The following is a 56,682-nucleotide window of genomic DNA, read 5'->3' as shown; positions in this document are numbered from 1 at the left end:
CCCCAGATGGACGTGGTGCAGGCGGCAATCACGCTACCGAGGACAAATATCAGCAATCCGCCGACAATTAACGGTTTGCGGCCGATGCGATCGGACAGCAGTCCGAAGGGGATTTGAAAAATGGCCTGCGCCAGACCGTAGATACCGATAGCGAGTCCAATCAGCGCCTCGCTTGCTCCCTGGAGTGCCATCCCGTACGTGGTCAGAACGGGTAACACCATAAACATTCCCAGCATTCGCAGGGAAAATACCGTGCCTAAACCCCATGTCGCGCGCAGCTCGACTGGAGTCATTTTATTATCGTTCATTACTACCTCAGTTTATCTGGTCGACATATTTTAGGCGGCGGGGCAGGGCGGGTAAAACGATACTTCATGCGAAGTCGTAACAAAAAGAAAGGGCGTGCGATACCCTGGGTAGTTAGCGCTGTAGCTGCGACAGCGCCAGTTACTTCAGGTATCGTCACGCCCCTGACGATCGGAGTAGTGCTACCAGACGTATGTCAGCAGATCCTTTGAAGCCGGCGTCATGAAGTCGACCGACATCATCACGCTGAGTGCTGTAATCGCCACGATGGAGAAGACAAACAGCTTACGCGCCCAGACGCGATCGTTCTGCGTCTTGTAGCCCGAAAGTGCCATCCCCAACCACCACACGCTTACGGCAGCAGCCACAACCAGATATTTGTAGCCTGCATAGCCCACCAGCGTCAGCATCAGCGTGGCAACCATAAAGGCGATGATGTACACCGTAATATGGTTTTTTGCCACAGAGATACCTTTTACCACCGGCAGAACCGGGATATTCGCTGCCTGGTAATCTTTGAAGCGGAAGATGGCAATCGCATAGGAGTGCGGCATCTGCCACAGGCTAAAGATAGCCAGCAGGATCAGCGCGCCTGCATCAAAATGGCTGGTTACCGCGCAGTAGCCAATGACCGGTGGCGCGGCGCCAGAGAGACTGCCAATTAAGGTGCCATAGACGGATTTGCGCTTCATATACAGGCTATAGACGCCGACATAAACCACAAAGCCCATCACCGCCAGCCACATGGCCAGCGGGTTTGCTCCGAAATACAGCAACGCGAATCCAGCAATACCCAGAACGGTTGCATAAACCAGAGAGACAGTCGGAGAAATGAGGCCTTTAACCAGCACTCGATTTCTGGTTCTCTCCATTTTTACGTCGATGTCACGGTCGATAAAGTTGTTGTAAACACAACCCGATGCGACCACCAGCGAGACGCCGACTAAGGTGGAGAGAAACAGGGCATAGTCGATGCTGCCTTTAGAGGCCAGCAGGAATCCCCCGATGACAGAAATTAAATTCCCGAAAATAATTCCTGGTTTCGTTACTTGCAGGTATTGCTTAATCATCACAGGCAGCTCTTTAGTGGACCATCATGTTGTAATTGAGGTTCCACATAATCCATATAGAGCCCACTACAACAATTAGAATGATGACGGCGGAAAAGATAATCGCCACCAGATTCCAACGCTGATCGGTAGAGGTGCTGAGGTGCAGGAAGTAATAGAGATGCACCAGCACCTGAATGACTGCGGTGACAATCACAACGGCGAGAATAGTCGATTTAGCCGCGCCGCCGTGCATCACCATCCAGAAAGGAATGGCAGTCAGGATGATCGACAGAACAAAGCCGATCATGTAGGTCTTCACGCTACCGTGGGAGGTACCATGATCGGTTAATGTCTTACTCATTACATGGCCCCCAGCAGATAAACGATGGTGAATACACAAATCCAGACCACGTCAAGGAAGTGCCAGAACATGCTCAGGCACATCACGCGGGTATGGTTAGTGGATGTCAGGCCCTTAGTGGCAACCTGATACATCAGCACCAGCATCCAGATCAAACCAGACGTCACGTGCAGACCGTGAGTGCCGACCAGCGTAAAGAATGCTGACAGGAAGCCACTGCGCTGCGGACCGAAACCTTCGGTGATCAGATGATGGAACTCATAGATTTCCATTGAGATAAAGCCCGCACCCAGCAGGAAGGTCAGCGCCAGCCAACCTAAAACGGTGGCTTTGGTGCCTTTTTCCATGCTGATAACGGCAAACCCGTAAGTAATGGAGCTGAACAGCAGCAGTGCTGTCTCGCCCAGTACGAAGGGTAACTCAAAGATATCTTTCCCTGCCGGGCCACCAGCCGTGCTGTTGACCATAACTGCATAGGTCGCAAACAGCGTTGCGAAGATAATGCAGTCACTCATCAGGTAGATCCAGAAGCCAAAGAGTTTATTGGCTCCTGCATCGTGATGCCCATGCTCCGCATGGGCGTCGTGGTGTTTAGTCAGAGTTTCAGTCGACATTTTTCAGACCTGCTTTGCTAATTTCGTCAAAGTGCTGATTCTCGATTTTTTCGATCTCGGCAACGGGAACGTAGTAATCCACGTCTTCGTCAAAGCTTTTGATGATCCAGGTTAAGATCATACCGAGGAACGATAAACCTACCAGCCACCAGATGTGCCAGATAGCGGAGAAACCAAACACCAGGCTGAATGCACCGATTACCACGCCAGCACCGCTGTTTTTCGGCATGTGGATTTCAGTGTAGTGAGCAGGCTGTTTATACGCTTCACCTTTTTCCTTCATTTCCCAGAACGCATCACGCTCATGGATAACAGGCACTTCGGCAAAGTTATAGAACGGTGGTGGTGAAGACGTTGACCATTCCAGCGTACGCGCACCCCATGGATCGCCAGTCAGGTCACGGTTCTGTTCACGGTCACGGACCGATACCCAGAACTGAGTTACCTGGCAGATCACGCCACAGGCAATCAGGGCAGCACCGAAGGCAGCAACGACCAGCAGTGAGTGGAAGCGTGGATCAATGTCCTGAGACAGACGACGCGTCATACCCATGAAGCCCAGTGCGTACAGCGGCATAAAGGCAACGAAGAAACCGATAATCCAGAACCAGAATGCACGGATGCCCCATTTTTCGTTCAGGGTAAAGCCGAAGGCTTTCGGGAACCAGTAGGTCACACCAGCGAAGCAACCAAATACCACACCACCGATAATTACGTTATGGAAGTGAGCAATCAGGAACAGGCTGTTGTGCAGCACGAAGTCTGCGCCCGGCACCGCCAGCAGAACACCGGTCATACCGCCTACGGAGAAGGTGACCAGGAAGCCAACGGTCCACAACATAGCAGAGTGCATCTGAATGCGGCCCTGATACATGGTGAATAGCCAGTTAAAGATTTTAACACCGGTCGGAATGGCGATAATCATCGTCATAATACCGAAGAAGGCGTTAACGTTCGCACCGGCCCCCATGGTGAAGAAGTGGTGCAGCCACACGACAAAGGAGAGGATGGTGATAACAATCGTCGCCCAAACCAGTGAGGTGTAACCAAACAGACGCTTTTTAGAGAAGGTTGCAACCACTTCGGAGAACACACCGAAGACCGGCAGCACCAGGATGTACACTTCCGGATGACCCCAAACCCAAATCAGGTTGACGTACATCATCATGTTGCCGCCCATTTCATTGGTAAAGAAATGGAAGCCCAGGTAGCGATCCAGCGTCAGCAGCGCCAGCGTCACGGTAAGAACCGGGAAGGAGACGATGATCAGAACGTTAGTACAAAGCGACGCCCAGGTGAAAACCGGCATCTTGAACATGGTCATGCCAGGAGCACGCATTTTCAGGATAGTAACGAAGAAGTTAATCCCGGTTAATGTCGTACCAATCCCCGACAGCTGCAGACTCCATATCCAGTAGTCAACGCCGACCCCCGGACTGTATTCCGCGCCAGAGAGTGGCGGATAAGCCAGCCAGCCGGTCTGAGCAAATTCGCCCACACCCAGTGACAGGTTAACCAGCACCACACCCACAGCCGTGAACCAGAAGCTCAGGTTGTTCAGGAAAGGGAAGGCCACGTCGCGTGCACCAATCTGAAGCGGAACAGCAATGTTCATCAGACCGATAACAAACGGCATCGCTACGAAGAAGATCATGATCACGCCGTGGGCGGTGAAGATCTGATCGTAGTGATGAGGTGGCAGGAATCCGGCTTCACCTGCCGAGGCCAGCACCTGCTGGCTACGCATCATCACCGCATCGGCAAAGCCGCGCAGCAGCATAACGAATGCCACGATGATGTACATGATACCGAGTTTTTTATGGTCAACAGAGGTTAACCATTCGGACCACAGGTACTGCCACTTACCGAAGTAAGTGATTGCACCTGCAACGGCCAGACCACCAAGAATGATGGCGGCCACCGTAATCACGATAATCGGCTCGTGATACGGTACTGCATCAAGGGTTAATTTTCCCAACATCGTATTATTCCTCGGCTCCCGCGTGTGAGGCTTCGCTCATGTCCATACCTTCGTGTTCAGGCATGGCCATTTTCCCGTGGTTCATCTTGAATTTGCCAATAATCTGCTTGAACAATTCAGGATTCGCCGTCGAGAAGAACTCAACCGGATGATTTTCGCTTGGCGCAGCCAGTTTGTCGAAATCGTCCATCGTCATCAGGGTGTTTGGTGACTGTTTGGCTTTCGCTACCCACTGATCAAATGTTGCATTGTCAGGGGTGGCGATCGCTTTGAACTTCATACCAGAGAAGCCGCGACCACTGAAGTTAGAGGAGATACCGTCAAACGTGCCGGGTTCATTCGCAATCAGATGTAATTTAGTCTGCATGCCCGCCATAGCGTAAATCTGGCTACCGAGGGTAGGAATGAAGAAGGAGTTCATAACGGAGTTAGATGTAATCTTAAAGCTCACAGGGGTGTTTGCCGGGAAGGCAATCTGGTTAACTGTTGCAATACCCTGTTCCGGGTAGATAAACAGCCATTTCCAGTCCAATGCAACCACATCGATCTCCACAGGCTTCACGTTAGAAACCAGCGGTTTACTTGGGTCAAGTGCATGGGTGGATTTCCACGTCAGCACGCCAAGGAAGACGATAATCAAAATGGGAATAGTCCAAACTACGGCTTCCACTTTATTCGAGTGTGACCAGTTAGGGCTGTATTTTGCATTGGTATTGGATGCCCGATATTTCCAGGCGAACACCACGGCCATTAAGACTGCTGGGATAACGACGATCATCATCAAGCCGAAAGCTGTCAGAATCAGCGAACGCTGGTCCATTGCAATCTGTCCTTTGGGATTCAATAATGCACTATCACAGCCACTTAACAATAAAGTGCCTGCAAACAGTGACAAAATCCCCAAACTTTTATTGTATTTCCTGAGTCTCATTTAACGACCTCAATGACAAGGGCTCTATTGTCGTTTAAGTGTGGCGGCATTTTACGGGAAGGTTTCAGTACTGTAAACCAGCAACATGTTGTGTCAGCGCCGTGTTGACACCATTTGCAAAGACTGTCACATATGTTGCCAAGGGTGACAAAATATTAAGGATAGCAGGGGTTTGCCGCTAATATAACAAAAATAGGTGGAAAATTTGTAAGGGGAAAGCGCATTGCTATAAATAGCAAGTTTATGACTCAAATATTTAACATTCCGGCATCATTTTATTGATGTTATTAGGGCGGTAATAATTACGCACCGTTTTTTAATATCGGTCAATAAAGGCGCTTAACGATGAGAATATTTTATGAAACTTATTAAAATCTGCCGGAAGCGTAGCCGCAAGGTTGTTGAAAAAAAAGGAGGCTTCTGAAGAAGCCTTCAGGATAAATCGGCATCACAGATCCCGCGAATTTTAACACTTCTCACCGCTAAAGGCCGCGGTCACATCCCGGGCAATAATTATCCCAGCGGGTAACTTTTACGCATGGCGATGAAGTCCAGCAGGCTTCCAGCCACCACGCCCAGCAGAACGAAGGTCAGCCCGGCGATAAACAGCGTATTGATGACGGTACCCGCGTCAGCGAGGCCCGTTGACCTTAACGCCAGCAGCAGTAGCCAGGTGGCAATAAGCAACGCGCCCATCATCAATCCCCTTAGCGCCCAGCGGTATCCTTGCTTGAAGCGTACGCGTGGCAAAAACGTCTGATAATTCTGCGCATGTTCCAGCGTTTTACGGCAGCCCGCCAGCAGCAGCAGCCCCGGCAAGCCGGCAACGACGGAGAATGCGTAGAACGTGGGCCATCCCCAGGCTTCGACAAACCATCCCGCGACCGGGCCGACGTAGACCCGACCCACGGCAGACAGCGCCGAAAGCAGGGCAAACTGGGTGGCTGAAAACGATTTATTGCACAGCGTCATCAACAGCGCCACGAAAGCAGCGGTGCCCATTCCCCCGCAGATGTTCTCAACAAAGACGGCGGCGGCCATGCTATAGAGGTGTTTATCGGTTACCGACAGCGCCCAGTATGCGAGGTTGGAAACGGCCTGCAGGATGCCAAACAGCATCAGAGCACGGAAAAGGCTCAGCCGCTGCATCAGCATGCCGCCATAGAGTGCGCCGATGATGGTGGCGAGCAGACCGAGCGTTTTATTTACCAGCCCAACGTCGCCCGCATCGAATCCAACGCCGCGGATGAGGAAAATGGTGGTCAGACTGGCGGCAAAGGCATCGCCAAGCTTATAAAGTACGATCAGCGAGAGGATAAGCCAGGCGTTATTCCGGTTAAAAAAGTCGCGCAGCGGGGCCACTACCGCCTCCTCAAGGGTATGCGGCCTGGCAATGATATCCGTTGGCTCCTTTGCTAACAGCGTGGCGATAACGCCGGGGATCATCATTGCCGCCATCAGCCACCAGATCGCCTGCCACCCCAGAAACCTGTCTGCCAGCCATAGCGCCAGCCCGCCCGAAACCAACATCGCCAGCCGATAGCCCAGAACGCTAATGGCCGCGCCGCTGCCGCGCTCGGCGGGCGACAGCACGTCCGTTTTCCACGCATCAAACACGATATCCTGGGACGCGGAGCAAAAAGCCACCACCACTGCCAGGGCGGCAAGCAGGGTGAGGTCGCGCGACGGCTGCATAAACCCCATTAGCGCAATGCCCAGGATTAACAGCAGCTGCGTGAGCAGCAGCCAGCCGCGACGGCGGCCCAGAAAAGAGGGGGTATAGCGGTCCATCAGCGGGGACCAGAGGAATTTAAAAACGTAAGCCTGACCTACCAGCGAAAAGAAACCGATGGTTTTAATATCGACGTTCTCAACGGCCATCCAGGCCTGAAGCGTACCTGAGGTGAGCGCCAGCGGCAGGCCGGATGAAAATCCCAGCAGCAGCAGCAGCGCCGCATTACGCTGAGTGAAAATTTGCAGATATTGGCTGGACATACAAACCTTAAAACGACGCCCGCCGGTTAACCGACGGGCTGAGGCAAATTAATGAGCGTTCTGCTTAATAAACTCGTGGATGCTGGTGTCCTGAGCCATATCGCCAATAACGTCACTTAGCGTCGCGTTGACCGCTTTGGTAATTTTGTCATTGGTTGCGTTGAACGCACCCTCAACGCTGTAGGTCTGGCGATAATTTTTCACCTGCTTGCTGCCATTTTTGGCGGTGGCGATAATGGAGATATCTGCTTTAGTGGTAATGCTGTAGCGCACGCTGCCCTGGGTAACATCGGCATAGAGGTTATTAACGACAATTTGCAGGTCAACCGCACCGTTTGGACCAATCATATAGCCCCGGGCGCCCATCTGTTTCTCCAGCACTTCCTGCAGCAGGAAGCGCAGGTCGCGGGACGGGGTCAGCGTGACCAGCTGGCCATCGCGGTTAACTTTTGCCAGCGCCTGATCGGTACGCTGGTCTGCGCCGTTAATACTGAGGGTGATGCCTGTCAGGCTGGGATCCTGCTGCGGCAGCTGAATTTTTGGGGAAACGTCAAGCGTCGTGCTGGTCGTTGCACAGCCAGCCAGAATCAACACGGCCATGAGAGGTAAAATTAATTTTTTTAACATGCTTATTATCTCGTTAACGTGAGGTGTGTAGTGCCGACAAAACTGCGCTCATCATAACATCGCCTGTGGCAAGAGGAAGTCCTGATCGCGCGTAAATTCATCGTGTTGCAGTTTTATCATGCTACCGAACGGTCTCGCTTTTCGGCTTACCGATTATGACCTTTTTAATTGCCCGCGGTTGCAGTCCCCCAGCAGAAAATGCAAAGTAGCCCCGACAGGCGCCGTGATAATTTATTTCCCCTTATCGTCAAAGGAAAAAACCAGCTAATATTTAAACAGATGGGGCGAAGAGGCGGTCGAGGAGCGTGGTTATGATCCGTGAACAGATAGAAGCAAAATTAAGAGCGGCGTTTACACCCGTACATCTGGAAGTTCATGACGAAAGCTATCGTCATAACGTGCCTGCCGGTGCAGAAAGCCACTTTAAAGTTGTGATCGTCAGCGACAGCTTTGTCAGTCAGCGCTTCCTGGCGCGTCATCGTGCCATCTACAGCGAACTGGCCGATGAGCTGGCGGGCAGCGTTCATGCCCTGGCGTTACACACCTACACGATTAAAGAGTGGGAAGGGCTCCAGGATGCCGTTCCGTCCTCTCCTAACTGTCGGGGGGCGGGTACGCTGGCCTGATTGTAACCTGTTTTATTTGAGCGGCCTGCGGGCCGCTTTGTTGTTTATGGCCTAAAAGAGTGAACCTGACGACGCTTTTGGCGAATTACTGGCAAAAAGGAGATAAGTTAAGGGGCGGCAATGCGGTGTAGCCTCGACTCGCTTTAATGTTACCGCTATAATGCTGCGTCTATTTTTCCTGAATGTCTTCGGGACGCTTCTGGCGAAAGGGAATGCGGTTCTGCCATCAGAGGCCGTCCCGGTTCTTAGAGCTCTCCTCGTTTCTTGCGGAGCGGGGTAGGTCTGAAGTTGACCGAGCACGTGATTTTTTGAGGTAACAAGATGCAAGTTTCAGTAGAAACAACTCAGGGCCTGGGCCGTCGCGTAACGATTACCGTAGATAAAGATGTGATCGAGAATGCGGTAAAAAGCGAACTGCTGAGCGTAGCGAAAAAAGTGCGCATTGACGGTTTCCGCAAAGGGAAAGTGCCAATGACAGTGGTTGCACAGCGTTACGGTGCTTCCGTTCGCCAGGACGTTCTGGGCGATCTGATGCAGCGCAACTTTGTTGACGCCATCATTAAAGAGAAGATCAATCCGGCTGGCGCACCTAACTACGTGCCGGGCGAGTACAAAATGGGCGAAGACTTCACGTTTACCGTAGAGTTTGAAGTCTATCCGGAAGTTGAGCTGAAAGGGCTGGACGCAATCGAAGTTGAAAAACCGATTGTCGACGTCACTGACGCAGACGTTGATACCATGCTGGATACCCTGCGCAAGCAGCAGGCAACATGGAAAGAGACCGATCGCGCTGCTGAAGCTAACGACCGCGCCACTATCGACTTTAGCGGCTCCGTTGACGGGGAAGAGTTTGAAGGCGGTAAAGCTTCTGACTTCGTTCTGGCCATGGGCCAGGGCCGTATGATCCCAGGCTTTGAAGAGGGCGTTGTAGGCCACAAAGCGGGTGAAACCTTCACTATCGACGTAAACTTCCCGGAAGATTACCACGCTGAAAACCTGAAAGGGAAAGCAGCGAAGTTTGAAATCGTGTTGAAGAAAGTGGAAGAGAGCGAACTGCCAGAATTCACCGAAGAATTCATCAAGCGCTTTGGCGTGGAAGATGGCAGCGTAGACGGCCTGCGTGCTGAAGTGCGTAAAAACATGGAGCGTGAGCTGAAAGGCGCCGTGCGCAACCGTGTTAAAACTCAGGCTATCGACGGTCTGGTGAGCGCGAACGACATCGACGTACCGGCTGCACTGATCGACGGTGAAATCGATGTACTTAAGCGTCAGGCTGCACAGCGTTTTGGCGGTGATGAGAAGCAAGCGCTTGAACTGCCTCGCGAACTGTTTGAAGAGCAGGCAAAACGTCGCGTTGTCGTCGGACTGCTGCTGGGTGAAGTCATTCGCACTCACGAGCTGAAAGCAGACGAAGACCGCGTTAAGGCGCTGATCGAAGAGATGGCTTCTGCCTACGAAGATCCGTCTGAAGTCGTTGAGTTCTACAGCAAAAACAATGAGCTGATGAACAACATGCGCAACGTTGCACTGGAAGAGCAGGCGGTGGAAGCCGTGCTGGAAAAAGCTAAAGTGACCGAGAAAGCCACTAACTTCCAGGAACTGATGAACCAGACCCAACCGGCCTGATTGATCTGATTCTGAAGAGTTAATCAAAGCCCGCGGCCACTGTGACCGCGGGCTTTTTGCTTTTTATCCCTCGGGCCGATGTGCCTTAATGTGTTTATTCGCCCATTGAAGCGGTAAATTTTCAACTAAGCTACTTTTCCAGGTTAGCAGTTGATAAAAACGTTGTTATGCTTGAATCAGCGGGGCACGATCCCCAAATAGAAAGCTATAGCAATATCTGCGCGTGGCAGGGTGAGTCCCAAAGGACATCGGGAGAGGGGTTGGAAACGTAGTGTTCCGAACCACTCTCAAGTAGAATTGGTACAAAGTATTGCCAAATGAAATTTATCAGGAGACGGTAATGTCCTACAGTGGCGAACGTGAACAAACGGCACCTCATATGGCTCTGGTGCCGATGGTGGTCGAACAAACCTCTCGCGGAGAGCGTTCTTACGACATTTTTTCTCGTCTGCTCAAGGAACGTATTATCTTCCTGACGGGGCAGGTTGAGGACCATATGGCGAACCTGATCGTCGCACAGATGCTTTTTCTGGAAGCTGAAAATCCGGAAAAAGACATCCACCTTTATATCAACTCTCCTGGTGGCGTGATTACTGCAGGGATGTCTATCTACGACACGATGAAATTCATCAAGCCTGACGTCAGCACCATCTGTATGGGTCAGGCGTGCTCGATGGGGGCTTTCCTGCTTACCGCCGGTGCGAAGGGCAAACGTTACTGTCTGCCTAATTCACGGGTAATGATTCACCAGCCTCTGGGCGGTTACCAGGGACAGGCGTCGGACATTGAGATCCACGCGCGTGAAATTCTTAAGGTGAAGCAGCGTATGAATGAGCTGATGGCCGAACATACGGGCAAAACTCTTGAAGAAATAGAGAGAGACACCGAGCGTGACCGTTTCCTCTCCGCGAGCGAAGCTGTAGAGTATGGTCTGGTTGATTCCATCCTGACGCATCGTACTTAAGCTCAGCGCCCGCGTCGTCTATAGTTAGTAAGGGTATGAGTGATATATCAGGGTGCCGCCGGGCGGTGCCTTTACCGCAACCGAGTGCGGGCGAAGATAATAGAAGAGGTAACTGATGACAGATAAGCGCAAAGACGGTTCAGGAAAGCTGCTGTACTGCTCTTTCTGTGGCAAAAGCCAGCATGAAGTGCGCAAGCTGATTGCCGGCCCGTCAGTGTATGTCTGCGATGAGTGTGTCGATTTGTGTAACGACATCATCCGCGAAGAGATTAAAGAAGTATCACCGCATCGCGAGCGCAGTGCGCTCCCCACGCCACATGAAATTCGCCATCACCTTGATGATTATGTTATCGGTCAGGAACGGGCGAAGAAAGTGTTGGCCGTAGCGGTCTACAACCACTATAAGCGCCTGCGAAATGGTGATACCAGCAACGGTATTGAGCTGGGTAAAAGTAACATTTTGCTGATTGGCCCAACCGGTAGCGGCAAAACGCTGCTGGCAGAAACCCTGGCTCGTCTGCTGGATGTTCCCTTCACCATGGCGGATGCCACCACACTAACCGAAGCGGGTTACGTAGGTGAAGACGTTGAGAACATCATCCAGAAGCTGCTGCAAAAATGTGACTACGATGTGCAGAAGGCGCAGCGCGGGATCGTTTACATCGATGAAATTGATAAAATTTCCCGCAAATCGGATAACCCTTCTATCACCCGCGACGTGTCGGGTGAAGGTGTACAGCAGGCGCTGCTCAAGCTGATTGAAGGCACCGTTGCGGCCGTGCCACCTCAGGGTGGGCGTAAGCATCCTCAGCAGGAATTCTTGCAGGTTGATACCTCTAAAATCCTGTTTATCTGCGGCGGCGCGTTTGCCGGCCTGGATAAGGTCATTTCCCAGCGTGTTGACACCGGGTCAGGTATCGGTTTTGGCGCCACGGTGAAAGGCAAGGCGCAGAAAGCGACCGAAGGGGAACTGCTGGCGCAGGTTGAACCGGAAGATTTGATCAAGTTTGGTCTCATCCCGGAGTTCATCGGTCGTCTGCCCGTGGTGGCAACGCTGAATGAGCTGAGTGAAGAGGCGCTGATTCAGATCCTGCGTGAGCCGAAAAATGCGCTGACAAAACAGTATCAGGCATTGTTCAACCTGGAGGGCGTTGAGCTGGAATTCCGGGATGAAGCGTTAACCGCAATCGCCAAAAAAGCGATGTCGCGTAAAACCGGCGCGCGTGGTCTGCGTTCTATTGTTGAGGGCGCGTTACTCAATACCATGTACGACCTGCCTTCACTGGATGATGTGGAAAAAGTCGTGGTGGATGATTCGGTGATTGAAAATCAAACTGACCCGATGCTCATCTATGTTAAACCTGAAGCTCAGCAGGCTTCCGGTGAATAAATAACCGCATCTTTCCAGCGAGTTACCTTAAAAAGGGGGGAATTATTCCCCCTTTTGCTTTTCTCTTGCACATATCATTGAATGTCCCGTATTCATCCCCATATACTCAACTACCTGTGGGTAAAACTGCACTTTAATGGTCTGTTGCGGTTCCCATCACCCTGGCGGAAATTAAACTAAGAGAGAGCTCTATGAATCCTGAGCGTTCTGAACGCATTGAAATCCCTGTGTTGCCGTTGCGTGACGTAGTGGTTTATCCGCACATGGTAATTCCGTTGTTTGTCGGTCGTGAGAAATCGATTCGCTGCCTTGAAGCCGCTATGGATCATGATAAAAAAATCATGCTGGTCGCTCAGAAAGAAGCTTCAACGGATGAACCTGACATTAACGATCTCTTCTCAGTAGGGACCGTCGCCTCTATTCTGCAAATGCTGAAGCTGCCTGACGGCACCGTTAAAGTGCTGGTTGAAGGCTTACAGCGTGCGCACATTACGACGCTTGGCGATAACGGCGATCATTTTACGGCCCAGGCTGAATATCTTGCTTCGCCTGAGATTGATGAGCGTGAGCAGGAAGTGCTGGTGCGTACCGCTATCAGCCAGTTTGAAGGCTATATCAAGCTGAATAAGAAAATCCCACCGGAAGTTCTGACCTCGTTAAACAGCATTGAAGATGCTGCGCGCCTGGCAGATACGGTGGCAGCGCACATGCCGCTTAAGCTTGCGGATAAGCAGTCCGTGCTGGAAATGTCCGACGTGAATGAACGTCTGGAATATCTGATGGCGATGATGGAGTCGGAAATCGACCTGTTACAGGTTGAAAAACGCATTCGTAATCGTGTCAAAAAACAGATGGAGAAAAGCCAGCGCGAGTACTATCTGAATGAGCAGATGAAGGCTATTCAGAAAGAACTGGGCGAAATGGATGATGCGCCGGATGAAAATGAGGCGCTGAAGCGTAAAATCGACGCGGCTAAAATGCCGAAAGAAGCGCGCGAAAAAACCGAAGCCGAGCTGCAAAAGCTGAAAATGATGTCCCCGATGTCGGCTGAAGCGACCGTGGTTCGCGGCTATATCGACTGGATGGTCCAGGTTCCGTGGAACGCTCGTAGCAAGGTGAAAAAAGATCTGCTTAAAGCTCAGGAAACCCTGGATACCGATCACTTCGGACTGGAGCGGGTCAAGGATCGTATTCTTGAGTATTTAGCGGTACAGAGTCGCGTCAGCAAAATTAAAGGCCCGATTCTGTGCCTGGTTGGACCGCCGGGCGTGGGTAAAACCTCGCTGGGCCAGTCTATTGCTAAAGCCACCGGACGTAAATATGTCCGTATGGCGCTGGGCGGCGTGCGCGACGAGGCGGAAATTCGCGGTCATCGCCGGACCTATATTGGCTCGATGCCCGGCAAACTGATTCAAAAAATGGCCAAGGTTGGGGTGAAGAACCCGCTGTTCCTGCTGGATGAGATCGACAAAATGTCTTCGGACATGCGCGGCGATCCTGCATCAGCGCTGCTGGAAGTGCTCGATCCGGAACAGAACATCGCCTTTAACGATCACTATCTTGAAGTGGATTACGATCTGTCAGATGTGATGTTCGTGGCAACGTCCAACTCGATGAATATCCCGGCACCGCTGCTGGATCGAATGGAAGTAATTCGTCTGTCCGGCTATACCGAAGATGAAAAGCTCAATATCGCTAAACAGCATTTGTTGTCGAAGCAGATTGAACGTAACGCGCTGAAAAGCAGCGAAATCACCGTTGATGATAGCGCGATTGTGGGCATTATCCGTTATTACACCCGCGAAGCCGGTGTGCGTAGCCTTGAGCGTGAGCTGTCTAAACTGTGCCGCAAGGCGGTGAAGACGCTGCTGATGGACAAAACCGTCAAGCACATCGAAATTAATGCTGATAACCTGAAGGATTTCCTTGGGGTGCAGCGCTTCGATTACGGTCGCGCCGACAGTGAAAATCGCGTAGGTCAGGTGACCGGTCTGGCATGGACGGAAGTGGGCGGTGATCTGCTGACCATCGAAACGGCCTGCGTACCCGGGAAAGGTAAGCTGAGCTATACCGGTTCGCTGGGCGAGGTGATGCAGGAGTCGATTCAGGCTGCACTGACCGTAGTGCGTGCGCGTGCCGAAAAGCTGGGGATCAACGGGGACTTCTACGAAAAACGTGATATTCACGTTCACGTACCCGAAGGTGCCACGCCGAAGGATGGCCCAAGTGCGGGTATAGCGATGTGTACCGCGCTGGTCTCCTGCCTGACGGGTAATCCGGTTCGTGCGGACGTTGCGATGACAGGAGAAATTACCCTGCGTGGCCAGGTTCTGCCAATAGGCGGTCTGAAGGAAAAACTGCTGGCTGCCCATCGCGGTGGTATTAAAACGGTCCTGATCCCTGACGAAAATAAGCGTGACTTGGAAGAGATCCCTGATAACGTCATCGCCGATCTCGACATTCATCCGGTTAAGCGTATTGAAGAAGTCTTAACGCTGGCCCTTGTGAATGCGCCTTACGGCATGCAGGTAGCCACGGCTAAATGATGATTTAAGACAAAAACAGGACGAAACAAGGGCTGGCAGGCAAATTGGGGCTTGCCAGCTTTTTTTTGTGCCGTTAATTTAGATAGCTGTCTGACTCGGGCTGGCAAAATCCACTGGATGACTGTGCCCGAGACAGGTTAACGCTATCTTAATAACTAACGCGCGTTTGTTGTCGGCGGGAAGCCCGAACGCGATGTAAATAATAATAGAGGGGATGATAGAGTGAATAAGTCACAGTTGATCGACAAAATCGCTGCAGGTGCTGACATTTCTAAAGCCGCAGCAGGACGTGTATTAGATGCATTTATGGACTCTGTATCAGAATCTCTGAAATCTGGCGATGAAGTGGCGCTGGTCGGTTTTGGTACCTTCTCCGTGCGCGATCGCGCAGAGCGCACCGGCCGCAATCCGCAGACGGGTAAAGAGATCACTATCCCAGCGGGTAAAGTACCTGGCTTCCGTGCCGGTAAAGCGCTGAAAGACGCGGTTAACTAACTGCGGTATGCACCACCAGAGCATTTTCTTTGGTGGAGTGAGGATTGTCATTGCGTTCTCATGTACCATACTGGGCACATCACCATTCTGATGTGCCTTTTTTTATCTATCAATGACAAACGCATAGCGCGTTGGTCAACATGGCGTGAAGGAGCAGGGCTTAATCACGCAGTGGCGCGAAACGTCCCCGGGAATGTGGGTCGTAGCGCTAACGGTTTATATTCACACTACAGCGGAGTGTTGTCACACCATGATGGACAATTTACGTGCGGCATCGAACCATGTCGTGCTCAAAATTATACTGGGTTTGATCATCCTTTCTTTCGTCCTGACCGGGGTGGGCAACTACCTGATCGGCGGTAACGGTGATTTTGCTGCAAAGGTCAACGGTGACGAGATCAGCCGGGCGCAGCTTGAAAGGGCTTTTTCCAGCGAGCGTTCACGTCAGCAGCAAATGCTGGGCGAACAGTTCTCAACCCTGGCCAGCAATCCAGGCTATATGCAGCAGATTCGTCAGCAGGCGCTTTCCCAGCTGATTGATGAAAAGCTGCTGGATCAGTATGCGAAAACGTTGAAGCTGGCTATCAGCGACGATCAAATTAAGCAGGCTATCTTTTCTCAGCCCGCTTTCCAGACTGACGGTAAATTCGATAACGCCAAATATCTCGGCCTAATCAATAATATGGGCTTCTCTGCCGATCAGTATGCAGAAGCACTGCGCAAACAGCTGACCACACAGCAGCTGATCACCTCCGTTACCGGCACTGACTTTATGCTGAATGGCGAAACGGATGCGCTCGCGGCGCTGGTGGCTCAACAGCGCCAGGTTCGCGAAGCGACAATCAACGTGAGTGCGCTTGTAGCAAAGCAGCCCGTCACTGACGAAGACGTTAAAAACTATTACGAGCAAAACAAAAATAGCTTTATGTCTCCTGAGCAGTATCGGGTGAGTTACATCAAGCTGGATGCGGCATCGCTGCACGAAAACGTCAGCGAGAGCGAAATTAAGAGCTGGTACGATCAACATCAGTCTGACTACACCCAGCCTGAGCGCACCCGCTACAGCATTATCCAGACTAAAACCGATGCTGAAGCACAGGCACTGCTGGCCGAGCTTAAAAAGGGTGGTGATTTTGCCGCGCTGGCGAAAGCGAAATCCAGCGATCCTATCTCGGCTCGTCACGGCGGAGATATGGGCTGGCTTGAGCCGGATACCACGCCAGATGAGCTGAAAAGCGCCGGTCTGAAAGAGAAAGGCCAGCTTTCTGGCGTCATTAAATCGTCCGTCGGTTTCATTATTGCCCGCCTGGACGATATCCAGCCGCAGCAAATTAAGCCTTTCTCTGCCGTTCACGAAGCTATCGCGGCGAAGGTGAAGCAGGAAAAAGCCATTGATGCTTACTACAAGTTACAGCAGAAAGTAAGCGAGGCGGCCAGCAACGACAACGAATCTCTGGCGGGTGCTGAAGAGGTTGCGGGCGTTAAGGCTGTTGAAACTGGCTGGTTCAGTCATGACAACGTGCCCGCTGAACTTAACTTCAAACCCGTTCAGCAGGCCATCTTCAATGGCGGCCTGGTAGGGGACAACGGTGCGCCGGGAAGCAATTCTGACATCATCACTGTTGATGGCGATCGTGCTTTTGTCCTGCGTGTGAGTGAGCATAAGGCTGAAGCGGTGAAACCGCTGAGTGAAGTGACCGCACAGATTACTGATACGCTGAAAACTGAGAAGGCTCAGCAGGAAGCGAAGGCGCTGGCTGACAAACTCCTGACCGCGCTTAAAGCCGGCAAAGGCGAGCAGGAAATGAAAGCGGCTAACCTGAGCTTCGGTCAGCAGCAAACGCTTAGCCGTAACGGGCAGGGCGCGATCACTCAGGCGGTCTTTGCTATGACGCCTCCTGCGAAGGATCAACCGTCATGGGGCGTCAGCGAAGATGGTCAGGGCAATGTCGTCCTTATCGCGCTCGACAGCGTGAAAACGGGCACCATGCCGGACGCGCAGAAGCAGGCCATGGTTCAGGGCGTCACGCAGAATAATGCGCAAATCGCGTTTGAAGCATTGCTGAGTAACCTGCGCAAAGAAGGTAAAATTAAGTACGGTGCAGCGGCACAGGCTCAGTAAGCCTCGCAGTTTTTTTGCAACGTACTGAAAAAGAAAAGGCCGCATTCGCGGCCTTTTCCATTTCTGTTATCCGCCGTTTGTATCCGCACTGACTCTGGCTTAGCCTGGACGTGCTGTCAAATACACGGAGGAAAACAGCATGAAACACCTTTCACTGTCTGCACTATTTTTTGCTTTAGCCTTTAACCCCCTGGCTCTCTCAGTGGCTCAGGCAGAAACCGCGACCAACCGGGGCACTGAGCCGGGCCTACAGATGGAATCAGGCCGGCCGGCTACGGACGGGCAAATCAGTATTAATCACGCCACTGCGGAAGAGTTTGCCGCGGCGCTTAACGGGGTTGGCCTGAAAAAGGCAGAGGCCATTGTCAGCTACCGCGATCGCTACGGAGCCTTTACGCAAATCGAACAGTTAAAGGAGGTTCCCGGTATGGGTAACGCCCTGGTGGAGCGAAACCTGTCGCGGCTTAAATTGTGATCGACTTCGCGGGATCCACCGCTTTCCCGTCAGGTGTTCTGACTGCCTGCTAATCTTGAGGAGGTCATACCAGTGGGTATGGCCCTCTTAATGGCTGAGTGATTATGCACACAACAATAAAAGTACGTGGTTACCACCTCGATATTTATCAGCACGTCAACAATGCCCGCTATCTGGAGTTTCTGGAGGAAGCGCGCTGGGAATGGCTGGAGAATCTGGAATCGTTCCACTGGCTTAACGATAACCATCTGGCTTTTGTGGTCGTGAACATCAACATCAACTATCGGCGGCCCGCCGTTATGGGTGACGTGCTGAAGATAGAGAGTCAGCTTGTACAATTGGGAGGAAAAAGCGGGGTCATTGGTCAGACGGTGACGCTGGCACCGAACGGCGAGGTAGTGGCTGACGCCACGCTGACCTTCGTTTGCATCGATTTGCGCACGCAAAAAGCGCAGCCGATGGAGGGCGATTTAAAGCGCAGGATGGAAGCAATGTTTACAGCCCCGGTCGACCAGTAACAGATGCCTGCATCCCGGGCCGACCAGAAAGAGGTGTCAGCATCCTGAGCCGGCCAGAAAGAGATGTCAGCATCACGAGCCGACCAGAAATAGAGGCTTTCAGCTTAAGCCAGTTTTACGCTTCATCTCCTGCCTAATGGCATCTTTTTGATCGAGATATTCCTGCAAACCACGGGCCCTCAGGTTGCAGGCAGCGCACTCTGTGCAACCTGCACCTTTAATGCCGTTATAGCAGGTTAGGGTTTCGCTGCGTACTAAAGGCAAGTGCTGCCAGTAGTCGGCGAGCGCCCAGGTTTCTGCCTTATTCAGCCACATCAGCGGCGTTTCAAAGCGAACGTTGCGAGCCATGCCCAGGGTAACTGCGTGATTGAGGGCCTTAACAAATTCATCCCGGCAGTCGGGATAGCCAGAAAAGTCAGTTTCACAGACCCCGGTGATCACGGCTTCTGCTTCTACCTGATAAGCATAAATTGCTGCCAGAGTTAAGAACAGAATGTTGCGACCCGGTACGAAAGTACTAGGAAGACCCGTGGCATCAGGGTTCCAGGCAGGGACAGGTATGCTGTCGCGCGTCAGGCTGCTGATTGCCAGCTCATTAAGGAGCGTAACGTCCAGCACCTTATGCGCCCGCGCGCCCAGAGATTGAGAAAGCGCTGCCGCCACCTCAATTTCTTCCCGGTGGCGCTGACCGTAATCAAAGGTGACACAGTGCACTTCGTCATACTGTTTCAACGCCTGTATCAAACAGGTGGTTGAATCCTGACCACCGCTAAAGACCACTACTGCGCGTTTCATACTTTTAACCTTATTCATTTATTGCGGCCTATAGTAATCCCTGCCGGAGCAGAAGGGTAGCCTCAGCGCCAGGCCAGTTGGCGAAACGGCGCAGGCCGGGCAAAAATGGGCTACATCTTCTGCAAATTTTTGACGGATTCAGCGTCGCATGCCATTTTTTCCACTGCGGGCGAACGTTTGAACAGCGTCAGCAGTATTCCGCTAAGGAACGGCAGCATGAGCCACAGCGACTGCGGAGAGATGGGGTTGCCGTTTATTGCGGCTTCCAGCGCAATGGCGATCAGCGGGAACACAAGGAAGACCAGTGATGCCTGAAAGGCTCTGGCCAGCTTTTGCAACAAAAAATAGCACAGGATTCCGGCTACGCCTGCCACCACGCCAAGATAGACGATTGCCATTAATGCACTCTGAGTAAAGTCCGCCACGCTGGGTTTTTCAACCAGCCACCCCGTTGCGGTAAGCATCATCCCGGCCATCAGGCAGGGCAGGGCGTTATAGGTCATGACGGATACCTGATGGCAGCGCTTTTTACACTGCACGTACATAATCGCATGCAGACAGACTGCTGCGATCAGTGCCAGCACGCCTGTAAAAAGGCTACCCTCATGCTGGTGCGATTCCAGCCAGATAATAGCGGCCAGCGCAGTCAGACTGATCGTTAACCCACAGACCTGCTGCAGCGAGGTTCTCTCTTTGAGAAAGATAATGGAGGCGGCCAGTACCGCCGCAGGCATGGTTGAAAAAATGATGGCGGCAAGGCTGGATGAGGTATACCGCTCCCCAAATATCATCAGGGTAAAGGGGATCGCAAAGTAGAAGATTGTGACGGCAGCCTGAAATAGCCGACTGCCGCGAGGAAACAGAAATGGCGCCTTCATTATCCAGCACAGCAGTAGCAAAAAAGGGGCAGCCGAAAGAAAACGTAATCCGGTGGCGAAAAGCGGAGGTACCGATCCGACGGCTATCTTCATGGCCATCCACGTTGTTCCCCATGTTAATGAAACGACGATAAACAGCAGAACAATAATTAATTTTCTATAAGAGTGCGTTTGCATAAATGATCCCTCAGTAACCGTTGGCACAGGTTAGCGAATTATCCTGAGCAATTTTTGCTATACTAATGGCGTCAATTTGGGAATGCGGAGAAAAAATGCCTGATTCAGCGCTGGATAAGAAGGATTTTTTACTCCTTTCACTGCTTCAACAGGATTGTACGCTCTCTTTGCAGGCGCTGGCAGATGCCGTACACCTGACCACCACACCCTGCTGGAAGCGCTTGAAACGCCTGGAGGATGAAGGCTATATTCGCGGACGGGTGGCGCTGCTTAATGCGGATAAACTGGCACTGTCATTAACCGCCTTTATGCTGATTAAAACGCAGCAGCACAGCAGCAGCTGGTACCAACAATTCGTTGAGGTTGTGAAGGCGATGCCGGAAGTGATGGGCTGCTACCGTATGGCGGGCGAATATGACTACCTGCTGCGGGTCCAGGTCGCCGATATGAAAACCTATGACGCTTTTTATAAACGTTTGGTGAACGGTGTTCCAGGTTTACATGCTGTGACTTCGAGCTTTGCCATGGAAGAGATAAAATACACCACGGCACTTCCGCTAAGCTGATGGTTGCGTATTGATGTTGAGGCTCACCCCTATCCAGGACGGTTTTTGTGCGATTGTTTAAGCAATTAAGCTGGTATTTTATTCGTGAATGGCGGCGCTATTTGGGCGCGGTGTTCCTGCTAATCATCATTGCTCTGCTGCAACTGCTGCCGCCCAAAATCGTCGGTATCATTGTTGATGGTGCCACAGCGCATCGGATGCATGCTTCTGGAATTATCATGTGGGTTGGCGTGATGCTGCTCACCGCTGTGGTGGTATATCTTCTCCGCTACGTCTGGCGCGTACTGCTGTTTGGCGCTTCCTATCAGCTTGCAGTGGAGCTTCGGCAGGATTTCTACCGTCAGCTTAGTCGTCAGCCGCCAGAATTTTACTTGCGACACCGTACCGGCGATCTGATTGCCCGCGCGACCAATGACGTTGACCGGGTGGTATTTGCGGCTGGCGAAGGCGTGCTGACGCTGGTTGATTCGCTGGTAATGGGCATGGCGGTGCTGATAGTCATGAGTACCCAAATTAGCTGGCAGCTTACGCTGCTGGCACTTCTGCCCATGCCAGTGATGGCGGTGGTGATTAAGCGCTACGGTGACCAACTGCATCAGCGATTCAAGGCGGCGCAGGCGGCATTCTCTTCCCTTAACGACCAGACGCAGCAGAGCCTGACCAGTATTCGTATGATTAAGGCGTTCGGACTGGAAGACAACCAGTCCGGGCAGTTTGCCGCGGCCGCGCGTGATACCGGGCAAAAAAATCTGCGCGTCGCCCGCGTGGATGCCCGCTTTGATCCCACCATCTATATTGCCATTGGTATGTCAAATCTGTTGACGTTCGTCGGGGGAAGCTGGCTGGTCTGGCATGAACAGCTGACGCTGGGGCAATTAACCAGCTTTGTGATGTATCTTGGCCTGATGATCTGGCCAATGCTTGCCCTGGCGTGGATGTTCAACATCGTCGAGCGCGGAAGCGCGGCGTGGAGCCGTATACGCTCCCTGCTGGCAGAGATGCCGGGCGTTGAGGATGGCACCAACATTCCCCCGACGGATCGCGGTCAGTTGCAGATCGCCGTGCGGGAATTTAGCTATCCCGGCGCAAATCGCCCCTCGCTAAAACATATTAACGTCAGCCTGAAACCGGGCCAGATGTTAGGGCTGTGTGGCCCAACCGGCGCCGGGAAAAGCACGTTACTCAGTCTTATTCAGCGACATTTCGATATTGCGCAGGGCGATATTCGCTTTCATGGCATTCCACTGACGCAGCTGCGGCTGGATAGCTGGCGCAGCCGATTAGCCGTGGTCAGCCAGACGCCGTTTCTCTTCTCTGATTCGGTCGCCAACAATATCGCGCTGGGCAGGCCGGGTGCCAGTCAGAGCGACATTGAGCAGGCGGCGAAGCTGGCCTGGGTTCATGAGGATATTCTTCGCCTGCCCCAGGGCTATTCCACGGAGGTCGGTGAGCGCGGCGTTATGCTTTCCGGTGGTCAGAAGCAGCGTATTTCAATTGCCCGTGCGCTGCTGCTGAATGCTGAAATCCTGATTCTGGACGATGCGCTTAGCGCAGTGGATGGCCGCACCGAACATCAGATATTGCAAAACCTGCGGCGCTGGGGCGAGGGAAGAACCATTATCATCGCTGCCCATCGCCTGTCTGCACTCAGCGAGGCAAATGAAATACTGGTTATGCAGAAGGGAACGGTCGCCCAGCGTGGACAGCATGAGGCGCTGGCCGCAACGCCGGGATGGTATCAGGAGATGTACCGCTATCAGCAGCTTGAAGCAGCGCTTGATGAAGATGAGACCCTGAAGGAAACAGGCAATGAATAATCTTGCACAGCTCTGGCCGACGCTGAAGCGTCTTCTGTCTTATGGCTCACCGTGGCGCAAATCAATTGGGCTGGCGGTGCTGCTGTTATGGATTGCCGCAGGTGCAGAGGTTATTGGTCCCATACTGGTGAGCTATTTTATTGACAACCTGCTGGCAAAGCACAACATGCCACTGGGGATTGTCACCGGACTGGCGTTTAGCTTTCTGTTATTACAGGGGCTCGCTGCCGCGCTGCATTACTGGCAGGCGCTGCTTTTCAATCAGGCAGCGGTAGGCGTTGTACAGCAGCTGCGGACTGACGTAATGGATGCCGCTCTGCGTCAGCCGTTGAGTGCTTTTGATACGCAGCCCGTCGGTCAGATTATCTCGCGGGTCACTAACGATACCGAAGTCGTGCGGGATCTCTATGTGACGGTAGTTGCCACCGTCCTGCGCAGCGCGGCCTTAATCGGGGCCATGCTGGTAGCGATGTTCAGTCTGGACTGGCGAATGGCGCTGGTTGCTGTCACCATTTTCCCCGCGGTGCTGACGGTGATGCTTGTCTATCAACGCTACAGTACGCCAATTGTACGGCGAGTCCGAAGCTATCTGGCCGATATTAACAATGGCTTCAATGAAGTGATTGGCGGCATGAGCGTTATCCAGCAGTTTCGTCAACAGGCCCGCTTTGGTGAGAGGATGGGGGAAGCCAGCCGATCGCACTATCTTGCCCGTATGGAAACGCTGAGGCTGGATGGCTTTCTGCTGCGTCCACTCTTAAGCCTCTTTTCAGCGATTATCCTCTGCGGCCTGATGATGCTGTTTGGCTTTTCATCGGTGGGTTCCGTTCAGGTCGGTGTGCTTTATGCCTTTATCAATTATCTCGGGCGGCTTAACGAACCGCTGATAGAGCTAACGACCCAGCAGTCGATGCTGCAGCAGGCCATTGTGGCGGGCGAGCGAATTTTCGAACTGATGGATGCGCCTCGCCAACACTATGGCGCAGACGCAAGACCGCTTGTAACGGGCAGCATTGAGATTACCGATTTGACCTTCGCCTACGATGACCACCGGCCCGTGCTTAACGACATCAATATCACAATACCCTCCCAACGTTTTATTGCGCTGGTGGGACATACCGGCAGCGGCAAAAGTACGCTGGTTAACCTGATGATGGGGTATTACCCGCTGACGCAGGGAGAAATTCGCCTTGATGGGCGGCCGCTTGATTCTTTAAGTCATGATGCACTGCGGCTGGGCGTGGCCATGGTTCAGCAGGATCCTGTGGTGCTGGCTGATACTTTTTTTGCCAACGTTACGCTGGGACGTGATATCAGCGAAGAGCAGGTCTGGCAGGCGCTGGAAACGGTACAGCTTGCTGAACTTGCCCACAGTCTCTCCGACGGTATTTATACCCGTCTTGGTGAGCAGGGTAATAATTTGTCGGTTGGACAGAAACAGCTGCTGGCCATGGCGCGCGTTCTGGTGGCCTCTCCGCAGATTCTAATCCTCGATGAAGCCACGGCTAATATCGATTCAGGCACGGAGCAGGCGGTTCAGAAAGCGCTGGAGATCGTGCGACAGCAAACCACGCTGGTGGTGATCGCCCACCGGTTATCCACTATTACCGAGGCGGATGAAATCCTGGTGTTACACCGTGGTCGCATCGTGGAACAGGGTACCCACCGACAGCTCCAGGAGAAGAAGGGGCGCTACTGGCAAATGTACCAGCTACAGCAGGTAGGGCAGGATCTTGAGGCCGGTAATGTGCTGGCCAGCTAACTACTATGCTGACTGTTGGCTGATAACTGGTAACGGGTAACGGGTAACGGGCAACGGGTAACGGGCAACTGATAAATGATAACTGGTACTAGTAACTGTTAGCTGACAACTGACAACTGATAGCTGGTGACAGCTAACACCTTATTAACCTGCCGCTTCGCTGCACTATTTTCTGGCGTCGGGTTCCTCATTTCAGCCCCGCCTGCACTCACCTGAGGCGCTACGCACCCTAATGGTGCGTTTTTTTTGCCCGCAACCGGCCGCTATAAAGATTCCGCCATTCTGATAAGCAGACAATACCTGGCCCAGCTAGTTTAGCATCTGAAACAGACCACTTTCAGATTTATGGCACAGGCTTTGCTTTATTTAGCCGGTGTCGGGCGAATCAGTCATTTTCAATACCTGGAGGGGATCGTATGAAGCTGGTTACCGTGGTAATCAAACCGTTTAAACTGGAAGATGTGCGAGAAGCACTCTCCTCTATTGGTATTCAGGGGCTTACCGTAACTGAAGTAAAAGGGTTTGGTCGCCAGAAGGGCCATGCAGAACTCTATCGCGGTGCTGAATACAGCGTGAACTTCCTGCCAAAAGTAAAAATAGATATTGCGATTGCAGACGATCAGCTCGACGAAGTGGTTGATGTCATTGGTAAAGCCGCCTATACCGGCAAAATTGGTGACGGCAAAATTTTTGTTGCTGAGCTGGAGCGTGTGATTCGAATCCGTACCGGTGAAACGGACGAAGCGGCACTGTAACCCCGGGGCTAAGAATTGTGATGGGATGGGATAAAATGAATAAAAAAATTGCTAAATTGGGCCTCGCAGGCCTGGCAATGTTACCGTCGCTGGCGATGGCAGCATCGCCACCGGTCGCGGATAAAGCTGACAATGCCTTTATGATGATTTGCACCGCCCTGGTGCTTTTTATGACCTTACCCGGCATTGCGCTGTTTTACGGTGGTCTGATCCGCGCCAAAAATGTGCTCTCCATGCTGACACAGGTTTCTGTCACTTTCGCCATGGTCTGCGTACTGTGGATGATTTACGGCTACTCTCTCGCCTTTAGCGACGGTAACGCTTTCTTCGGCGGTTTCAGCATGGCGATGCTGAAAAACATTCAGCTCACGTCGCTGGTGGGCACTTTCTATCAGTATATCCACGTCTCTTTCCAGGCATCATTCGCCTGCATCACCGTGGGACTGATTGTCGGTTCAATTGCTGAACGCATCCGCTTCTCTGCCGTGCTGATTTTTGTCGCTATCTGGCTGACCTTCTCTTATTTACCTATCGCCCATATGGTCTGGTCGGGTGGCCTGCTGGCGCAGGATGGAGCACTGGATTTTGCGGGTGGCACTGTGGTGCATATCAATGCCGCAGTGGCGGGACTGGTAGGCGCTTACCTGGTGGGCAAACGCGCGGGCTTTGGTAAAGAGGCATTCAAACCGCATAACCTGCCCATGGTTTTCACCGGTACGGCAATCCTTTATGTGGGCTGGTTCGGCTTTAATGCGGGCTCGGCCAGCGCGGCAAACGAAATTGCGGGTCTGGCATTCCTGAACACCGTGATGGCGACAGCGGGTGCGATGCTTAGCTGGACGTTCGGCGAGTGGGCCCTTCGCGGCAAACCTTCTTTACTGGGCGTCTGTTCCGGTGCCATTGGTGGTCTGGTCGCGATCACGCCTGCCTGTGGTTACGTTGGGGTCGGCGGTGCTCTGATTATTGGTATCGCGGGTGGTCTGGCAGGCCTCTGGGGCGTGACCATCCTGAAGAAATGGCTGCGCGTTGACGACCCCTGTGATGTGTTCGGCGTCCATGGCGTTTGCGGGATTCTGGGCTGTATCCTGACCGGCGTATTTGCCTCCTCCTCACTGGGTGGGGTGGGTTACGCCCAGGGCGTAACCATGGGGCATCAGATTGGCGTACAGCTATTCAGCGTAGGCGTGACCATCGTCTGGACTGGCGTAGTCGCCTTTATCGCCTTCAAAGTGGCGGATATGACGGTTGGGCTGCGCGTACCAGAAGATCAGGAGCGTGAAGGTCTGGACGTTAACAGCCATGGTGAAAATGCTTACAACCAGTAAACGTAAAGCACGAGATTGACAACAGCCAACGGCTCCCGGTAAGTGGGAGCCGTTTTTTTTACGAAAACAAATCATTCTCAGGCCTGGCGAAGACGCATGACGCCTTCCTGAACGGTCGATGCCACCAGCGTGCCGTCGAGGGTATAAAATTCCCCACGAACAAAACCCCTGGCCCCGGATGCCGAGGTACTTTCAACGCTGTACAACAGCCACTGATTTAAATCGAACGGGCGGTGAAACCACATTGAATGGTCGATGGTGGCAACCTGCATGCCCGGCTCAAGAAAACCTTTCCCATGCGGCTGAAGAGCAACCGGCAGAAAGTTGAAGTCGGATGCGTACCCTAGCAGATACTGATGGATCCGCTTCTCTTCCGGCACGTTGCCGTTAGCTTTTATCCAGACGTAGCGCTGAGGTTCCTCTACGTGCCCCTTAAGGGGGTTATGGAAGCTAACCGGACGGAACTCAAAGGGCTTTTCCGCCAGAAACTTCTCTCTCACCTTTTCGGGGATAAAAGGTGCGAGCTGTGCTGCAATTTCACTCTCACTGGCTAAGTGTTCCGGCCCGGGAACATCTGGCATGGTCTTCTGGTGCTCAAATCCGCTTTCAGGTGCCTGGAAAGAGGCGGTCATAAAAAATATAGGCTGACCGTTTTGCACGGCGCTGACGCGGCGAGCGCTAAAACTCTGCCCATCGCGCAGCGTTTCTACCTCATAGACGATAGCTTTCTGGCTGTCGCCCGGTCTGAGAAAATAGCTGTGGAAGGAGTGGATAACGCGTTCGGCGGGTACCGTCTGCTTGGCGGCACAGAGAGCCTGACCTACCACCTGTCCGCCAAATACCTGACGAAGCCCCAAATCTTCGCTCTGCCCTCGATAAAGCCCTTCTTCGAGCTTCTCGAGATTAAGCAGATTCAATAAATTTTGTAATGCCTGGCTCATTATGACCTCTCTGTGGTGTTTTTTTAGTTTTTCAGTCGGAGTCGTCAGCGCAGCATGCAGGCTAACAATCAACATAAAAGGCGGTTAAACGGCAGTAACAGGAAAAAATCAGTAACTTGTGCCAGAATAAACTCAACGGGTTAGTGTTGCACTACTCCCGGTGACTCACCGAGATCACGCTATTAACATTGATCATAAGGAGAATAAGTCAATGAAAGTTTTACCAATATTAACGGGCGCCGCACTGGCTGTCGCATTATCCGGATGCGCTCAAAAAGGTCACGATGTGCCTACCGCGACGCTGGCATCACAGGTAGCCGGTCAGCAGGCTACTCTTCGCCAGCCCAACGTCAGCGGTAGCATCTACATCCGCCAACGCATTGCATTACCGCCGGATGCCGTTTTAACGGTAACGCTCTCTGATGCGACCGTGGCTGATGCTCCTTCGAAAGTTATTTCACAGCGCGTCGTTCGCACGGATGGAAAACAGGCACCGTTCAAATTTATCCTGCCATTCAACCCGTCTGATATTAAGCCTGACGCGCGTATCCTGCTCAGCGCCGCCATTACTGTTAATGGCAAGATGATGTTTATCACCGATAGCGTCAAGCAGGCGGTTAATACCGGTGGTCATAAACAGGATTTGGTATTGGTTCCGGTTCCGTCCATGGCTCTGCCAACACAGAGCGGGGCGGCGACAACCCTGCCGTCGACTTCTCCAACGCAGGTTAGTCCTTCATCTTCCGTACCCGCACCTACCTCAATGTAACGTTTTCCCGCCTCTTTCGGGGCGGGTTATTCTATCCAGCGATATCGCCGTAGCGAAACTTTCCCCTCACGACTGACTTCTACTCCGTCGCGCATGAGTGCATCGCGCTGACGCGTGAGGTCATCCCCGGTCATTGAAATCGCGCCCGTGCTATTAATGACGCGAAACCAGGGGAGGGTGCTCCCCTCCGGAAGGCGTTTAAGCACGCCACCCACCTGGCGCGCAGCGCGTGGGGAGCCAGCCATGCGGGCAATATCCCCATAGGTGGCGACTTTACCTGTCGGTATTGCAGCAACGATCTGCCAGATGCGCTGCTGAAATGAATCATGCTCATGCATATTTTTGCCCTCTCAGCGGAACTGTAATAAAAATTGGGCAAAAATTGAAGGGATCGAACAAGAAAACAACGGTCACCGCACGATAGGTTGCAATTGAGGAGGGGTTCATTGATAATGCCTTCGCTCCATAACATGGAGCTTGTCAATGGGGGCCCGGTTGGTTCTCCCGCAATGCTAACTTGTGAACTCGGTCAGATCCGGAAGGAAGCAGCCGCAGCAGGTGACGCGTGTGCCGGGATGTGGCTGGCAGGGCCCCCACCCAATTCCCCCTCCAGCCTTTCTTAACTCGCTTACTTTTAATCGTATATTTCTGATTTAACGAACGAATTTCCATACCGCGACCGGGACTTTATCGTAGAGTTTATTCATTGTCAGTTCGGCAAGGCGATGATCGGCAGCGGAATAAAATACGGCCAGCTCGTTTTCAGATAATTCGTATTTATTCTTTTCTATTACACGCTCAAGGGTGTCGATTGACCGACAGCGCCTCAGGCGCATCAAATAATCAGTTTTGGTTAGAAGTTTGTCTGTCATTGTTAAACCGTTGAAAAAATAAAGGGTTGCTAAAATGAATGGCTTGCCTGCGAGACGACCTGAGCACATTCCTCTATGAAAATATTAAACAAACGCTTCGATGTTTTTTGCCAGCGCTGTAAATCCTGAACGTTGATTCCGTAATTACTGAAGAGCATAAACGTATCATCCAGGTATTCATCTACCTGACTTATGAGTTCATCGTCTTCAATATGTTTAATTTTGTAATTCATGGTGAATCCGGCAATATGCTCGATCAAATCGTTAAGCTGCAAATTGATTGCCGAAGTAGGATCATTAACCCATCCATGATGGCTATCACCTAAAGTAGCCATGCTTTCATCATACAAGTTTTCACACAAGAATTTAAGCTGGGCGATATCATGCCTTTTTGGTGAGTATTCGTCCATCTTTTTCCCCTCCATAGCTAGTGAAAGATGCCGCATGTGCGGGCTTTTCAGCGAGTTGTGTGCCAGGAAGTGATAAGGGTTATCTCGTTATTAACCCCTACTAAAATATAACGTAGATAATAGGTCTTTTTAATAACAGTTTTGTAAATCAAAATTCGTCTGCGGCTGGTGCTGGTTCAGTATCAATAAACTCAAAAACGAGCGCATCGCCTGTGTGATGAAAATTGACCGTTTCGCTTAGGGTTTCCTCAGCATCAATATCGAGGCAGGCGTTGAACAGGGACCACCGAAAACTATAGGCCATCTTATAACGTGATTCACCTAAATATTCTATAGAAATAATTTTGATACTCTCGGGAACATATTGGGCATTTTGTGAATACCAAATCAATGATCCTGTAAGTTCATCCGCTATTTTGGGAATAATCCGCTGAATAACCTCAGCCAATGCCGCCGGGTTACCCTCAGTTTTTTCTAAATTACATGAGATGGTTTTGCGCACTTTTTCCCCATGAGTTAATTAATGCTTATAGAGATAATTAGTCTTAAGAGGCTGTTAATCAAGTCCCTAAACAGTGCTGTTAACTATCTTGATGATTTGGCTATTATTTATCTTAGTAGATAAAACCATTTACTGCGATAGATAAAAGTCGGAAGTTGAGTTTTTTTTATATAACCGCCCATGCCTCAGCCCTATTTTGGAAATAATTGGATACATTTTGCCGATATCTTCTTAAATAAAAAATCCGGTATATTGTTATGTTATAACATATCTAAAAGGTGTCATGATGAGTTCACACTCCACTGTGTCGCAGCATGCGACACTTTTTTGCCGCTCGTCCGGGCTGCGTCTGATGCCTGCCGCAGGGCTGGCATTTATTCTGCTGCTACTCACCGGGTGGGCGTTGGCCGGATGATTACCTTCAAACAGCTTACCGTGGGCTACCAGGGCAGGGCGGTGACCCCGGCGTTGGACGGCACCTTGTTGACGGGCTCAATGACCGCCCTGGTTGGCGCTAATGGTTCCGGAAAATCAACCTTACTGAAAACGCTGGCCGGTTTATTGCGCCCGGTCAGTGGCTCACTCAGTCTGCCTCGTTCATCCGTCAATATCGCCTGGCTGCCGCAGCAGTCTGAAATTGACCGCAGTTTTCCCATAAGCCTGTTCGATCTGGTGGCGATGGGATGTTGGAAAAAATGCGGTTGGTTCGGTGGTATAGATAAGGCCATGCGGCGAAGCGTTATGTCAGCGCTGGAAAAGGTCGATATGCTCGACTTTGCCTTCGCTCAGCCAGGCACGCTCTCCGGTGGGCAGCTACAGCGCGTGCTTTTCGCGCGTTTATTAGTGCAGGAGGCCAGCCTGCTGCTGCTTGATGAACCCTTTACGGGTATTGATAGTCACACAACCCAACAGCTGCTATCGCTGCTCAAAGAGCGCCACGAAGCAGGCTGTACGCTGATTGTCGTTCTCCATGATATGGCAACGGTGGAGAACTATTTTCCACAGCGTATACGCCTGCAGGAGCATCATGCCGAATGGTCCGTTTCCGATAGCGTGCTGTCCCGGCAGCATTCCCGACGTTCTGTGGGGGCGTAATGATCCTGTCCGTAATGCATCCCTTTATTGAATTTGGTTTTATGCGTCGCGCGCTGGTGGCCTGCATTGCGCTTTCGCTCAGTGCCACGCCACTGGGAATATTTCTTCTGTTACGCAGAATGAGCCTGGTGGGCGATGCACTCTCCCATGCTGTTTTACCCGGTGCAGCAATTGGCTATCTGATTTCCGGGCTGTCTCTGGTCGCAATGGGCACCGGCGGGGTGATTGCCGGATTATCCGTTGCGCTGCTATCAGGGGCGGTGAGCCGCTACACCCCGCTGCGGGAGGATGCCAGCTTTGCGGGATTTTACCTTGGATCGCTGGCGCTGGGCGTTACCCTCGTTTCGCTGCGCGGATCCAGCGTCGATCTGCTACATGTCCTCTTTGGCTCCCTGTTAGCCGTAGATAATCCCTCCATTATGTTGGTGAGCGGTATCGCCGCCGGGTCATTGCTCATACTCGCAATAATTTACCGCCCGCTGGTCATTGATGCCTTTGATCCCACTTTTTTACGCGCTCAAAACCGCTGGGCCGCCCCGCTGGTACACGGCATTTTTCTAATACTGGTCGTTATCAATCTGGTCGCGGGATTCCAGGTGCTGGGCACTCTGATGTGCGTGGGGCTGATGATGCTCCCTGCTGCCGCCGCCCGTTTCTGGAGCCTGACGCTACCGGGCACGATTTTCGCAGCGATGATCCTGGCCGTTGCGGCCAGTTTTAGCGGCCTGATGGGGTCATTTTACCTCTCTCTGCCAGCGGGGCCGGCGGTCGTGCTCAGCGCGGCCATGCTGTTTTTTATCTCAATTCTTTTGGGACCCTGCGGAGGCCTCTTCCGTTCGCGCGGTCGTTTTTCTGGTGGTAAGGAGAAAGCATGAAAAAGTTACCCGTCTCGCTGGCGCTGGCATCATTACTGGTCGCGCCCCTGACTATGGCTGAAACCGTCAACACGGTAGCCAGTTTTTCAGTACTGGCTGATATCGTGAAGCAGGTGGGAGGCTCACACGTTAACGTTAAAAGTCTGGTGGGTCCGGATGGCGATCCGCATAGTTTTGAACCCATACCCCAGGATAGTCAGGCGCTGGCTAAAGCCGATGTTGTGTTCGTCAGCGGCCTGGGCCTGGAAGGGTGGATGGATCGCCTTGTTAAGGCATCAGGCTATAAAGGCGAGGTGATCGTCAGCTCTGAAGGGATCGCCACGCGTTCCATGGAGGAGGAGGGGAGGGCCATGACCGATCCCCATGCCTGGAATAGCATGAAGAACGGCGTGGTTTATGCCACTAACGTAATGAACGCGCTGATCAAAGCCGATCCGGCTGATGCGGATTATTTTCGTCAGCAGGGATCGGCCTATATTGCGCAGCTTAAGAAACTGGACCGCTGGGCGCTATCCAGCTTCGCGGCCATTCCTCTGGAAAAACGCAAGGTGCTGACCAGTCACGATGCCTTTGGCTACTTCGGCCAGCGCTACGGCGTGAGCTTTATGTCGCCTGTTGGTTTCTCAACCGAGTCTGAGGCCAGCGCATCTGATGTCGCGGCGCTCATTACCCAGCTCAAAAGCGAGCATATCCACACCTATTTTATTGAAAATCAGACGGATCCTCGCCTGGTGAAGCAGATCGCTGCCTCCTCAGGCGCTCAGCCCGGTGGGGAACTCTACCCGGAAGCGCTAACCCGCAAGGGGGGAGACGCGGCAACCTATGCCGCGGCGTTTACGCATAATGTCAATGTCATGGTCGCCAGCATGAAATAACGAAGATAAGGGCGCTGATGTGAGCTGAGCAAGCGTCAGCGCCAAAAAAACGGGCCATCAATTAATGGCCCGTTTTTTTTAAGCGGAGATTAGCGTTTCTTTTTTCTTCCCTGTACTGCCTTGAAACGTGGATTGCTTTTACAGATGACGTAAATTCGCCCCTTACGACGCACCACCCGGCAATCCTTGTGGCGTTTTTTAGCTGAAGCCAGTGAGCTTAAAACCTGCATGATACGACCTTACTGAGTTTTAGAGAAAAACGGCCAAAACGCTCATTAAACCGATGCGCGCTGCCCTCTTTGGCAAAATCTTTCTGCTTGCCGGTATAGTGCGGATGAGAAGCTGAAGAGGTATCCAGCGGCACATAAGGCCAGGTTTTGCCATCCCGCTCCACGGTACGGTCCGTTTTAATCGTCGAGCCCACCATAAACCAGGCATCGGCGCTGGTGTCATGGAACGCGACGGTGCGGTAGGCCGGATGAATATTCGATTTCATAAAGTGCATCCCTTTTTTGATACGTTATAACATAACATTAATTATGCCCCCACCATTACGTAATTGCAAGTGCAGCCGGAGGGAAGACCAGCGGAGGAAATAACGTCAGCGCTCAGGGCGCTGAAACAGAGTGGGTGTAAAGATGGAGACGCTCAGCAAGGATGAAGGAGGCAGGGAGGACAGGATGGAGGAAGAAATTATCAGGGGAAGGGCAGCGAGGACGGGGTAAAGGGAGAAATTCGCACGGGAATGGCGGGGGGAAGATAGCAGGAGAAAGTGGCAGGGAGTTGACGCCGCGGGGGGGTCATTCCAAAAAAAAGAGGCCGCGGGCGGCCTCTTATATGCTTCATTCAGGAAGGGTTAGTGCTGATGCTGGTCGTCGGGATGACCGTGCTCAAGCTCTTCTTTGTTTTTACTGAAGCGGCGGCGGACCACCACAAAGAATACCGGAACAAAGAAGATGGCAAGAATAGTTGCGGTCACCATCCCGCCCATCACGCCAGTCCCTACCGCATTCTGCGCACCGGACCCTGCACCGGTACTGATAGCCAGCGGCAGTACGCCGAGAATAAAGGCCAGAGAGGTCATGAGAATCGGACGAAGACGCATACGTACCGCCTCAAGCGTAGATTCAACCAGCCCTTTGCCCTCTTTCTCCATCAGATCCTTAGCAAACTCAACGATCAGTATGGCGTTCTTCGCTGACAGGCCAATGGTTGTTAACAGCCCCACCACGAAGTAAACGTCGTTACTGAGCCCGCGCAGCGCGGTGAAGAGCAGCGCCCCGATAACACCTAACGGCACCACCAGCATAACGGAGAACGGAATTGACCAGCTCTCATACAGCGCCGCGAGGCAGAGGAACACCACAATCAGCGAGATAGCGTAGAGTGCGGGTGCCTGGTTACCGGATAAGCGTTCCTGATAGGACATACCGGTCCAGTCAAAGCCAATGCCCTGCGGCAGCTTCGAGGCCAGCTGTTCCATCAGGTTCATCGCTTCACCCGAACTTTTGCCTTCCGCTGCCTGGCCGAGGATCTCCATTGACGGCAGCCCGTTGTAACGTTCCAGACGCGGTGAACCATACTGCCATTTTGCGCTGGCGAAGGCTGAGAAAGGCACCATCTGGCCGTTAGATCCGCGGACGTACCACTTATTGATATCATCCGGAAGCATACGGGAATCGGCCTGGCCCATTACATACACTTTCTTCACGCGACCACGGTCAATAAAATCATTGACGTAGGAACCGCCCCAGGAGGCACCGATGGTGGTGTTGATATCAGAAATCGATACGCCAAGGGCTTCGGCTTTCTCCTGATCGATCATCAGCTTGTACTGCGGCGTATCTTCCAGACCGTTTGGACGAACACCCACCAGCGTATCCGAATGCTGGGCAACCATGCCTAACAGCTGATTACGGGCTTTGGTCAGTGCATCGTGTCCAAGGTTAGCCTGATCGATGAGCTCAAAGTCAAAGCCTGTTGCATTACCCAGTTCGATAATCGCTGGCAGGTTGAACGGGATGACCATGGCATCTTTGATCGCGCCGAAGGCCTGCATCGCGCGGCCCGCTATACCATCTACTTTGTTTGCCGCCCCGCTACGATCGTCCCAGGGTTTGAGACTGACGAAGGCAATACCGGTATTCTGTCCGCGACCCGCAAAGCCGAAGCCGTTAACGGTAAAGACCGAATTAACGTTAGCCTTCTCTTTGGTCAGGAAGTAGTCAGTCACCTGATCGAGCACTTTTTGCGTACGCTCCTGCGTTGCGCCAGCAGGTAGCTGTGCCTGCGCCAGCAGCAGACCCTGATCCTCTTCCGGCAGGAAGGAGGTTGGTAGCTTAACGAAGATCACCGCCATCAGAGCCACAATCGCCAGATAGATCAGCAGATAGCGGCCCGTGCTGCGGATGATATGGCCCACGCTGTTGGTGTAGTGATCGGTGCTCTTTTCAAACATGCGGTTAAACCAACCAAAGAAGCCGGTCGTGATACCGTGATCGCCCTTTTTGACAGGTTTTAGCATGGTTGCGCAGAGTGCTGGCGTCAGTACCAGTGCAACAATAACTGACAGCACCATTGCCGATACGATGGTGATAGAGAACTGACGATAGATAACGCCGGTTGAACCGCCAAAGAACGCCATCGGAATAAATACCGCCGACAGGACCATGGCGATACCGACCAGCGCGCCCTGGATCTGCTCCATCGACTTACGGGTCGCTTCCTTCGGCGGCAGGCCCTCTTCGGCCATAACACGCTCGACGTTCTCTACCACCACGATGGCATCATCGACCAGCAGGCCTATCGCCAGCACCATCCCAAACATCGTTAGCGTGTTTATGGAATAGCCAAAAGCATTGATAATCGCGAACGTACCCAGCAGAACGACCGGCACCGCAATCGTCGGGATCAGCGTTGCGCGGAAATTTTGCAGGAACAGGTACATCACGATAAACACCAGCACAATCGCCTCAATCAGGGTTTTCACCACTTCATTGATGGAGATTTTAACAAACGGCGTTGTATCGTAAGGGTAAACCACCTTCATCCCTGCCGGGAAGAAAGGCTCCAGTTTGCCCAGTTCTGCTTTTACTGCGGCGGCGGTATCCAGTGCGTTAGCGCCGGTCGCCAGCTTGATACCGATACCGGAGGCCGGTTTACCGTTATAGCGTGCGATGATCTCGTAGTTTTCACCTCCCAGCTCAATTTTCGCCACGTCCCTGAGCAGTACGCGCGATCCATCCGTATTCACCTTCAGCAGAATTTTGCCGAATTCGTCGGTTGAGGTCAGACGCGTTTGCGCGATGATTGAGGCGTTGAGCTGCTGGCCCGGTACCGGTGGTGAACCGCCTAACTGACCGGCCGCCACCTGGGCATTTTGCGAGGTAATGGCGCTAATCACGTCCACCGGCGTTAGCTGATAGTTGTTCAGCTTGTGCGGGTCCATCCAGATACGCATTGCATACTGCGCACCAAATATCTGGGTGTCACCCACGCCCAGCGTACGGCTGATGGGGTCTTTGATGTTGGAGGCAACGTAGTCCGAAATATCGTTCTGCGTCATACTGCCGTCCTGGCTAACAAACCCGGCTACCATCAGGAAGCTGCTGGAGGATTTTTGAACCTGAATCCCCTGCTGTTGCACTTCCTGCGGGAGCAGAGGCGTAGCCAGCTGCAGTTTGTTTTGCACCTGAACCTGTGCGATATCGGGATCGGTACCTGACTGGAAGGTCAGCGTGAGCTGCAACGTACCGGATGAATCGCTGTTTGATGACATATACATCAGGCCATCAATGCCGTTCATATTTTGTTCAATTACCTGGGTAACTGAGTCCTGTAGCGTTTTAGCATCCGCACCCGGGTAAGTCGCTCGAATCTGAACTGACGGCGGCGCAACATTGGGATATTGCTCAATCGGCAGTTTTAGAATCGACAGCACACCCGCCAGCATAATAATGATGGCGATGACCCACGCAAAAATGGGGCGATCGATAAAGAACTTAGCCATGTATCAGCGGCTCCTGTTTAAGACTTAGGTTGTTCAGACTTCGCCTTATCGGCATCATCTGTACTGACTTCCTGTGGCGTAACCTGAGCGCCAGGTTTCGCACGCTGAACGCCAGTCGTAATGACTTTATCGCCAGGTTTCAGTCCGGCAGTCACCAGCCACTTATCACCAATCGCCTGCTCGGCTGTGATCGTACGGGATTCGACTTTGTTATCTGCTCCAACGACCAGTGCGGACGCTGCGCCGGTTGGCGTGCGGGTTACGGCCTGCTGCGGCACTAACAGTGCATCAGGATTGGTGCCCTCTTCCAGACGCGCGCGAACGAACATTCCGGGCAGTAAGGTCTCATCAGGATTCGGAAAAACCGCGCGCAGCGTAATGGAACCGGTGCTCTCATCGACGGTAACCTCAGAAAATTCTAATGTTCCGCTCTGCGGATATTCTTTACCATCCTGCGTTAACAGTTTGACCTTAGCTTTACCGTCAACCTGCTTTAACGTGCCCGATCTCAGTTCGTTACGCAGGCGCATAAAGTCTTCACTGGACTGGGTGACATCAACATAGATGGGATCGAGCTGTTGCACCGTTGCCAGCGCGGTCGTTTGTCCACTCTGCACCAGCGCGCCTTCCGTTACGGAAGATTTACCAATGCGCCCGCTGATAGGAGAGGTGACACGCGTATACGCCAGATTGATGCGCGCGGTTTCGACATTCGCCTGTGCCGCCTGAACGGCTGCCGATGTCTGACCCTGGGTGGCCATCGCCTGATCGTAGTCCTGCTGGCTGATGTATTTGGTGCCCAGCAGCGGCTTATAGCGTTTCACGGTCACTGCGGCAATATTCGCATTGGCCTGAGCCTGAGCCAAATCGCCTTTCGCACTGTCCCATGCGGCTTTATAAGGCGCAGGATCGATCTGGTAGAGAGATTCCCCCGCCTTGATATCCGTACCTTCAGCAAAGTTGCGCTTCAAAATGATGCCTGAAACCTGTGGGCGAACTTCAGCAACACGGAACGACGAGGTACGACCGGGAAGATCGGTAGTAATGGTGAGCGGGGAACTTTTCAGCGTCACCACACCGACTTCAGGTGGTTTCTGTTGTCCAGTCTGCTGCTCTTTGTTATCACATCCTGTTAGCACTAAGCTGCCTGAAAGCATCAGAACGGCCGCCAGAGGCGTTAACCCTCTGTTTTTGTTCATAAATAAACCTCGAGTGTCCGATATCGATTGTTCAATGGATCACAAACCCATAAACCCATTGCTGCGTTTAAATTATGGTCGTGCTATGGTACATACATTCGCAAATGTATGTAAGTCCACCTTTTTGTAAAAAACTCCTTATGGCACGAAAAACCAAACAGCAGGCGTTAGAAACGCGAAATCACATCCTTGATGCAGCTATAGAAAGATTTTCCGAGCACGGTGTGTCTAAAACGTCACTGGCTGATATTGCGAAAACAGCAGGGGTGACGCGTGGTGCAATTTACTGGCATTTTAGAAACAAAAGCGATTTACTGAATGAGATTTGGGCTCAGTCCGAATCAGGATTGAAAGACTTAGAGCATGAGTATCAGTTAAAATATCCTTCTGATCCACTATCCGTTATGAAAGCGATGCTGACGTATGTCCTTGAAGCCACAGCCAGGGACAGGCGGAGACGTTCGCTTATGGAAATAATTTTCCACAAATGCGAATTTGTCGGCGAAATGGCGACTTTGCAGTTTATCCAACAGACGCTGTTTCTGGAATGTTACGAAAAAATCGAAGATGTCCTGCGGGAGTGTATGGCAGCGGGGCAGTTGCCGGACAATCTGGATACCCGCCGCACCGCGATTGTGCTGCGCGGTTATATGACGGGGATCATGGAGAACTGGCTGTTTATGCCTGACAGCTTCGATATGGCGGCCGATGCGCCACAGCTGATCGACGTCCTGATTGATATGATGCAGCACGGCCAGACGCTTCGTGTACCGCAGATGCAACCCGTTTAATCGCCTGGGACCAGCTTTTTTTCAAAATCCTGCTGTACAATCGCCAGCGCGGCCAGCACCGTTTGTGGCGCAATATTGTTTTCCTCCAGCAGCATAATTAAATCCACGGCCAGCCTGACCTCTTCGGGAGCGGTTTCCAGCGACATCGTTATCTCCTTGATCTCTATCTTCAGGTTATATGCGCAGCTTTCTTACGACCAGCAGCATGACAAGTGCGCCAGCCAGCGCCGCAAGCAGCCCCTCAGGCGACAGTTCTGCCAGCATCGCATCATTTAAGAAAGCGCTAATATAGCCGCCAATCAGCGCGCCCACGACGGTAAGCACCAGGGCGGGGACCCGGCCGCCGGGGCGGCCATGCGAAACGATACGTGAGGCAAGGCCGGTCAGCAGCCCGATGATAATCCAGCAGAGAAGCCCCATCCTTACTCTCCAGTCAGAAATTTAACACAGTATATACGACACAGACGAACCGGTAGCCGCCTAGCGTTCCCGATACTCAATCGCCCGCTCGATTCGCTTCAGTGCCTGCAGGCAGCGCTGCAATCTGCCTTCCAGCGCGGCGATCTCGCGCTGCAGGGTTTGCTGCTGGGCCAGGGTTTCACGCGTCGCAAGCTGGCTTTCTCGGTCCGCTACCATGGCGCGCAGGCGGCGCTCATAGTCCTGGTGCTCCGCCAGCTTCTCATAAAGGTTTACGCTGATGGGTTCCTTTTGCGCTTCACCTTTGCGCAGGCGCTGGGTAGCCAGCTCGCGCTGGAGTGCACCCATTTGCAGTACGATCCGCTCGGCCATCCAGGCGACGCTATCGGTGCGGCGATCATCGACGCTCTGCCTCAGCTGCGCGAGGCTTTGCCGGACTTCCAGCAGATAATCCCCCAGCCGGGTGGTATGACAATAAAACAGCTGGTGGTCAAAGCGGGCGCTGGGGGTGCGTTTATTCGCATGGGGTGCCACAGCCTGGGCCAGAAGGTCGAGTTTTTCTTCCAGCTGTTGCAGCAGAAGGGCACTTTTCATCTTGATTCTCTCCGGTGAGCGCATCGTTATGATACCCTCATTTCAGGGGCTTCCCGCTTCAGTCTTCTATTCTACCGATTATTGTCGTCCAGGGCTGTTACTTCGCAGGATGACATGCTTTTCTCCCCGCGGCGACGTGCAGCGGCGGTTGATACCGCGCAACAAATGCCGTGATTTTTCTTACCATGGTTGCATTTGTCCAGGAGTTTGCATAGATTTGGTCGTTTTCGTGCGCGGCTTCCCCTGACGTTATCGTTTTGTTCTGCGAAGGTCTTCGCAAGAGCAGCCGGAGCTGCGCGAGTCAGATTTGTATTTACCAGGCATAACACTATGACCGCGACTGCGCAGCAGCTTGAATTTCTTAAAAACAGTATCAAAAGTATCCCGGATTACCCTAAGCCGGGCATCCTGTTTCGTGACGTAACCAGCCTGCTGGAAGATCCTAAAGCGTTCGCACTCAGTATTGAACTGTTCGTTGAACGCTATCGTGATGCAGGTATTACCAAAGTTGTGGGTACGGAAGCCCGGGGTTTCCTGTTTGGCGCGCCGGTGGCCTTAGGGCTGGGCGTTGGCTTTGTACCGGTGCGTAAACCCGGCAAGCTGCCGCGTAAAACCTTCGCTGAAACCTACGAGCTGGAATACGGCAGCGATCGACTGGAACTGCACTGCGATGCGATTCAGCCCGGCGATACCGTGCTGGTGGTGGACGATCTGCTGGCAACCGGCGGCACCATTGAGGCGACGGTTAAGCTGATCCGCCGCGCGGGCGGCACGGTTAATCAGGCCGCATTTGTGATCAATCTGTTTGACCTGAGCGGTGAAGAGCGGCTGAAAGCTCAGGGCATCGAATCGTTCAGCCTCGTGAAGTTCCCGGGACACTGATCCCTTCTGCGTTCAGCCTCGCCGTCAGGGTGGGGCTGTGATAGCATTACCCTCCGGTCCACCCAACACATTCTGCGAATTAATGAGCTATCAGGTACTGGCCCGCAAGTGGCGTCCACAAGCGTTTACTGATGTTGTCGGTCAGGAGCATGTCCTGACAGCGCTGGCGAATGGCCTGTCGCTCGGCCGCATCCATCACGCCTATCTTTTTTCCGGCACCCGAGGGGTCGGAAAGACCACTATTGCCCGTCTGCTCGCCAAGGGGCTGAACTGCGAAACTGGCATCACCGCCACCCCCTGTGGGCAGTGCGATAACTGCCGTGAAATCGAACAGGGGCGCTTTGTCGATCTGATCGAGATTGATGCCGCCTCGCGTACCAAAGTTGAGGATACGCGCGATCTGCTGGATAACGTGCAGTACGCCCCGGCGCGCGGTCGTTTTAAAGTCTATCTGATTGATGAAGTCCATATGCTCTCCCGTCACAGCTTTAACGCGCTGTTGAAGACGCTGGAAGAGCCGCCGGGCCACGTAAAATTTCTGCTGGCGACCACCGATCCGCAAAAGCTGCCGGTGACCATCCTCTCCCGCTGCCTTCAGTTCCACCTGAAGGCGCTGGATGTTGAGCAGATCCGTGGGCAGTTAGAGCATGTCCTGCACGAGGAGCAGGTTGACGCGGAGGCGCGCTCGCTCCAGCTTATTGCCCGCGCGGCTGACGGCAGCATGCGTGATGCCCTTAGTCTGACCGACCAGGCTATCGCTATGGGGCAGGGGCAGGTGACCACCGCTACCGTCAGCGCCATGCTGGGTACGCTGGACGACGAGCAGCCGCTGGCGCTGATTGAAGCCCTGGTGGATGCGCAGGGTGAGCAGATGATGTCGCTGCTCAACCAGGCGGCCTCGCGTGGCGTGGAGTGGGAAGCGCTGCTGGTAGAAATGCTGACGCTGCTGCATCGCGTTGCGATGATTCAGCTTCTGCCCTCGGCGCTGGGCGACGATTTTGCCGCTGTCGAGCAGCGTTTGAGGGAGCTGGCCCGCGTGATTCCCCCGGCGGAGGTTCAGCTTTATTACCAGACGCTGCTGGTTGGGCGCAAAGAGCTGCCGCTGGCGCCGGATCGCCGGATGGGCGTCGAGATGACGCTGCTGAGAGCGCTGGCATTCCACCCCCGCGAGGTGATCGCCGAGCCGGTAGCTCGCCCGGTGATGACGCCACAGGCCCAGCCGGCGGCCGTTCAGCCCGATCCGGTACGGGCGCCTGGCGGTATCGCACCGCCGCATACGGTGCAGCCGGGTAACGCTTCCGGCGGGTCGCCCCCGGCGCAGCAAAATGCTGCGCCGGGGGCGGTATCCGCATCCGCTGAGGCCAGCTCACCCGCGCCGACGCAGCAGGATGCCCCTCCCGCCTCGCTGCCTGAAAGTACCAGTCAGCTGCTACAGGCGCGTACCCAGCTGATGCGTCAGCAGGGAGTAACCAAATTAAAAAAGAGTGAGCCGGCAGCGCTAAGTGCGCGGCCGGCAGCTTCAGCGCTGGAGCGACTGGCCTCCGTTACCGAGCGGGGTCAGAAGCGGTCAGCGGCCGCAGCGCCGTCCGCCCCGGTAAAAAAAGAGGCCTATCGCTGGAAAACGCAAAAGCCGGACGAGGCTAAACCGGCCCCGGTAGCTACGCCAAAAGCGCTGCGTACCGCGCTGGAGCATGAGAAAACGCCCGAACTGATGGCCAGGCTGGCGGCTGAATCGCTCCTGCGCGATGCGTGGGCGGCAGAAGTGGCGACCCTGACCCTGCCAAAGCTGGTACAGCAGCTGGCGCTGAACGCCTGGAAAGAGGTCAGCGAAAGCGGCATCTGCCTGCATCTGCGGTCCAGCCAGCGCCATCTGAATTCACCCGCAGCGCAGCAGGTGCTGAGTGAAGCGATGAGTCAGGCGGCGGGTCAGCCGGTTGAACTTACACTCGTAGAAGACGATAATCCTGCGGTGTTAACGCCGCTGGAGTGGCGTCAGGCGATTTATGAAGAGAAGCTGGCGCAGGCGCGCCAGTCGATTAGCACGGATAATCATATTCAGACCCTGCGTCAGTTTTTTGACGCCGATGTGGATGAAGAGAGTATTCGCCCCCTTTGAAACGCTGCATCACTGCTCTGGCATGATTGCGGCCCGATCCGAGAGAGAAAACTATGTTTGGAAAAGCCGGACTGGGTAACCTGATGAAACAGGCCCAGCAAATGCAGGACAAAATGGCTCATGTGCAGGAAGAGATTGCTGCCATGGAAGTAACCGGTGAGTCAGGCGCTGGCCTGGTGAAAGTCACCATCAACGGTGCGCATAACTGCCGTCGCGTTGAGGTTGATCCAAGCCTGCTGGAAGACGACAAAGATATGCTGGAAGACCTGGTGGCAGCCGCCTTCAACGATGCGGCACGTCGCGTTGCCGAAGCGCAGAAAGAAAAAATGGCGGCCGTTTCCAGTGGTATGCAGCTGCCACCTGGCTTCAAGATGCCGTTCTGATGCAGACCAGCCCGCTCCTCGAAAGCCTGATGGAGTCGCTGCGCTGCCTGCCGGGCGTTGGGCCAAAGTCGGCCCAACGCATGGCGTTCCAGCTGCTACAGCGGGACCGTAGCGGCGGCATGCGCCTGGCTCAGGCCCTGACGCGCGCCATGTCAGAGATTGGGCACTGCGCGGACTGCCGGACCTTTACCGAGCAGGACGTGTGTACCATCTGTGCAAATACCCGTCGTCAGCAAAATGGCCTGATCTGTGTGGTTGAAAGCCCGGCCGACATTCATGCCATTGAGCAAACCGGGCAGTTCGCCGGACGCTACTTTGTGCTGATGGGCCATCTTTCTCCGCTGGACGGCATTGGCCCGAACGATATCGGGCTGGATCGGCTGGAACAGCGGCTGGAAAAAGAGACGATACATGAAGTCATTCTGGCCACCAATCCGACGGTAGAAGGTGAGGCGACCGCTAACTACATCGCCGAACTGTGCGGACAGTATGGCGTTGACGCCAGCCGCATCGCCCACGGCGTACCGGTCGGTGGCGAACTGGAAATGGTGGATGGCACCACGCTGTCACACTCCCTTGCCGGACGCCATAAGATTAGATTCTGACCAATCAACGGCACGATCGCCTGTGCCGTCTTGAAATCCCCAGCATTGCCCCCACCTTACTTCTCAACGTAGATCAACCTGAATCAGTTGAGGTAGAAATGACCATGAAAGGACAAGAGACGCGTGGCTTCCAGTCAGAGGTAAAACAGCTTCTGCACCTGATGATCCATTCCCTCTATTCAAATAAAGAAATTTTCCTGCGGGAGCTGATTTCCAACGCCTCCGATGCTGCCGACAAGCTGCGCTTTCGTGCGCTGTCCGTGCCGGATCTCTATGAAGGCGACGGTGAACTTCGCGTACGGGTTTCGGTTGATAAGGAAAACCGGACGCTGACGCTGAGTGACAACGGCATCGGTATGAGCCGGGACGAAGTCATTGAGAACCTGGGGACGATTGCCAAATCTGGCACCAAATCCTTCCTCGAGTCGCTGGGATCGGACCAGGCAAAAGACAGCCAGCTGATCGGTCAGTTCGGCGTTGGGTTCTACTCGGCCTTTATCGTTGCCGATAAGGTGACGGTTCGCACGCGTGCCGCCGGCGCCAGCGCCGATCAGGGCGTATTCTGGGAATCAGCGGGTGAGGGCGAATATACCCTTGCTGATATCACCAAAGAGGATCGGGGAACGGAGATCACCCTGCATCTGCGCGAAGGTGAAGATGAGTTCCTGGATGCCTGGCGCGTGCGCAGCATCATCAGCAAGTATTCCGACCATATTGCGCTGCCCGTTGAGATCGAAACGCATAACGAGGAAGAGAACACCACCGCCTGGGAGAAGATCAACAAGGCGCAGGCGCTGTGGACGCGCAATAAGGCCGACATCAGCGACGAAGAGTACAAAGAGTTCTATAAGCACGTCTCGCATGACTTCGCCGACCCGCTGACCTGGAGCCATAACCGCGTTGAGGGCAAGCAGGAGTATACCAGCCTGCTCTATATCCCGACCCAGGCTCCCTGGGACATGTGGAATCGTGACCACAAGCATGGCCTGAAGCTGTACGTCCAGCGCGTGTTTATCATGGACGACGCTGAGCAGTTTATGCCGAACTACCTGCGCTTCGTGCGCGGTCTGATAGATTCCAGCGATCTGCCACTTAACGTCTCCCGTGAAATCTTGCAGGATAGCCGCATCACTCAGAACCTGCGGAACGCACTGAGCAAGCGTGCGCTGCAGATGCTGGAAAAAGTCGCGAAGGATGATGAAGAGAAGTACCAGCAGTTCTGGCAGCAGTTCGGACTGGCCCTGAAAGAGGGGCCGGCAGAGGACAACGCAAACGCGGAAACCATTGCTAAACTGCTGCGTTTTGCCTCTACCAGCAGCGAAGGCCCGGCGCAGACCGTGTCGCTGGAAGACTACGTTAGCCGCATGGTCGAAGGGCAGGAAAAAATTTACTACATCACCGCTGACAGCTATGCCGCAGCGAAAAGCAGCCCGCACCTTGAGCTGTTCCGTAAGAAAGGTATCGAAGTCCTGCTGCTCTCTGACCGTATTGATGAATGGATGATGAGCTACCTGACTGAATTTGATGGTAAATCATTCCAGTCCGTCAGTAAGGCAGATGACGAGCTAAGCAAGCTGGCCGACGAAGAGAGCGAAGAGCAGAAAGAGGCCGAAAAGGCGCTGGAACCCTTCGTGGAACGCGTGAAGACGCTGCTTGGCGACCGCGTGAAGGAAGTGCGTCTGACGCATCGCCTGACCGATACGCCAGCCATTGTCACCACCGAAGCCAATGACATGAGTACCCAGATGGCGAAACTGTTTGCGGCAGCGGGGCAGGCAGTGCCGGAAGTGAAGTATCTGTTTGAGCTGAACCCGGATCACGCGCTGGTCAAGCGTGCGGCCGATACCGGGGATGAGGCCCGCTTTGGCGAATGGGTTGAGCTGCTGCTGGATCAGGCGATGTTTGCCGAGCGCGGTACGCTGGACGATCCGAACCAGTTTATCCGCCGTATGAATCAGCTGCTGCTGGCGTAAACCTTAGCGCTACAGCATCCTGCCCACAGGCCCCGCCCGCATTCGCTGGCGGGGCCTTATTGTTTGTGGGCTGCCTTATCATCATCCGACGCTGGCCGCCTCCTCCAGCAGCCAGCGACGAAACAGTTTGATCTCCCGCTCCTCAATACGCGACGCCTTTACCATCATCCAGGTCGCCCGGTCGACTTCTGCGAATCCTAATGGCGCTATCAGCGTGCCTTCACGGATCTCTTTACGTACCAGAATCTGCGGCGTCATGATGATCCCCAGCCCGTTTCGCGCGGCCTGAATGGCCAGCGTCAGATTATCAAAATGCCTTCCCGCCCAGAAATCCCCCTTTGCGCCGGTTTTTTTTGCCCACTCTGCCCAGGCGTGCAGCTTGGTATCGGCATGCAGCAGGGAAAGGGTGGAAAAGTCCGTTTCATAGGTGAGATTCCGGGCGACCCCGGGCGCACAAACCGGGCCAATATAATCAACGGTAATCAGCGTGGCGGCGATGTCATCCTGTACCGGCTGCTCATGGCTGAGGATCAGCACGTCAGACTGCTCGTTTCTGACGCGCTCGATATCAACATGTGTCTGAAAAGTCAGGGCTATATCGCTATGAAGTGCCGAGAAACGGCTAATGCGCGGGATAAGCCACTGGGCCAGAAAGCTGGGGGCGCAGGAGACGGTCAGGCTGTTGATATTGCGGGCGCGAATTTTCTCACAGGTGGTCTCAATTTCACGAAAGGTTTGCATGCAGCAAACCTTCAGCCGCTCACCGTCTGAGGTGAGATGCACCCTGCCGTTGGCGCGATTAAACAGCGGTTTCCCCAGCCACTCTTCCAGCAGCTTGATCTGATGGCTTACCGCGCTGTGGGTGACGTTAAGCGACTGCGCAGCCTGGCTGAAGCTCTGATGCAGCGCTGCCGAATGAAAATAGCGCAGGGCGCGCAGGGAAGGGAGGCCAGTCATAAGTAAACCCTGTTAGTAAAACTAACAGCCAGTGTCTGTTTATATCATTTTAATGTCCAGCGCGTTTTCCATAATCTGATTTCAGAGGCGAAACGGCACAGGCTCATTAACGCTAAGCGCCCCTTCAGGGAAGACGCATTACAGCGCGGTTCCTCCTTATCCAGTCAGCGATGACGACTATCAGCCATGTGAAGGACAGGAAAATGACCATTCAGCATACAGCAAAAACACAGCTCGTCATGTTTACCGGTGGCCGGGACAGCACGCTGGCAGCATGTTATTTAATGTTACAGGGGATCCCCGTTCACCTCTGGTCAGGCAACAGCGGATGTTCACTGCACCGCGGCATTTTGTCGCATCGCGTTGAAGAGCTGAAATCCCGCTTTGGCGAGCTGGTTGTCGATCATACCGTGGCTGATATCAGCGGTGCATTCCGCTCCATCGCCATCGAACACCTTGAAGCTGACATTCTGAAATACCGCAAAAATCTGGTTTTGCTGGGCGAAAAGCTGGCCATTCACGCGCATCTGGTCGACTTCTGCCGCCGCAATGACATTAACACCATCAACGATGGCATTACGCATTACCAGATGGAGTTTCCCGAGCAGCGTCCGGTTGCCAAAACCTTCCTGATGGAGATGATGGCGCAGTTTGACATCAACTATCAGTCACCCATCTATGAATTTGCGCAGTCGGCGGATGACGTAAAATATCGCCTGCTACAGCTGGGGATCTCAACCAAATCGCTGGAAGGCATCAGTATTTTCGCTGACAGCTTCTCGACGCCGGGCGATGACACCATTCTCGCCTACCTGAAAGATAAAACGCCGCTGGCCCTGAATATCGTGCGCTTCCTGGCCGGAGAAACGCTGATGACACCCGTGGAGAAAACTGCCAGTGCCGCAGCCTGATCGCACATGTACCCCCGACGTAGCCGAGGGGCTACGTTCTCCCCGGGAGGCTGATATGAACGTGATCGTCAAGTGCTCGGCGGTGATTATTCATCAGCGTTCACTGCTGCTGACGCGAAAATGCGGTACGCGAATCTTTATTTCGCCCGGCGGTAAACCCGAACGAGGGGAAGACCACCTGAGCTGCCTGAAACGGGAGCTCCAGGAAGAGCTGGGCGTGCAGATCAAGTCCTTCCGGCCCTTTGGTCTGTTTCACGGCAGGGCGGAGTTTGAATCCATGGCGATTGAGAATCACGTGTATCACGTCGAGATCGTTGGCCAGCCCCGCGCGGGCGCGGAGATAGAGGAGATCGCCTGGGTTAACTACCGCCGGCCGCCCTGTGAAATCGCGGTGGGATCCATCTTTCGCGACAACGTCATGCCACTGCTTTATCAGCAAGAGTTAATCAACTAATGGATGCTTCTTCGTTATCTCCCGACCTACAAAAACGCCACGGCGAACAATTTTATAAGCGAGCGCTTATGCAGCGAGATGAATTACGGGATGAATTAACCCGCATCTACCATCTGCAGGATTATGAGCTTTACTTCGTTCAGTCCGTGCGGGTTGGCCTGGTTATTCTGTCGCATCTTTTCTATAAGCAGGAGACGACGCTCTGTCTGGCTAAGCAGGCGCATTATCAGCCGGTCAGCGAGCTTTTCCAGCGTCCGACATCGCTCTGTACCGGGCCGGGCAATGTGCCGATTATCACCCATGTCAGCCCCTATACCGGCGAGGTCAATCCGCTGACCGACTGTAAAGGCAAGGGAGTGGTGGATGCTTCACACAGCTTCGCAACGAATCTGCACGATGAGCTGATTGCGTCGAGCTCAATCTTCGTCGCGCCGCTGCATAAGCATGCTTCGCTGACCATCGGGCTGGCGGTTATCGCGCTGCGCCCTGAGCACTTCAGCACCCTGTTGCGCAGTGAGCTACGGCTGTTCGAAGGAACGACGGCCTCCGCAAAACCCCTGGAAGAGGCACTGCATAACATTCGCAGCAGCGACTGGCAGCCCTATAACGTGGCACAGGTGAATAGCATTGCACTGAAGGATGTCGCGGGCAGGCATTTCACCTCAATGAGCGATACCCGCTTGCCGTTCAGCTGTTTTGAGGTGCCACCACTGAGTGCGGCGCTGCAAAAGCAGGTCAAAGCCGCAGGTGCCAGCTACTTCCCCCATGTTAATACGCTGCGTATCTCCGGCTGGGCCAGGGGCGACGGCAGAAGGGGGATTGATGTGACCGGGCAGATAAAACAGAACCTGATTGACTTATGGGAGCAGCAATGAAACAAACCAAACCGCTTAACGGCAGCCTGATCGGCATTCTGGGTGGCGTGATCCTGAGTTTTGACTCGGTGTTCATTCGGCTGATGGGCATCCATGACTCATGGACGATTGTCATGCTGCGCGGTTTTTTTATGTGGGCGGTCTGTCTGCTGGTGTGGGCGCTGTGGCGGCGGAGTCGTTCCACGCTCGGTAAGCCGTGGCTGACCCGGGAGAATGCGCTGCCAACGTTGTTTTTTGCCATTGCTTCCGCCTGTTTTGTGAACGCGCTGAATCGCGGTAACGTGGCGACGGTGCTGGTGATTATCTCCTCCACGCCGTTTGTTTCCGCGCTGATTTCCCGCTTATTCTTTCAGGTTAAGTGCGATCGCAGCGTCATGGTTGCCGCTCTGGCGGGGATTGCCGGAGTGGTCATTGTGATGTCAGGACGTTCGGCGGGTGACTCCGCCGTAGCTAACGTCTATGCGCTGGCTACGGCGGTATCTATGGCGCTGGCGTTTATCTTTACCGCTCGGGTGGAGGGAGGGACGCTGGCGCTGCCGTCGCTGGGTGGGGTCGTGGCGTCGGTGGCAATCCTGCTCTGGTCAGGCGCGGATATGTTCACTACGCTCAGAGAGCTGAGCCTGGCGCAGTATGGCTGGTCGCTGGCCGAGGGGATGCTGGTGATGCCGCTGGCGATGGGATTAATCACATTATCGACCCGCTACGTCTCACCGGCCAATGCCGGGCTGTTTCTGCTACTTGAAACGGCGCTTGCCCCGCTGTGGATGGCGATCTTTCTTGCTGAAATGCCAACCCTCCATGCGGTGGCGGGTGGGGCAATTATCGTGGTCGCGGTCATCTCGCAAACGCTGTACGCGCGGCGACAGGTCTCGTCCGCTCGCTATGCAGACGCAGGTTAACCACCGCGTTCCTTGTGGAGAAAGAGCCATAATGGTATGGTTTCAGGCTGGACAAATTTAAAATTTAAGCGATTCGCAAGGGGATTTACGCAATGCGTATTATTCTGCTCGGTGCACCGGGTGCAGGTAAGGGAACTCAGGCTCAGTTTATTATGGAGAAATACGGTATTCCGCAGATCTCTACGGGCGACATGCTGCGTGCAGCCGTTAAAGCAGGTAGCGAACTGGGTAAACAAGCCAAAGCGATCATGGACGCCGGTAAGCTGGTGACCGACGAGCTGGTTATTGCGCTGGTCAAAGAGCGTATCGCTCAGGAAGACTGCCGCAATGGTTTTCTGCTGGACGGCTTCCCGCGTACCATTCCTCAGGCGGATGCGATGAAGGATGCCGGGATCAAGGTAGACTACGTGCTGGAATTCGCGGTGCCGGACGAGCTGATCGTCGAACGCATCGTGGGCCGCCGCGTTCATGCGCCTTCTGGCCGCGTTTATCACGTTAACTTCAACCCGCCGAAGGTCGAAGGTAAAGATGATGTGACCGGCGAAGAGCTGACCACCCGTAAAGACGATCAGGAAGAGACCGTGCGCAAGCGCCTGGTTGAATACCATCAGCTTACTGCTCCACTGATTGCTTATTACAGCAAAGAGGCCGCAGCGGGCAACACCACTTATCATAAAATTGATGGCACCCGTAAGGTGACTGAAGTGCGTGACGAGCTGGCTGACATTCTCGGTTAATCCCTTCCGGGCCAGGCATTCCTGGCCCCTGTTACAGCAATTGGTTCTCACCCCGCATTTTTCCGCTAGAATAAGCCTTGTTTTCTTCTCCACAGCTGCCCTGATAAGGAATAACAATGAGGCAAGAAAAACCCGGCGTGCTGCTGGTGAACCTTGGCACACCCGATGCGCCGACTACCCCCGCAGTGAAACGCTACCTGAAACAATTCCTCAGTGATAAACGCGTCGTGGATACCCCACGCTGGCTGTGGTGGCCGATCCTCAACGGCGCTATTTTGCCGATCCGATCGCCACGCGTCGCCAAACTCTACGCATCGGTGTGGATGGATGAGGGCTCGCCGCTGATGGTTTACAGCAAACGGCAGCGGGAGGCGCTGGCCGCGCGCGTGGATATGCCGGTAGAACTGGGTATGAGCTACGGCAGCCCGAGCCTGAAATCCGCGCTCGACAGCCTGATGGCGCAGGGCGTCACCCGCCTGATTGTGCTGCCGCTCTATCCACAATTCTCCTGTTCAACGGTGGCCGCCGTGTGGGACGGTATTACTGAGGTTTTTGCCGGCTACCGCAGCCTGCCATCGGTACACTTTATCCGTGATTACGCCGAACATCCGGCCTATATTGCCGCGCTGAAGGCCTCCGTTGAGAAGTCCTTTGCCACCCACGGCCAGCCGGATCTGCTGGTGACGTCTTTCCACGGTATTCCGCAACGCTTTGCCGATCAGGGCGATGACTATCCTCAGCGCTGTTACGCCACCTTCGAGGCGCTGAAGACCGCGCTGGGGCTGACCGATAAGAATGCGATGCTGACCTTCCAGTCACGTTTTGGCCGGGAACCCTGGCTGACGCCTTATACCGATGAAACCATGAAGTCGCTACCGGGTAAGGGCATTGAATCCGTGCAGGTGATGAGCCCGGGCTTTTCTTCCGACTGTCTGGAAACGCTGGAAGAGATCAGCGAAGAGAACTGCGAAATCTTTATGCACGCAGGCGGCAAAAGTTTTAACTATATTCCTGCGCTTAACGCTGATGCACTGCATATTGATATGATGGTTGAACTGGTTAACGAACACCTGTAACCGGTTTGAGTAACGGGGATGCGCGCGCTGTCGGGCATCCCTGTGTTATCCTTCCCCGCCTGACCCCTTTCTGAATTTTGAACGATGAAATTTCCCGGCAAGCGTAAATCTAAACACTATTTTCCCGTAAGCGCCCGTGACCCTCTACTTCAACAAACGCTGCCCGAAAGCGACGTTGCCACCAGCTGGATCGTCGGCATAGACCAGACGCTGGTGGATATTGAAGCCAAAGTCGATGATGACTTTATCCGTCGTTTCGGGCTGAGTAGCGGGCACTCGCTGGTGATTGAGGATGACGTAGCCGAAGCGCTTTATCACGAGCTGATGAAGGAAAATCTGATTACCCATCAGTTTGCCGGGGGAACCATCGGCAACACGCTGCACAATTACTCGGTGCTGGCAGACGACCGCTCGGTGCTGCTGGGCGTGATGTGCAGCAACGTGCAGATTGGCGGCTACGCCTATCGCTATCTGTGCAATACCTCCAGCCGTACCGACCTGAACTATCTCCAGGGCGTGGAAGGCGCGATTGGGCGCTGCTTTACGCTGATTGGCGATCGCGGTGAGCGAACCTTTGCCATCAGCCCGGGGATGATGAACCAGCTAAACCGGGAAAGTATTCCCGAAGAGGTGATTGCCGGGGCATCCGCGCTGGTGCTGACCTCCTATCTGATCCGCTGTAAGCCGGGCGAGCCGATGCCGGATGCCACCATGCAGGCCATTGCCTTTGCGAAAAAGCATAACGTGCCGGTGGTGCTGACGCTGGGAACCAAATACGTGATTGGGGATAATCCTGAGTTCTGGCGGGCATTCCTGCGCGAGCATGTCTCCATCGTGGCGATGAATGAAGAGGAAGCCGAGGCGCTGACCGGTCTCAGCGATCCGCTTCAGGCGGCCAATATGGCGCTGGACTGGGTGGATCTGGTTCTCTGCACCGCCGGGCCGCACGGGCTGTATATGGCTGGCTTTACCGAAGACGAAGGGAAACGTAAAACGCAGCATCCTCTTCTGCCGGGGGCGATCCCGGAGTTTAACCAGTATGAGTTCAGCCGCGCGATGCGGCATCAGGACTGCCAGCAGCCCGCCAGAATATTTTCTCATATCGCCCCTTATATGGGCGGGCCAGAAAAAATCATGAATACCAACGGCGCGGGTGATGGCGCGCTTGCGGCGCTGCTGCACGATATCACCGCCAATAACTATCACCGTTCAAACGTACCTAACTCCAGTAAGCACGGGCGGGAGTATCTGACCTACTCCTCTCTGGCGCAGGTATGCAAATATGCCAACCGGGTCAGCTATCAGGTACTGAACCAGCATTCACCTCGTCTGACGCGAGGTCTTCCCGAGCGGGAAGACAGCCTGGAAGAGTCCTACTGGGACCGGTAACGCGTGGGCTACCCTGCGAGGGGGGAGCCCAACCGGTTATACCGGGCGGGACGGGGGTATGGCGGGTGCGATCTGCATCAGTTGGAGCATGCTGCTGGCGATTTCCCGTTCTCCCATCACCACCTCGTTCGCCCCGCGCTCGGTGATATAATCCACCTCATCGTCATAGTGGGCGCGGGCGATAATTTCAATGCTGGGGTGCTTTTGCCGCGCCGCCGTGACAATTTCACCCGCCTCATAGCCATTGGGTATGGTCAGCAGCAGCCAGCGCGCGCATGCCAGAGAGGCCAGATCCATCGTTTCGGCGCGCGCGGCGTTCCCCAATACCGCCAGAATTCCCTGCTCCCTGAGCGCTTCCACCCGGCTGCGGCTATTCTCCACCACTACAATGGGAATGCCCTGTTCAATCAGCCGCCGACCCAGCAGGCTGCCGACCCGGCCAAAGCCCACCACGATGGCATGATGGCAGATATCCAGCGGCAGCTGCTCCTCTTCTACTGTCGCGTCCTGCTGCTGGCGGGCATCCGCTTTATCCAGGTAACGTTGCAGCAGGGCAAAAAGGATCGGATTAAGCATGATCGAGAGGATCGCGCCGGCCAGCACCAGATTACGCCCCTCTTCAGGCAGCAGATTGAGTGAAATCCCCAGCCCGGCGAGAATAAAGGCGAACTCTCCGATCTGCGCCAGGCTGACGGAGATTGTCAGGGCGGTGCGCAGCGAATGGCCAAACAGGCGAACCAGCGCCAGCGCCGCCACCGATTTACCCAGCACAATAATCGCCAGCACGCCCAGGACGGCCAGCGGTGCCTTCAGCAGGATGGTCGGGTCAAACAGCATGCCGACGGAAACAAAGAACAGCACGGCAAAGGCGTCCCGCAGCGGCAGCGTATCGTGCGCGGCGCGATGGCTGAGTTCAGACTCATTCAGCACCATACCGGCGAAGAACGCACCCAGCGCGAACGAGACGTCGAAAAATTCAACGGCGCCAAAGGCAATTCCCAGCGCCAGCGCCAGCACCGAGAGGGTGAAAAGCTCCCGCGAGCCGGTGGCTGCGCTGCGCGCCAGGATCCATGGCACCACCCGGCGGCCGACCACCATCATCAGCACCATAAAGGCCGCCACCTTGCCGATGGCAATCAGCAGATCAAGCAGCACCAGACCCAGGCTGGCGCTACCTTGTTCAAACATCCCTGCAATGGCGGGCAGCAGTACCAGCGCCAGCACCATCACCAGATCCTCAACAATCAGCCAGCCAATGGCGATTTGCCCGCGCTGACTGTCAATCATCTGCCTGTCCTCCAGCGCGCGCAGCAGCACCACCGTACTGGCCGTGGAGAGGCAGAGTCCAAAGACCAGCCCGGTCAGCCAGGGCCAGCCCATCACCGTTGACAGCCCCATGCCGAGCAGCGTGGCAACGGCGATCTGCGCGATCGCGCCAGGGATGGCGATGGCTTTGACCGCCATCAGGTCTTTCAGAGAGAAATGCAGCCCGACGCCGAACATCAGTAGTATGACGCCCAGCTCGGCCAGCTCCGGGGCCAGATTCTGGTCGGCCACGTAGCCAGGCGTAAAGGGACCGGCGCACACGCCCGCCAGCAGATAGCCTACCAGCGGAGAGATTCTTAACCGGTTGGCCAGCATACCGAAAATAAAGGCCAGAACCAGGCCTCCCACAAGGGTGGTGATAAGCGGGGTAGTGTGGTGCATGCTCTCCTCCTTATGTATGCAAATGTATCCACTTGTAATTAATGATTGTAAGATATAATGATATTTTTATCGCGGTTTAATCGACTTTAATCAGGGAAAAAATCGCTCACCGACCTGAAAAAGTGCATAAAGCGTTTTTCTGTTATTTTGATCCTTATGCGGCTGATTTCTCATTGGGATTTCGTAACCGGCGGGCAATCATACCGCCCGGTTAAGAGAAAGAGAGGCAAGTTAGCTGCCCAAAATTCGCGTGTTTAAGGTTTTGTGAGACAGAGGCCGGTATGCATGGGTCGCAATGGATAATAATCAGCAAGGTCCGATCACTTATTTAACAAGGAGAATTCACTGTGCCATCACTCTTAAGAACAACGCTGACGCCATTAGCGCTAACGCTAACGATTCTGTGCGTATCACTCCCGGCACAGGCCTGGGTAAAAGATCGCGTCTATAAGTTCACCGTCCTTCACACCAACGATCACCATGGACATTTCTGGCCGGATGAACACGATCAGTATGGGCTGGCAGCGCAGAAAACCATGATGGATCAGATCCGCTACGATGTGCAGGCCCACGGCGGACAGGTACTGATCCTCTCCGGCGGTGACATCAACACCGGCGTGCCGGAATCCGATCTTCAGGATGCCGAACCTGATTTTCGCGGCATGAATCTGATTGGCTATGATGCGATGGCGATTGGCAATCATGAATTCGATAACCCGCTCTCCGTCCTGCGCCAGCAGCAAAAGTGGGCAAAATTCCCGCTTCTTTCCGCCAATATTTATCAAAAAAGTACCGGAACACGCCTTTTCCAGCCCTATGCGCTGTTTAACCGCATGGGGCTGAAAATCGCGGTCATTGGGCTGACCACCGATGACACCGCCAAAATCGGTAACCCGGCGTATTTCACCGACATGGAATTTCGCCCACCCGCTACCGAGGCTAAGGCCGTGGTTGAGACGCTGCGAAGTAAAGAGAAGCCGGACGTGATTATTGCCGCCACCCATATGGGACATTACGACAACGGGCAGCACGGTTCTAACGCGCCGGGCGATGTGGAGATGGCCCGGGCGCTTCCGGCAGGCTATCTGGACCTGATTGTAGGCGGCCACTCGCAGAATCCGGTGTGTATGGCGAAGCCCAACGTCAGGCAGGTCGATTACGTGCCGGGTACGCCCTGTCAGCCCGATAAGCAAAACGGCACCTGGATTGTCCAGGCGCACGAATGGGGCAAATACATTGGTCGTGCAGACTTTAGCTTTCTTAACGGCACGCTGACGCTTGAACACTATGAGCTGGTGCCGATCAATCTGAAGCATAAGGTCGCCAATGCCGACGGCAGCACCAGCTGGATTAACTACACCCCGGAGATTGCGAAAAATCCTGCCATGATGAAGCTGCTTACCCCCTTCCAGAAAAAGGGCGAGGCGCAGCTTGGGGTGAAAATTGGCAGTGCAAACGGGCACTTCGAGGGGGATCGCAGCAAGGTTCGCTTTGTACAGACAAACCTGGCCAGGCTGATGCTGGCCTCGCAGATAGCTCGCACCGGCGCCGATTTTGCAGTGATGAGCGGCGGGGGCGTGCGTGACTCTATTGAGTCGGGCACCCTGACCTATAAGGATGTGCTGAAGGTACAGCCGTTCGGCAACACGCTGACCTGGGTGGAGA

At 53.9% G+C, this 56,682-nt stretch carries 56 protein-coding genes, 1 other RNA gene and 1 other annotated feature (2 of these 58 running past the window's edge); of the genes, 33 read left to right on the top strand and 24 right to left on the bottom strand.

Annotated elements, in window-relative coordinates:
* The 8 genes from AC4PCC_RS15690 to AC4PCC_RS15655 form a co-directional block, all read right to left on the bottom strand.
* Nucleotides 1–308 carry the beginning of an MFS transporter gene (locus tag AC4PCC_RS15690; protein ID WP_067705239.1) on the bottom strand. Its footprint begins 1,057 nt before the window's first position, so the window shows 308 of its 1,365 coding nt (coding positions 1–308); its start codon is at nt 306–308; the stop codon falls past the left edge of the window.
* A gap of 180 nt (nt 309–488) precedes the next feature.
* Complete coding sequence (cyoE, locus tag AC4PCC_RS15685) at nt 489–1,376, bottom strand: heme o synthase (RefSeq protein ID WP_067705241.1); 888 nt, start codon at nt 1,374–1,376, stop codon at nt 489–491.
* 13 nt (nt 1,377–1,389) lie between these two features.
* Nucleotides 1,390–1,719 (bottom strand): cytochrome o ubiquinol oxidase subunit IV, encoded by a 330-nt coding sequence (locus AC4PCC_RS15680; protein ID WP_067705243.1) that lies wholly within the window; start codon nt 1,717–1,719, stop codon nt 1,390–1,392.
* Nucleotides 1,719–2,333 (bottom strand): cytochrome o ubiquinol oxidase subunit III, encoded by a 615-nt coding sequence (locus AC4PCC_RS15675; protein WP_067705245.1) that lies wholly within the window; start codon nt 2,331–2,333, stop codon nt 1,719–1,721. The genes AC4PCC_RS15680 and AC4PCC_RS15675 overlap by 1 nt, the downstream gene beginning before the upstream one ends.
* Complete coding sequence (gene cyoB, locus AC4PCC_RS15670; RefSeq protein WP_492125129.1) at nt 2,323–4,314, bottom strand: cytochrome o ubiquinol oxidase subunit I; 1,992 nt, start codon at nt 4,312–4,314, stop codon at nt 2,323–2,325. The genes AC4PCC_RS15675 and cyoB overlap by 11 nt, the downstream gene beginning before the upstream one ends.
* 4 nt (nt 4,315–4,318) lie before the next feature.
* Complete coding sequence (gene cyoA / locus AC4PCC_RS15665; protein WP_345830942.1) at nt 4,319–5,245, bottom strand: cytochrome o ubiquinol oxidase subunit II; 927 nt, start codon at nt 5,243–5,245, stop codon at nt 4,319–4,321.
* A gap of 513 nt (nt 5,246–5,758) precedes the next feature.
* Complete coding sequence (gene ampG / locus AC4PCC_RS15660) at nt 5,759–7,240, bottom strand: muropeptide MFS transporter AmpG (protein WP_492125128.1); 1,482 nt, start codon at nt 7,238–7,240, stop codon at nt 5,759–5,761.
* A gap of 48 nt (nt 7,241–7,288) precedes the next feature.
* Complete coding sequence (locus AC4PCC_RS15655) at nt 7,289–7,867, bottom strand: lipoprotein (protein WP_067705253.1); 579 nt, start codon at nt 7,865–7,867, stop codon at nt 7,289–7,291.
* Nucleotides 7,868–8,178: 311 nt separating this feature from the next.
* On the opposite strand from AC4PCC_RS15655, the gene bolA reads away from it, so the two are divergent.
* The 9 genes from bolA (at nt 8,179) to AC4PCC_RS15610 (ending at nt 18,629) form a co-directional block, all read left to right on the top strand.
* Nucleotides 8,179–8,493 carry a transcriptional regulator BolA gene (bolA, locus tag AC4PCC_RS15650; protein WP_067705256.1) on the top strand — a complete coding sequence of 105 codons (315 nt, stop codon included), beginning with the start codon at nt 8,179–8,181 and terminating at the stop codon, nt 8,491–8,493.
* 321 nt (nt 8,494–8,814) lie between these two features.
* Complete coding sequence (tig, locus tag AC4PCC_RS15645) at nt 8,815–10,119, top strand: trigger factor (protein ID WP_492125127.1); 1,305 nt, start codon at nt 8,815–8,817, stop codon at nt 10,117–10,119.
* Nucleotides 10,120–10,459: 340 nt separating this feature from the next.
* The gene (gene clpP / locus AC4PCC_RS15640) at nt 10,460–11,083 is read left to right on the top strand and encodes an ATP-dependent Clp endopeptidase proteolytic subunit ClpP (RefSeq protein WP_067705260.1); all 624 of its coding nucleotides are present in this window, start codon (nt 10,460–10,462) and stop codon (nt 11,081–11,083) included.
* Nucleotides 11,084–11,198: 115 nt separating this feature from the next.
* A complete protein-coding gene (clpX, locus tag AC4PCC_RS15635) occupies nt 11,199–12,473 on the top strand; it encodes an ATP-dependent protease ATP-binding subunit ClpX (protein WP_492125126.1) in 1,275 nt (424 codons plus the stop codon).
* Between the two features lie 191 nt (nt 12,474–12,664).
* Complete coding sequence (gene lon, locus AC4PCC_RS15630; protein ID WP_067705264.1) at nt 12,665–15,019, top strand: endopeptidase La; 2,355 nt, start codon at nt 12,665–12,667, stop codon at nt 15,017–15,019.
* 222 nt (nt 15,020–15,241) lie between these two features.
* Nucleotides 15,242–15,514, top strand: coding sequence for a nucleoid-associated protein HU-beta (hupB, locus tag AC4PCC_RS15625; RefSeq protein WP_492125125.1), 273 nt, complete (start codon nt 15,242–15,244; stop codon nt 15,512–15,514).
* Nucleotides 15,515–15,764: 250 nt separating this feature from the next.
* On the top strand, nt 15,765–17,636 hold the full coding sequence (gene ppiD, locus AC4PCC_RS15620; RefSeq protein WP_492125124.1) for a peptidylprolyl isomerase: 1,872 nt from the start codon (nt 15,765–15,767) through the stop codon (nt 17,634–17,636).
* A 139-nt stretch (nt 17,637–17,775) separates the two neighbouring features.
* Nucleotides 17,776–18,111, top strand: coding sequence for a helix-hairpin-helix domain-containing protein (locus AC4PCC_RS15615; protein WP_492125123.1), 336 nt, complete (start codon nt 17,776–17,778; stop codon nt 18,109–18,111).
* A gap of 104 nt (nt 18,112–18,215) precedes the next feature.
* Nucleotides 18,216–18,629 (top strand): acyl-CoA thioesterase, encoded by a 414-nt coding sequence (locus AC4PCC_RS15610; protein WP_492125122.1) that lies wholly within the window; start codon nt 18,216–18,218, stop codon nt 18,627–18,629.
* Between the two features lie 99 nt (nt 18,630–18,728).
* Here the strand turns inward: AC4PCC_RS15610 and queC are convergent, their stop codons facing one another.
* Both queC and AC4PCC_RS15600 read right to left on the bottom strand, forming a co-directional pair.
* Nucleotides 18,729–19,424 (bottom strand): 7-cyano-7-deazaguanine synthase QueC, encoded by a 696-nt coding sequence (gene queC, locus AC4PCC_RS15605; RefSeq protein ID WP_492125121.1) that lies wholly within the window; start codon nt 19,422–19,424, stop codon nt 18,729–18,731.
* Between the two features lie 110 nt (nt 19,425–19,534).
* Nucleotides 19,535–20,479 (bottom strand): DMT family transporter, encoded by a 945-nt coding sequence (locus AC4PCC_RS15600; RefSeq protein ID WP_492125120.1) that lies wholly within the window; start codon nt 20,477–20,479, stop codon nt 19,535–19,537.
* A 95-nt stretch (nt 20,480–20,574) separates the two neighbouring features.
* On the opposite strand from AC4PCC_RS15600, the gene AC4PCC_RS15595 reads away from it, so the two are divergent.
* The 5 genes from AC4PCC_RS15595 (at nt 20,575) to amtB (ending at nt 26,704) form a co-directional block, all read left to right on the top strand.
* Nucleotides 20,575–21,045, top strand: a complete 471-nt coding sequence (locus tag AC4PCC_RS15595) for an Lrp/AsnC family transcriptional regulator (RefSeq protein ID WP_492125119.1) — start codon at nt 20,575–20,577, stop codon at nt 21,043–21,045.
* 47 nt (nt 21,046–21,092) lie between these two features.
* Nucleotides 21,093–22,862: a SmdA family multidrug ABC transporter permease/ATP-binding protein gene (locus tag AC4PCC_RS15590; protein ID WP_492125118.1), complete on the top strand. Its 1,770-nt coding sequence runs from the start codon at nt 21,093–21,095 to the stop codon at nt 22,860–22,862.
* Complete coding sequence (locus tag AC4PCC_RS15585; protein WP_492125117.1) at nt 22,855–24,624, top strand: SmdB family multidrug efflux ABC transporter permease/ATP-binding protein; 1,770 nt, start codon at nt 22,855–22,857, stop codon at nt 24,622–24,624. The genes AC4PCC_RS15590 and AC4PCC_RS15585 overlap by 8 nt, the downstream gene beginning before the upstream one ends.
* A 416-nt stretch (nt 24,625–25,040) precedes the next feature.
* Nucleotides 25,041–25,379: a P-II family nitrogen regulator gene (gene glnK / locus AC4PCC_RS15580; RefSeq protein ID WP_067705278.1), complete on the top strand. Its 339-nt coding sequence runs from the start codon at nt 25,041–25,043 to the stop codon at nt 25,377–25,379.
* A gap of 35 nt (nt 25,380–25,414) precedes the next feature.
* Entirely contained in the window at nt 25,415–26,704 is a 1,290-nt protein-coding gene (gene amtB, locus AC4PCC_RS15575) for an ammonium transporter AmtB (protein WP_492125116.1), read from the top strand.
* 77 nt (nt 26,705–26,781) lie between these two features.
* Here the strand turns inward: amtB and tesB are convergent, their stop codons facing one another.
* On the bottom strand, nt 26,782–27,645 hold the full coding sequence (gene tesB / locus AC4PCC_RS15570; RefSeq protein WP_492125115.1) for an acyl-CoA thioesterase II: 864 nt from the start codon (nt 27,643–27,645) through the stop codon (nt 26,782–26,784).
* Between the two features lie 211 nt (nt 27,646–27,856).
* Here tesB and AC4PCC_RS15565 point away from each other — a divergent pair, with 211 nt between their 5' ends.
* The gene (locus tag AC4PCC_RS15565; protein ID WP_492125114.1) at nt 27,857–28,414 is read left to right on the top strand and encodes a YbaY family lipoprotein; all 558 of its coding nucleotides are present in this window, start codon (nt 27,857–27,859) and stop codon (nt 28,412–28,414) included.
* A 26-nt stretch (nt 28,415–28,440) separates the two neighbouring features.
* Here the strand turns inward: AC4PCC_RS15565 and AC4PCC_RS15560 are convergent, their stop codons facing one another.
* A complete protein-coding gene (locus AC4PCC_RS15560; protein ID WP_492125113.1) occupies nt 28,441–28,752 on the bottom strand; it encodes an MGMT family protein in 312 nt (103 codons plus the stop codon).
* Nucleotides 28,753–28,907: 155 nt separating this feature from the next.
* Here AC4PCC_RS15560 and ffs point away from each other — a divergent pair.
* An RNA gene (ffs, locus tag AC4PCC_RS15555) (signal recognition particle sRNA small type) lies at nt 28,908–29,004 on the top strand.
* A gap of 63 nt (nt 29,005–29,067) precedes the next feature.
* Here ffs and hha read toward each other — a convergent pair.
* The 3 genes from hha to AC4PCC_RS15540 all read right to left on the bottom strand — a co-directional run bounded on the left by hha (nt 29,068) and on the right by AC4PCC_RS15540 (nt 30,198).
* Nucleotides 29,068–29,286: a hemolysin expression-modulating protein Hha gene (gene hha / locus AC4PCC_RS15550; protein WP_067705285.1), complete on the bottom strand. Its 219-nt coding sequence runs from the start codon at nt 29,284–29,286 to the stop codon at nt 29,068–29,070.
* A gap of 29 nt (nt 29,287–29,315) precedes the next feature.
* Nucleotides 29,316–29,696 carry an Hha toxicity modulator TomB gene (gene tomB, locus AC4PCC_RS15545; RefSeq protein WP_492125112.1) on the bottom strand — a complete coding sequence of 127 codons (381 nt, stop codon included), beginning with the start codon at nt 29,694–29,696 and terminating at the stop codon, nt 29,316–29,318.
* Between the two features lie 148 nt (nt 29,697–29,844).
* A complete protein-coding gene (locus tag AC4PCC_RS15540; RefSeq protein WP_492125111.1) occupies nt 29,845–30,198 on the bottom strand; it encodes a hypothetical protein in 354 nt (117 codons plus the stop codon).
* Nucleotides 30,199–30,609: 411 nt separating this feature from the next.
* Between AC4PCC_RS15540 and AC4PCC_RS15535 the strand changes: the two genes are divergently transcribed.
* Genes AC4PCC_RS15535 through AC4PCC_RS15525 form a run of 3 tightly spaced genes read left to right on the top strand, consistent with a single transcriptional unit; the run spans nt 30,610 to nt 33,043 of the window.
* Nucleotides 30,610–31,293, top strand: a complete 684-nt coding sequence (locus tag AC4PCC_RS15535; RefSeq protein ID WP_492125110.1) for a metal ABC transporter ATP-binding protein — start codon at nt 30,610–30,612, stop codon at nt 31,291–31,293.
* A complete protein-coding gene (locus AC4PCC_RS15530; RefSeq protein ID WP_492125109.1) occupies nt 31,293–32,168 on the top strand; it encodes a metal ABC transporter permease in 876 nt (291 codons plus the stop codon). The genes AC4PCC_RS15535 and AC4PCC_RS15530 overlap by 1 nt, the downstream gene beginning before the upstream one ends.
* Nucleotides 32,165–33,043, top strand: coding sequence for a metal ABC transporter substrate-binding protein (locus tag AC4PCC_RS15525; protein WP_492125108.1), 879 nt, complete (start codon nt 32,165–32,167; stop codon nt 33,041–33,043). The genes AC4PCC_RS15530 and AC4PCC_RS15525 overlap by 4 nt, the downstream gene beginning before the upstream one ends.
* 89 nt (nt 33,044–33,132) lie before the next feature.
* Here the strand turns inward: AC4PCC_RS15525 and ykgO are convergent, their stop codons facing one another.
* The 4 genes from ykgO to AC4PCC_RS15505 form a co-directional block, all read right to left on the bottom strand.
* The gene (gene ykgO / locus AC4PCC_RS15520; protein ID WP_073980990.1) at nt 33,133–33,273 is read right to left on the bottom strand and encodes a type B 50S ribosomal protein L36; all 141 of its coding nucleotides are present in this window, start codon (nt 33,271–33,273) and stop codon (nt 33,133–33,135) included.
* Nucleotides 33,261–33,539, bottom strand: coding sequence for a type B 50S ribosomal protein L31 (locus AC4PCC_RS15515; protein ID WP_492125107.1), 279 nt, complete (start codon nt 33,537–33,539; stop codon nt 33,261–33,263). Before AC4PCC_RS15515 ends, ykgO begins: the two co-directional genes overlap by 13 nt.
* Before the next feature lie 360 nt (nt 33,540–33,899).
* Complete coding sequence (locus AC4PCC_RS15510) at nt 33,900–37,052, bottom strand: efflux RND transporter permease subunit (protein ID WP_492125106.1); 3,153 nt, start codon at nt 37,050–37,052, stop codon at nt 33,900–33,902.
* 17 nt (nt 37,053–37,069) lie between these two features.
* Nucleotides 37,070–38,251 carry an efflux RND transporter periplasmic adaptor subunit gene (locus AC4PCC_RS15505; RefSeq protein ID WP_492125105.1) on the bottom strand — a complete coding sequence of 394 codons (1,182 nt, stop codon included), beginning with the start codon at nt 38,249–38,251 and terminating at the stop codon, nt 37,070–37,072.
* Nucleotides 38,252–38,391: 140 nt separating this feature from the next.
* Here AC4PCC_RS15505 and acrR point away from each other — a divergent pair, with 140 nt between their 5' ends.
* A complete protein-coding gene (acrR, locus tag AC4PCC_RS15500) occupies nt 38,392–39,042 on the top strand; it encodes a multidrug efflux transporter transcriptional repressor AcrR (RefSeq protein WP_492125104.1) in 651 nt (216 codons plus the stop codon).
* Here the strand turns inward: acrR and rsmS are convergent.
* The 3 genes from rsmS to priC are packed head-to-tail and all read right to left on the bottom strand — an operon-like array spanning nt 39,039 to nt 40,053.
* The gene (gene rsmS / locus AC4PCC_RS15495; RefSeq protein WP_492125103.1) at nt 39,039–39,188 is read right to left on the bottom strand and encodes a pleiotropic regulatory protein RsmS; all 150 of its coding nucleotides are present in this window, start codon (nt 39,186–39,188) and stop codon (nt 39,039–39,041) included. The two genes, acrR and rsmS, sit on opposite strands and share 4 nt — an antisense overlap.
* Before the next feature lie 28 nt (nt 39,189–39,216).
* Complete coding sequence (locus tag AC4PCC_RS15490) at nt 39,217–39,462, bottom strand: GlsB/YeaQ/YmgE family stress response membrane protein (RefSeq protein WP_492125102.1); 246 nt, start codon at nt 39,460–39,462, stop codon at nt 39,217–39,219.
* Between the two features lie 60 nt (nt 39,463–39,522).
* Entirely contained in the window at nt 39,523–40,053 is a 531-nt protein-coding gene (gene priC / locus AC4PCC_RS15485; protein ID WP_492125101.1) for a primosomal replication protein PriC, read from the bottom strand.
* A 330-nt stretch (nt 40,054–40,383) separates the two neighbouring features.
* On the opposite strand from priC, the gene apt reads away from it, so the two are divergent.
* The 5 genes from apt to htpG all read left to right on the top strand — a co-directional run bounded on the left by apt (nt 40,384) and on the right by htpG (nt 46,012).
* Nucleotides 40,384–40,935 (top strand): adenine phosphoribosyltransferase, encoded by a 552-nt coding sequence (gene apt, locus AC4PCC_RS15480; protein WP_067705302.1) that lies wholly within the window; start codon nt 40,384–40,386, stop codon nt 40,933–40,935.
* Nucleotides 40,936–41,017: 82 nt separating this feature from the next.
* Nucleotides 41,018–43,051: a DNA polymerase III subunit gamma/tau gene (gene dnaX, locus AC4PCC_RS15475; RefSeq protein ID WP_492127541.1), complete on the top strand. Its 2,034-nt coding sequence runs from the start codon at nt 41,018–41,020 to the stop codon at nt 43,049–43,051.
* Nucleotides 42,393–42,454, top strand: a sequence feature (DnaX frameshifting element). Its footprint overlaps the gene before it by 62 nt.
* A gap of 53 nt (nt 43,052–43,104) precedes the next feature.
* Entirely contained in the window at nt 43,105–43,434 is a 330-nt protein-coding gene (locus tag AC4PCC_RS15470; protein WP_067705305.1) for a YbaB/EbfC family nucleoid-associated protein, read from the top strand.
* Nucleotides 43,434–44,039 (top strand): recombination mediator RecR, encoded by a 606-nt coding sequence (gene recR, locus AC4PCC_RS15465; protein WP_067705306.1) that lies wholly within the window; start codon nt 43,434–43,436, stop codon nt 44,037–44,039. Before AC4PCC_RS15470 ends, recR begins: the two co-directional genes overlap by 1 nt.
* A gap of 104 nt (nt 44,040–44,143) precedes the next feature.
* Complete coding sequence (htpG, locus tag AC4PCC_RS15460) at nt 44,144–46,012, top strand: molecular chaperone HtpG (protein ID WP_492125100.1); 1,869 nt, start codon at nt 44,144–44,146, stop codon at nt 46,010–46,012.
* 81 nt (nt 46,013–46,093) lie between these two features.
* Here the strand turns inward: htpG and AC4PCC_RS15455 are convergent, their stop codons facing one another.
* Nucleotides 46,094–46,969 carry a LysR substrate-binding domain-containing protein gene (locus tag AC4PCC_RS15455; protein ID WP_492125099.1) on the bottom strand — a complete coding sequence of 292 codons (876 nt, stop codon included), beginning with the start codon at nt 46,967–46,969 and terminating at the stop codon, nt 46,094–46,096.
* 203 nt (nt 46,970–47,172) lie between these two features.
* Between AC4PCC_RS15455 and AC4PCC_RS15450 the strand changes: the two genes are divergently transcribed.
* The 7 genes from AC4PCC_RS15450 to AC4PCC_RS15420 all read left to right on the top strand — a co-directional run bounded on the left by AC4PCC_RS15450 (nt 47,173) and on the right by AC4PCC_RS15420 (nt 53,310).
* Nucleotides 47,173–47,880, top strand: a complete 708-nt coding sequence (locus AC4PCC_RS15450) for a hypothetical protein (protein WP_492125098.1) — start codon at nt 47,173–47,175, stop codon at nt 47,878–47,880.
* A 55-nt stretch (nt 47,881–47,935) separates the two neighbouring features.
* Nucleotides 47,936–48,334: an NUDIX hydrolase gene (locus tag AC4PCC_RS15445; RefSeq protein ID WP_492125097.1), complete on the top strand. Its 399-nt coding sequence runs from the start codon at nt 47,936–47,938 to the stop codon at nt 48,332–48,334.
* Nucleotides 48,334–49,209, top strand: coding sequence for a DUF6024 family protein (locus tag AC4PCC_RS15440; RefSeq protein ID WP_492125096.1), 876 nt, complete (start codon nt 48,334–48,336; stop codon nt 49,207–49,209). The genes AC4PCC_RS15445 and AC4PCC_RS15440 overlap by 1 nt, the downstream gene beginning before the upstream one ends.
* Nucleotides 49,206–50,108, top strand: a complete 903-nt coding sequence (locus tag AC4PCC_RS15435; protein WP_492125095.1) for a DMT family transporter — start codon at nt 49,206–49,208, stop codon at nt 50,106–50,108. Before AC4PCC_RS15440 ends, AC4PCC_RS15435 begins: the two co-directional genes overlap by 4 nt.
* A gap of 92 nt (nt 50,109–50,200) precedes the next feature.
* Complete coding sequence (adk, locus tag AC4PCC_RS15430; protein ID WP_067705318.1) at nt 50,201–50,845, top strand: adenylate kinase; 645 nt, start codon at nt 50,201–50,203, stop codon at nt 50,843–50,845.
* Between the two features lie 116 nt (nt 50,846–50,961).
* Nucleotides 50,962–51,921: a ferrochelatase gene (gene hemH, locus AC4PCC_RS15425; protein ID WP_067705320.1), complete on the top strand. Its 960-nt coding sequence runs from the start codon at nt 50,962–50,964 to the stop codon at nt 51,919–51,921.
* A gap of 84 nt (nt 51,922–52,005) precedes the next feature.
* Entirely contained in the window at nt 52,006–53,310 is a 1,305-nt protein-coding gene (locus tag AC4PCC_RS15420; protein WP_067705322.1) for an inosine/guanosine kinase, read from the top strand.
* Between the two features lie 36 nt (nt 53,311–53,346).
* Here AC4PCC_RS15420 and ybaL read toward each other — a convergent pair whose 3' ends face one another.
* A complete protein-coding gene (ybaL, locus tag AC4PCC_RS15415) occupies nt 53,347–55,017 on the bottom strand; it encodes a YbaL family putative K(+) efflux transporter (RefSeq protein WP_492125094.1) in 1,671 nt (556 codons plus the stop codon).
* 371 nt (nt 55,018–55,388) lie between these two features.
* On the opposite strand from ybaL, the gene ushA reads away from it, so the two are divergent.
* Nucleotides 55,389–56,682 carry the 5' portion of a bifunctional UDP-sugar hydrolase/5'-nucleotidase UshA gene (gene ushA / locus AC4PCC_RS15410; RefSeq protein WP_492127540.1) on the top strand. The gene runs 422 nt beyond the window's last position, so 1,294 of the gene's 1,716 nt are visible here — the first part of the coding sequence; the start codon lies at nt 55,389–55,391; its stop codon lies beyond the right edge, outside the window.

It is taken from the genome of Erwinia sp. L03-1 (genome assembly GCF_058686115.1).
Note: the sequence above shows the minus strand (reverse complement) of the source record. Positions and strands in the feature narration are given on the sequence as shown.

Coding starts and splice junctions, on each gene's coding strand:
- cyoE (WP_067705241.1), bottom strand. CDS start 1,376: ATGATTAAGCAATACCTGCAAGTAACGAAACCAGGAATTATTTTCGGG.
- AC4PCC_RS15680 (WP_067705243.1), bottom strand. CDS start 1,719: ATGAGTAAGACATTAACCGATCATGGTACCTCCCACGGTAGCGTGAAG.
- AC4PCC_RS15675 (WP_067705245.1), bottom strand. CDS start 2,333: ATGTCGACTGAAACTCTGACTAAACACCACGACGCCCATGCGGAGCAT.
- cyoB (WP_492125129.1), bottom strand. CDS start 4,314: ATGTTGGGAAAATTAACCCTTGATGCAGTACCGTATCACGAGCCGATT.
- cyoA (WP_345830942.1), bottom strand. CDS start 5,245: ATGAGACTCAGGAAATACAATAAAAGTTTGGGGATTTTGTCACTGTTT.
- ampG (WP_492125128.1), bottom strand. CDS start 7,240: ATGTCCAGCCAATATCTGCAAATTTTCACTCAGCGTAATGCGGCGCTG.
- AC4PCC_RS15655 (WP_067705253.1), bottom strand. CDS start 7,867: ATGTTAAAAAAATTAATTTTACCTCTCATGGCCGTGTTGATTCTGGCT.
- bolA (WP_067705256.1), top strand. CDS start 8,179: ATGATCCGTGAACAGATAGAAGCAAAATTAAGAGCGGCGTTTACACCC.
- tig (WP_492125127.1), top strand. CDS start 8,815: ATGCAAGTTTCAGTAGAAACAACTCAGGGCCTGGGCCGTCGCGTAACG.
- clpP (WP_067705260.1), top strand. CDS start 10,460: ATGTCCTACAGTGGCGAACGTGAACAAACGGCACCTCATATGGCTCTG.
- clpX (WP_492125126.1), top strand. CDS start 11,199: ATGACAGATAAGCGCAAAGACGGTTCAGGAAAGCTGCTGTACTGCTCT.
- lon (WP_067705264.1), top strand. CDS start 12,665: ATGAATCCTGAGCGTTCTGAACGCATTGAAATCCCTGTGTTGCCGTTG.
- ppiD (WP_492125124.1), top strand. CDS start 15,765: ATGATGGACAATTTACGTGCGGCATCGAACCATGTCGTGCTCAAAATT.
- AC4PCC_RS15615 (WP_492125123.1), top strand. CDS start 17,776: ATGAAACACCTTTCACTGTCTGCACTATTTTTTGCTTTAGCCTTTAAC.
- AC4PCC_RS15610 (WP_492125122.1), top strand. CDS start 18,216: ATGCACACAACAATAAAAGTACGTGGTTACCACCTCGATATTTATCAG.
- queC (WP_492125121.1), bottom strand. CDS start 19,424: ATGAAACGCGCAGTAGTGGTCTTTAGCGGTGGTCAGGATTCAACCACC.
- AC4PCC_RS15600 (WP_492125120.1), bottom strand. CDS start 20,479: ATGCAAACGCACTCTTATAGAAAATTAATTATTGTTCTGCTGTTTATC.
- AC4PCC_RS15595 (WP_492125119.1), top strand. CDS start 20,575: ATGCCTGATTCAGCGCTGGATAAGAAGGATTTTTTACTCCTTTCACTG.
- AC4PCC_RS15585 (WP_492125117.1), top strand. CDS start 22,855: ATGAATAATCTTGCACAGCTCTGGCCGACGCTGAAGCGTCTTCTGTCT.
- glnK (WP_067705278.1), top strand. CDS start 25,041: ATGAAGCTGGTTACCGTGGTAATCAAACCGTTTAAACTGGAAGATGTG.
- amtB (WP_492125116.1), top strand. CDS start 25,415: ATGAATAAAAAAATTGCTAAATTGGGCCTCGCAGGCCTGGCAATGTTA.
- tesB (WP_492125115.1), bottom strand. CDS start 27,645: ATGAGCCAGGCATTACAAAATTTATTGAATCTGCTTAATCTCGAGAAG.
- AC4PCC_RS15565 (WP_492125114.1), top strand. CDS start 27,857: ATGAAAGTTTTACCAATATTAACGGGCGCCGCACTGGCTGTCGCATTA.
- AC4PCC_RS15560 (WP_492125113.1), bottom strand. CDS start 28,752: ATGCATGAGCATGATTCATTTCAGCAGCGCATCTGGCAGATCGTTGCT.
- hha (WP_067705285.1), bottom strand. CDS start 29,286: ATGACAGACAAACTTCTAACCAAAACTGATTATTTGATGCGCCTGAGG.
- tomB (WP_492125112.1), bottom strand. CDS start 29,696: ATGGACGAATACTCACCAAAAAGGCATGATATCGCCCAGCTTAAATTC.
- AC4PCC_RS15535 (WP_492125110.1), top strand. CDS start 30,610: ATGATTACCTTCAAACAGCTTACCGTGGGCTACCAGGGCAGGGCGGTG.
- AC4PCC_RS15530 (WP_492125109.1), top strand. CDS start 31,293: ATGATCCTGTCCGTAATGCATCCCTTTATTGAATTTGGTTTTATGCGT.
- AC4PCC_RS15525 (WP_492125108.1), top strand. CDS start 32,165: ATGAAAAAGTTACCCGTCTCGCTGGCGCTGGCATCATTACTGGTCGCG.
- ykgO (WP_073980990.1), bottom strand. CDS start 33,273: ATGCAGGTTTTAAGCTCACTGGCTTCAGCTAAAAAACGCCACAAGGAT.
- AC4PCC_RS15515 (WP_492125107.1), bottom strand. CDS start 33,539: ATGAAATCGAATATTCATCCGGCCTACCGCACCGTCGCGTTCCATGAC.
- AC4PCC_RS15510 (WP_492125106.1), bottom strand. CDS start 37,052: ATGGCTAAGTTCTTTATCGATCGCCCCATTTTTGCGTGGGTCATCGCC.
- AC4PCC_RS15505 (WP_492125105.1), bottom strand. CDS start 38,251: ATGAACAAAAACAGAGGGTTAACGCCTCTGGCGGCCGTTCTGATGCTT.
- acrR (WP_492125104.1), top strand. CDS start 38,392: ATGGCACGAAAAACCAAACAGCAGGCGTTAGAAACGCGAAATCACATC.
- rsmS (WP_492125103.1), bottom strand. CDS start 39,188: ATGTCGCTGGAAACCGCTCCCGAAGAGGTCAGGCTGGCCGTGGATTTA.
- AC4PCC_RS15490 (WP_492125102.1), bottom strand. CDS start 39,462: ATGGGGCTTCTCTGCTGGATTATCATCGGGCTGCTGACCGGCCTTGCC.
- priC (WP_492125101.1), bottom strand. CDS start 40,053: ATGAAAAGTGCCCTTCTGCTGCAACAGCTGGAAGAAAAACTCGACCTT.
- apt (WP_067705302.1), top strand. CDS start 40,384: ATGACCGCGACTGCGCAGCAGCTTGAATTTCTTAAAAACAGTATCAAA.
- dnaX (WP_492127541.1), top strand. CDS start 41,018: ATGAGCTATCAGGTACTGGCCCGCAAGTGGCGTCCACAAGCGTTTACT.
- AC4PCC_RS15470 (WP_067705305.1), top strand. CDS start 43,105: ATGTTTGGAAAAGCCGGACTGGGTAACCTGATGAAACAGGCCCAGCAA.
- recR (WP_067705306.1), top strand. CDS start 43,434: ATGCAGACCAGCCCGCTCCTCGAAAGCCTGATGGAGTCGCTGCGCTGC.
- htpG (WP_492125100.1), top strand. CDS start 44,144: ATGAAAGGACAAGAGACGCGTGGCTTCCAGTCAGAGGTAAAACAGCTT.
- AC4PCC_RS15455 (WP_492125099.1), bottom strand. CDS start 46,969: ATGACTGGCCTCCCTTCCCTGCGCGCCCTGCGCTATTTTCATTCGGCA.
- AC4PCC_RS15450 (WP_492125098.1), top strand. CDS start 47,173: ATGACCATTCAGCATACAGCAAAAACACAGCTCGTCATGTTTACCGGT.
- AC4PCC_RS15445 (WP_492125097.1), top strand. CDS start 47,936: ATGAACGTGATCGTCAAGTGCTCGGCGGTGATTATTCATCAGCGTTCA.
- AC4PCC_RS15440 (WP_492125096.1), top strand. CDS start 48,334: ATGGATGCTTCTTCGTTATCTCCCGACCTACAAAAACGCCACGGCGAA.
- AC4PCC_RS15435 (WP_492125095.1), top strand. CDS start 49,206: ATGAAACAAACCAAACCGCTTAACGGCAGCCTGATCGGCATTCTGGGT.
- adk (WP_067705318.1), top strand. CDS start 50,201: ATGCGTATTATTCTGCTCGGTGCACCGGGTGCAGGTAAGGGAACTCAG.
- hemH (WP_067705320.1), top strand. CDS start 50,962: ATGAGGCAAGAAAAACCCGGCGTGCTGCTGGTGAACCTTGGCACACCC.
- AC4PCC_RS15420 (WP_067705322.1), top strand. CDS start 52,006: ATGAAATTTCCCGGCAAGCGTAAATCTAAACACTATTTTCCCGTAAGC.
- ybaL (WP_492125094.1), bottom strand. CDS start 55,017: ATGCACCACACTACCCCGCTTATCACCACCCTTGTGGGAGGCCTGGTT.